The organism is Actinomadura livida (assembly GCF_014648675.1).
Taxonomy (GTDB): Bacteria; Actinomycetota; Actinomycetes; order Streptosporangiales; family Streptosporangiaceae; genus Spirillospora; species Spirillospora livida.
This window is the reverse complement of record NZ_BMRO01000014.1, coordinates 60360-114474: the sequence shown is the minus strand read 5'-3', so window position 1 is coordinate 114474 and position 54115 is coordinate 60360. Positions and strand designations below refer to the sequence as shown.

Here is a 54115-nt window from a genome sequence, read left to right as displayed (position 1 = left end):
CGGCGTCGGTGAACTTCTGGGCCCACTCGGGGTCGCTGGCGATGAACACCGGGAGGGCGTTCACGAACGCGACCTTGGCGTCGAGGGCGGCCTGGGCGTAGAAGCGGTCGGCCGCCTCGGAGCCCACCGGCAGGTAGGACACGAGGACGTCGACCTCGGCGTCCTTCAGCGCCTGCACCACGTCGACCGGCTCGGCGTCCGACTCGTCGACCATGTCCAGGTAGTACTCGCCGAGGCCGTCGAGGGTCGGGCCGCGCTGCACGGTCACACCGGTCGGGGGGACGTCGGCGAACTTGATCGTGTTGTTCTCGCTGGCGTGGATGGCCTCGGACAGGTCCATCCCGACCTTCTTGGCGTCCACGTCGAACGCCGCGACGAACTCGACGTCACCCACGTGGTAGTCGCCGAACTGCACGTGCATCAGGCCGGGGACTCGTGTCTCGGGGGACGCGTCCTTGTAGAACTCGACACCCTGGACGAGCGAAGAGGCGCAGTTGCCCACACCCACGATGGCTACGCGGACCGAACCCATCCGGTTGCTCCTTCTCTCTTGCGGAACATGTGGTGTTTCTTCACCCGACCCCGGTGCCGCCGATTCAGCGGTCGTGATCCCGAGGCATGTCCTGTGCGGTGGTTTCTGAAGACCTGTCTTGCTTTTCCTGCTCGGCCTGCTGCTCGGCCTGCTCCTGCTCGGCACGCTCGCGTCCGATGAGCTCGTTCAGCCACCTGACCTCGCGTTCGACGGACTCCAGCCCGTGGTTCTGCAGTTCCAGGGTGTAGGAGTCGACCCTCTCGCGAGTGCGCGCGAGTGCCGCGCGGAATGCCTCCAGGCGTTCCTCCAGCCGGCTGCGCCGGCCTTCGAGGATCCGCAGCCGGACGTCGGCGCGGGTGTGCGAGAAGAAGGCGAACCGGACGCCGAACCCCTCGTCCTCCCACGATGCCGGACCGGCCTCGGTCAGCAGCTCCTGGAGGCGCTCCTTGCCATCGGCGGTGAGCTTGTAAACAATCTTCGAGCGGCGGCTCTGCAGCGCCAGTGCCGTGTGCTCCTCCGGACGGTCCTCCATGATCAGCCCGTTCGTCAGGAGCTGCTTGAGGCACGGATAGAGGGAGCCGTAGGAGAAGGCGCGGAACATGCCGAGCACGACGTTGAGCCGCTTGCGGAGCTCGTAGCCGTGCATCGGGGACTCGTGCAGGAGGCCGAGCACGGCGAGCTCCAGCACGCCCGCGCCCTTCTTGGCCGCCATCCGGACCCCTTCAGCAGAGCCGATGTATCGATTCGATGTATCGAGCCAATGTATCGGCGCGATACATCGACAAGATACGTAGCGCGGACCGTCCTGGCAAGTGGGGATCTGTCCGGGCGCACCCGGCGCCGCTTACCCTGCCGGTATGCGGTGCCGGAGCCGACGATGAGACCGAGGCTGGTCGTCGACTACGGCCTCGCGAAGCGGGCGGTCCTCGCCGAGCTGAGGTCAGGGTCGCTGACCAGGGACGACGCGTGCGACGCCCAGCCCTACCTCCTGCGCGCGGCCAAGTACCACGGCGAACCCACCGGCGAGCGGTGTCCCGTCTGCCGGCATGAACCCCTCACCCATGTGACCTACGTATACGGGGACGAGCTGGGTCGCTACGCGGGACGCGTCAAGGCCACCGCCGAACTGGCCGAGCTCGACCGCGAATACGGAGAATTCAGGGTGTATGTGGTGGAAGTGTGTCAAAGTTGCGCATGGAACCACCTGGCGATGTCGTACGTCCTCGGCCATGGGGAGCAGGGCCCCGAACGGTAGCAAGCAGAGGAGGATCCACCGGCCGCAGCGTTCGGCGAGGGCGTTGACCAGCCAGGACGTAACATCGCCGTGCACACGCTCCCCCCGCTCACCAGCCCGCACAGTACTCTTCGGACGGCGCACGAGTCGTTCCAAAGCTGGGGAGCGATCCCCGGCCCTTGGCAACAACCAGCTGTCCCCTGTTGATGAGGTCGCGTGAGTAATCCAAGCCAGCCCCGACCGGAACCCGGGTCGCAGAGGCCGGGCGGGCAGCAGGTCCCCCGTCCCGGCGACTCCGGCGACCCCGCTTCTCCGGGCGCCCCCCGCGAATCCGCTCCGGGCGTCCCCGGCGCGGCGGACGGCCCCGGCGCCCAGGCGGCGCCGGCCGGACCGCCGGACAACGTCCAGAGCCCCGGCTTCATGAGCGGCCACGCCGTCCCCGGCGGCGGCAGCCTGTCCGGCGGCGGCGCGCCGGGCGGTTCCGCGGGGCACGGCGGCTCCGGTGCCGGTGGCGGATCGAATGACCCGCTGAGCGGCGGGTTCCCGCCGCCGAGCGGCTCCGGTGCGCACCGGGCTTCCGGCCCGGCAGGCGGCCTGCCGGGCGGCTCGGGTGGACCGGGTGGCGAGGGCTTCTCCGGCGGCTCCGGATCGTACGGCGCGTCCGGCATGGCCGGTGGCGGGCCGGGTCAGCCCGGTGGTCTGCCCGGTGGTTCGGCTTCGCCCGGTGGCTCTGGCGCCGCGCTGAGCGGTTCCGGGGCGCCTGGAAGCGGATCGGGCGGGCTGGGCGGTCCCGGAATGGGCGGCGGCACGAGCGGCGGCGGTATGTCCAGCGGCCAGGGCGGTGTGCCGGGTGGCCAGGGCGGCGCTGCGCCGGGCGGGAATCCGTCCGGCGGGTACGGGATGTCGGGCGGTGCCGGTGGTGCGGGTCGGCCGTCGGGTGGCGGCGGCTCGCTCGGTGACGCCGGGGCGCCGCCGACGGCTCCCGGTCCCGCGATCCCCTCGGGTGCGAGCGCGCCCGGCGGTGGCCTGCCCGGTGGCTCCGGTTCGCCGGGTGGTTCGTTCGGCGGTTCGGGTGCGCCGCCGACCGCGCCCGGTCCCGCCGTCCGTGCGGACGGCGGTCCGTCCAGTGGATACGGTCCGCCCGCGGGCTTCGGTGCGCAGGGTGCCCCGGGCGGCCCCGGAAGGGGAATGCCCGGCGGTCCAGGTGGTCCAGGTGGTCCAGGCGGCCCGGGCGGGCCTGGTGTGCCCGGTGGGCCCGGCATGGGCGGTGCGGCCGGTGCCGGGATGGCCGCGGGTGCCGGGTTCGGGACGGCGGCGAAGCCCGGCGTCAAGGACAAGCTCGGCGAGCTCCAGAAGGTCGGCCAGGACCTCGGCGCCAAGGTCACCTCGGCGTTCAAGAGCAAGGGCGTCCGGGCCGCCCACCGCTCCGGCGGCCCCGGCGGCCCCGGCGGGCCCCCTGGCCCCGGTGGGCCCGGCGGTCCCGGCGGGCCGATGGGGCCTGGCGGCCCGAGAGGCCCCGGGGGTCCGGGCGGGCCGGGCGGACCGGCCGGGCCGGCCGGGCCGGCCGGGCCGGGGCAGAAGAAGTCCGGGATCCTCGGGCAGCTGCGGTCCCGGGAGACGGGATGGCGGCGGTTCCTGCCGTCCTGGAAGCTCGTCGCCGGCCTTTCCGGGCTCGGCATCGCCGCGTTCGTCACGCTGATCTGGGTCGCGTACTCGAACACCCCCACGCCTGCGGAGCCGACGGTGGCGGGCGTCGAGGACCAGGCGTCGATCTTCTACTACACCAACGGCAAGGAGATCGGCCGGATCGGGAAGAAGCGGCAGAGCGTCGAACTCGACAAGATCCCGCCGCACGTCCGGAACGCGGTGCTGGCGGCGGAGAACCGCAGCTTCTACAGCGACCCGGGCTTCTCGGTGAAGGGCACCACGCGGGCCGTGTGGGACAACCTCACCGGCGGGTCCGGCGGCGGGTCCACGATCACGCAGCAGCTCGCGAAGAACCACTACTCCGACCCGAACAACCGGACGATGAGCCGGAAGTTCAAAGAGCTGTTCATCTCGATGAAGCTCGAGGACAAGCACAGCAAGGACGAGATCCTCAAGCTGTACCTGAACACGATCTACTTCGGCCGCAACACCTACGGCATCCAGGCCGCGTCCCGCGAGTACTTCGGCAAGGACGTGTGGAAGCTCAACCAGGACGAGGCGGCCATCCTCGGCGGCATCATCCAGAACCCCAACCGCGACCCCGAGGCGAAGGCGCACCAGGCGTGGGCGAAGGCCCGCTACGAGTACACGCTGAACGGCCTGGTCTCGATGGGCAAGCTGAGCCAGGGCGAGGCCGACAAGCTGATCCAGCAGGGCCTGCCGAAGCTGAAGAGCGCGAACGCCGGTGACCAGCTGTACGGCGGGCAGCGCGGCTACATGCTGATGCGCGCCAAGGAGGAGCTCCGCCGGCAGGGGATCGACGAGCAGGAGCTGACGACCAAGGGCCTGCGCGTCTACACCACCTTCAACGAGAAGCGGATGGAGATGGCGCGGCGGGCGGCCGAGAAGACCGTCTCGCAGGTGAACCCGAAGCGGCTCGCGAAGAAGAAGATCCGCGTCGGGCTGGTGTCGGTGAACACCGCGAACGGCGAGGTCGTGGCGTTCTACGGCGGGCCGGGCTACCTGGACCAGGAGTTCAACAACGTGTGGCAGGGCTCCGCGCAGGGGGGCTCGGCGATGAAGCCGTACGTGCTGGCGACGGCCCTCAAGCAGAACTACAGCCTGAAGAGCACCCTCGAGGGGATCTCGAAGACGCCGATCGGCCCGGACGGCACGGTCGTGTCGAAGGACGACCCGAACGCGGTGATCGTCCCGAACAGCCACGACGTCGGCACCCCGGTCGACATGATCACGGCGACGAAGGACTCGGTGAACACCGCGTTCATCCAGCTGATGGGCAAGGTCGGCATCGAAGAGGTGGTCAAGACCGAGACCGACGCCGGGATCGCGTCCGACCTGCTCGACCCGCACAAGTGCTGCCTGAACCTCGCGCTGGGCGTCAACAACATCCGGCCGATCGAGCAGGCGGCGGGCTACGCGACGTTCGCCAACGGCGGCGTCTACTACCAGCCGCACGTGATCCGCCAGGTCCGGGAGTCCGACAACAAGACGGTCCGGCTGAAGCCGAAGTTCGAGAAGCGCCGGGTCTTCGACGGGAAGGTCGCCGCGGACGCCACGTACGCGATGCAGCAGGTCGTCCGGGGCGGCACCGCGACGGCGGCGGCACTGCCGGACCGCCCGGCGGCCGGCAAGACCGGCACCACCGACCGGAACGTCGCGACCTGGTTCGTCGGCTACACGCCGCAGGTCTCCACCGCGGTGACGATCTACAACGACGCCACGGGACCCGACGGGAAGAAGAAGTCGGTGGTTCTGCCCGGGATCGGCACGGTGGAGGGCGGTACGATCCCCGCCCGCATCTGGCGCTCCTACATGGTGAACGCGATGCAGGGGATGGAGGTCCAGCAGTTCCCGCCGCCGGCGTGGGGCGGGATCGTGCAGAAGTGGGCGAAGCCGCCGAAGAAGGAGCACCGCCGGCCGCCGTGGTGCGACGACCACCCGCTCGGCCGGTTCCACCCGCGCTGCCAGGGGGACGGCGACGACGGCGGCCGCGGTGACGGCGACCGGGGCGACAAGCCGCCGTGCCAGTCGCCGTTCGCGAACGGCAACTGCGACCCGAACAAGCCGCCGAGCAACCCGCCGCCCGAGTGGTGGTGCCAGCTCCACCAGGGCGACCCGGCGTGCCGCGGCAGACGGGGCGGGCGCAGCCTGCAACCCAGTTCAGGGGAACCGGGCACGGCGCATATCGCGCCGCTGCCGTTGTTGACGAGGCCGCCGGAATGAACCCCGGAGCCGTTGAGTCCGAACTCTCTTGTGGAGGCGGTGGTGTGACATGAAGCATGTTCGCGAATTGCCGCACGCCAGCGGGCGTGATCGAGTGCGTCCGGACGGCCGGGAGCCGCGAAGCCTTATGCCATCGGCCCCCGCGCCTCCTGCTCCGCAGTACTCTCGGACGACGCACAGCCGTACCCCAGTCGATGAGGTCGCGTGAGTAACCCAAGCCGATACGGACCGGAACACGGAGATGGCCCCGGCCGGAGGGGAGCCCCCCGTCCCGGCGGTTCGGGCACGCCTGCCGGTGCGCCGCGTGGCGGACCGTCCGGCTCGCCCTCACCCGGCAAGGGCCCGCGCCCCGGTGGCAGGCCGAGCGGACGCGGCGGAGGGCCCGCGCGGGCCGGTGCCCCGGGCGGCGGCGGCCGGAGCGGCGGCGGCCGGCGGCGTGCCGGTACGCCCTCGGCGATGCGCTCGGGGCCTGGCGGACGTCCGGGACCACCCGGCGCACCGGGTGCCCCGGGTGGTCCCGCGGGCGCGGCGGGAGGCCGGGGCGGTCCCGGCAGACCGGGCGGGCCGGGCAGGCCCGGCGGCGGTGGCCGCGGTCCCGGCGGTCCGGGCGGCCCGGGTGGCCGCGGCGGTTCCGGGGGCGGCGGCTTCTGGGACGAGGAGGGCCGCGACAAGCGGTCGGACGATCCCGACAAGACCGGATGGAAGCGATACATACCTTCCTGGAAGGTCATGGTCGCCGTCGCCAGCGTGATGATCCTCGGGCTGGCGACGCTCGTCATCGTCGCGTACGCCAACACCCCGATCCCGACGGAGAAGCAGCAGGACGCGATACGCCAGGAGTCGGTGATCACGTACGCGGACGGCTCGCCGCTCGCGCGGATCGGCACGCACCGCGAGAACATCCCGCTGGACAAGGTGCCCAAGCACGTCCAGAACGCCGTCCTCGCGGCCGAGGACCGCGGCTTCTGGACCGAGCCGGGGATCTCGCCGACCGGTATCGCGGGCGCGATGTTCCGCGCGGTGACCGGCGGCGGCACCGCGGGCGCCTCGACGATCACGCAGCAGATGGCCCGGAACTACTACGCGGGCCTCAGCCAGGAGCGCACGGTCAGCCGCAAGCTCAAGGAGATCCTGATCTCCATCCGGCTCGGCAAGGAGATGGAGAAGGCGAAGGTACTGGAGCTGTACCTCAACACGGTGCCCTTCGGGCGCCGGTCGTACGGCATCCAGGCGGCCTCTCGCGCCTACTTCCACAAGCCGGTCACCGAGATCAACGAGTCCGAGGCGGCGATGCTCGCCGCGATGATCCAGCGGCCCGGCTACTTCGCCACCTACGGCCCGGCGTCCAACCCGGCCAAGCAGGCGCTGATCGACCGCTGGAACTACGTCCTCGACGGCATGGTCGAGCAGGGCTGGCTCGAGGAGGGCAAGCGCGCCGCGGCGAAGTTCCCGCAGACGGAGAAGAACTGGAGCGACGTCCCGGACGACCCGAACGCCGGCTACCTGGAGGCGCGGGTCCTGAGCGAGCTGAAGGCGCTCGGCATCAACGACCAGATGCTGGAGACCGGCGGCCTGCGGATCAAGACGACGTTCAACAAGCAGCTGCAGGACTACACCAACAAGGCCGTCAGGGAGATCCGCAAGGAGAACGGGCTGGGCAACGACATCCAGTTCGGGCTCGCCGCGATAGACCCCCGGACGGGCGGGGTGGTCGCCGCCTACGGCGGCCCCGACTTCCGCAAGCAGCAGTTCGACAACTCCTTCCAGGGCAAGGTGCAGCCGGGGTCGTCGTTCAAGCCGATCGTCCTGGCCACGGCCCTGGACCAGGGCATCAGCCTGAAGACCACGATGGACGGCAGCTACAAGCGGACGATCAACGGTGCGACGTTCACCAACGACAACCGCGCGGAGAACGGCATCTACAACCTCAAGCAGATGACGGCGATGTCCATCAACACGTCGTACGTCGAGCTCGGGCAGAAGGTGCAGCTGTCCAACGTCATCGAGATGGCGAAGAAGATGGGCGTCCCCGCCGACACCCCGTCCCTCGACCCGACCTTCACGTCGCTGCCGCTCGGCGTCATCGACACCACGCCGGTGACCATGGCGTCGGTCTACTCGACCTTCGCCGCGAAGGGCGTGCACCGCGACGCCCACGTGATCGCCAAGGTCACCGACAACCAGGGCAACCCGATCACGAACGAGAAGGGCGAGGTCCTGGAGAAGCTGCCCTGGGAGAAGCCGACGCGCGCCTTCTCCGAGGGGGTCGCGGCGGACGCGACGTCGGCGATGGAGGCGGTCGTCAAGTCCGGCGGTACCGGTACGCGGGCGAACCTCGGCGGCCGCCCGGTCGCAGGCAAGACCGGGACGACGGACGAGAACAAGTCGGCCTGGTTCGTCGGCTACACGCCCGAGATCGCGACGGCGTCGGCGATGTGGCGCCAGGACAAGAAGGGGAACCGCCTGTCCCTGATCGGCGTGGGCAACTACAGCCAGGTCTACGGTGGTACGGTCCCCGCCGACCTGTTCAAGAAGTTCATGACGAAGGCCCTCGAGGGCAAGGAGATCAAGCCGTTCCCGCCCCCGGTCAACGCCGGTGAGATCGCCCCGTGGGCGAAGGCGCGGCCGACGCCGACCCCGACGAGTACGCCGAGCCCGACGAACACGCCGGACTGCCGGCCGGGCCGGCCGAACCAGCCGCCGGACTGCCGGCCGACCTCGCCGTCGTCGCCGAGCCCGTCGATCACCCCGCCCAGCCAGGGGCAGCCCTGCAACCGGCTGGGCATGCCGGTCGGCTGCAACCCGGACATCCCACCCGACGGCGACCGGAGCTGGTGGTGCGCGCAACCGCAGCACCGCGACCATCCCGTCTGCCGGGGGGTTGACGATCCGCCCGACGCCCCCGACGGCAGCAACTAGGGGAGGCCGGGACGCGTTTCCCGGCAGTCCGTGAACGGCCCGGAGCCTGGCGGCTCCGGGCCGTTGCGTATCGCCGGTGCGCCGCCCGGAGCGGACCCGGCGGCCAATAGTCTTGCTGTCCATGTCGTCGTCTTCTGAAGGGATCGCGATGTCCGCCGCCGACACCGAAATCGACGGGGCGGACGAATCGCCGTCCCGCCGGCACGGGCCGCTGACGCCGTTCGCGCCGGTGCTGACGGGCCTCACCGCCCTGGTGTGCCTGCTCGGCTGGCTGCAGAAGCGGCCGTGCGCGTCGGCGAACTTCGACTTCATCAAGACGACGACGAACGGCTGCTACACCGACATCTACCCGCTGTACTACGTGCGCGGGCTCAGCGACGGGAAGATCCCGTACTTCGACTCGTTCGCCGGGACCGACATCCACTACGTGGAGTACCCGGTCCTGGCCGGCGCCCTCATGCAACTGGTCGCGTGGCTGGTGCAGCCGTTCGGCATGGACGCCCGCGGCATGGCGTTCTACAACGTGACCGCGCTGCTGCTGGCCGTCTTCGCGGTCGTCGCCGTCCTCGCGACGGCGTACGTGGCGGGGCGGCGGTCGCTGCGCGCCGGGCTGATGGTGGCGCTGTCCCCCGCCCTGCTGCTCACCGCGTACATCAACTGGGACCTGCTCGCGGTGGCGCTGACCGCGCTGGCCCTGGCCGCCTGGTCGGCGCGCCGCCCCGCGCTCGCGGGCGCGCTGCTCGGGCTCGCGATCGCGGCGAAGTTCTACCCGCTGCTGTTCCTCGGCCCGCTGGTCCTGTTGTGCGTGCGCGCCGGGCAGTGGCGCGCCATGGGACGGCTCCTCGCCGGCACCGCCGGGGCGTGGCTGCTCGTCAACCTGCCGGTGATGGTGTTCGCGTGGGACGGGTGGAAGGAGTTCTACACCTTCAGCCAGGGCCGCGGCATCGACTGGGGGTCGATCTTCTTCTTCCTGCAGGAGCACGGGCTGGACAAGGCGGCGTCCGACACCGATCTGCTGAACCTCCTCGGGACGGGAACGTTCCTCGTCCTCGCCGCGGGGATCGCCGTCCTCGCGCTGGCCGCGCCGCGCCGCCCGCGCCTGCCGCAGCTGATGTTCCTCGTGCTCGTCGCGTTCATGCTGCCGAACAAGGTCTGGTCGCCGCAGTTCGTGCTGTGGCTGCTCCCCCTGGCCGTGCTGGCCCGCCCGAAGCTCCCCGCCTTCGTGGCCTGGCAGATCGGCGAGGTCGTCTACTTCTTCGGCATCTGGTGGTTCCTGCTGTCGGTCTCCGCCCAGACCGCGGGCGCGGACCTCTCGGGCACCCTGTCGGCGGTGCTGAGCTTCGACGCGCCGGAGGGCGGCATCGACCAGGGCGTCTACCACCTGGCGCTGCTCGCGCGATTCGTGACCGTCCTGGCGCTGGCGGCCCTGGTGGTGCGGGACATCCTGCGGCCGTCCGGCGACGCGGTCAGATCGGACGGGACGGACGACCCGGCCGGCGGCGTCCTCGACGAGGCGGAGGACGCGGTCTCGCTGGGACGCTGGCGCGACCGTCGCCGCACCAGCGTCCCCGTGCCCTCCTAGCCGTCCGTTACGCGGGGGACTCGTGGCTGCGCAGGGCCTCGATGAGCCACTGGAACGACGGGGTCATCGCCGGCCACGCCTCCCAGCCGTTGATGACGGCGAGGAGCTGCCAGTACCGCTCCGCGCGCGGGTCGGTGCCGATCTCGGTCCGCTCGCGCAGGTCGCGCCGGAACTCGGGGCCGTCGGCGGCGCCGTAGGCGTCCGCGTAGGCGGCCGCCACCTCGTCGACGATGGGACGGGCCGCGTCCGAACCGGGCTCGATGCCGTCCGCGATGGCCGCCGAGATCTTCTCCCCCGTGAGCTGCCCGAGCCGCGCCGGGTCGTCGGGGTAGGAGCCCCGCCCGAGCTCCGCGGCCTGGGCCTCGGCCATCCGCCGCACCGTGGCCCGGAAGTCGGGGTCGCCGACCAGTTCGGCCAGCTCCACCCACGCGTCGACCTGCTCGGGCTCGGGGTCGTCGGGCAGCTCCGGCAGCGCGGACCGCATCCGCTCCTCGAAGGCGGGGTCCACCGCGAGTCCGGCGAACGACTCGTCGATGAAGTCGGTGATGATGCGCCGCCGCTCCTCGTCGGAGAGCCGGGCGAGCTTGTGCATGAGTTCGATCTCCTCGGGACTGGATGCTCGTTTGGCGACCGCCCGCAGCACCGCCCGGCGCAGCCGGAGCGTGCGGATCTGCACGTCCAGCGCCTCGGCGTGCGCCGCCGCGACCTCCCCGACGCCGATCTCCCGGTCCAGCACCCGCCGGACCGTGCCGAGGTCCACGCCGAGGTCGCGCAGCGTACGCACCAGGTCGAGGCGCGCGACGGCCGCCACGTCGTACAGCCGGTAGCCGGCCGCGGTACGGGAGGTCGCCGGCACCACGCCCGCGTCGGAGTAGAACCGGATCGTCCGCACCGACAGCCCGGTGCGGCGCGCCAGTTCCCCGATCGTGTACTGGGTGTCGCCTGCCATGCCGTCCACCATGGGGTCTCCAGTCGCTAGAGACTCAAGCCCGCGCCATTATTGACCTTGCCCCGACCGGCCAGGAGTACAGATGACCAGGAACGTCACCCTCCCCGAAGACTGGGAGCCGAAGGTGCGAGCGGCGCTCGCCGGCGCCCGCCCCGACGTCGCGGGGTGCCCGCTGCGCCTCCTCGGCACGGGATACGAGAGCGTCGCACTGCTGCTCGACGCGGAGCAAGGGGCGGCGGGCGAGTCGTACGTCCTCCGCTTCCCGCGCAACGAGGACGGCGCCGAGGGCATCGCGCGCGAGGCCAGGCTGCTGCCCGAGCTCGCCGGGACGCTGGACCTGCCCATCCCCCGCTTCGCGTTCACCGCCCCGAACCCGCTCGGCCCCGGGTCGTTCTGCTGCTATCCGGCCGTCCCGGGGGAGTCGCTGGACGAGGACGACTGGCACGACCGCGGCCTACTGGACGAGCCCGGCCCCGTCCGCCAGATCGCGGACGTGATCGAGGCGATCCACGCGTTCCCCGTCGAGCGCGCCCGCGAGCTCGGCGTCCCCGAGGCGGACCTGCGCGCCGACTACACCGAGGAACTGGACCTCGTCCGTACCGAGGTGGCGCCGCTGCTGGCGCCGGAGGAAGGGCGCGAGCTGGTCGCGGCCTACGAGCGCTACCTCGCCGACGACGGCAACTTCGCGGACCCGCCCGCGCTGACGCACGCCGACTTCAGCCTGGACCACCTGCTGATCACCGGGACCCGGATCACCGGCCTGATCGACTTCGGGGACGTGCGGATCGGCGACCCCGACTACGACCTGTGCTACCTGTGGCCGGAGACGAACCGCTCCTTTATCCGCCGCCTCCAGGAGCACCGGGGCCGCCCGCTGGACGCCCGCCTGGAGGGCAAGCTGCGCTTCTGGGAACTGGCCGATCCGGTGAGCGACGTCCTCCACGGCATCGAGCACGGCATGGCGGACGTCCGCGAAGAGGGCATCGGCTACCTGAAGCCCCTGCTGGCTCCCGCTCGCTCCTGAAGAACCCGGGGGCCGGTGACGGTGGCGAAAGATGTGGCCGGAATCTGCCCATATCGGGGGATTTTGTGCGCGGGAGACGGGGATGATCGCGGCCGGTGGGGCTGACGCCCCCGGCCCCGGGAACGCGGGGAGCACGACCTCTCGGGAGATGACGTGGACGCGAACCGAGCACTGACCGCGCTGATCGAGGGACGGCTGGCACCCGGCGTCTACCAGTGGCGGACGCCGCCGGTGCCGGGCGCGATCGGCGACACGGGCTGGACCGGGCGCGCCGAGGAGGCGGGCCTGCGGGCCTTCCACCTCGACGGCCGCCGCGCCCGCGACAAGGAGTCGTTCCTGCGGCTGTGCTCTGAGGTCTTCGACATCCCCGGCCCGCCGCCCGGCGGCTGGGACGACCTCGGCGACGGCCTGGCCGACCTGTCATGGACACCCGCCAAGAGCGGCTACCTGGTGCTGTACGAGTCGTGGTCGGAACTCGCCGACGCCGACCAGCGGTCGCTCCGCGCCGTCCTGGACGTGTTCGCCCGCGCGATCAAGGCGTGGCGGGACACCTCCACCCCCATGACCGTGTTGATGTCGAGCGTCGGAGTGGAAGTCGCGGGCGTCCCCCGCCTCGCCTGAGCGGAGGCCGGCTGCTGAGTGGGGTCAGTACGTGCTGCCGCCGGTCTCGGCCGCGAACATCGCGAGGCCGAGCAGGTAGAGGAACCAGAAGATGATCCAGCCCGCCGAGACGATGTAGCCGAGGATGAGGCCGGCGACGGCCATCCCGTGGCCGCCCTCGCCCGTCCGCTTGATCTGGCTCTGCGCGACGTGCCCGAAGATGATCGCGAGGATGGACGTCAGTCCGCAGGCGACGAAGCCGATGAGACCGCACACCAGCGACGCGGTGGCCATGCCGTTCGTCGGCGCGCTGACCGGGGCCGAGGAGCCGTAGTAGTGGTGCTGCACGGCCGGTTGCTGCGAGTAGGCAGGCTGGCCGTAGGGGTCCTGCGGGCCGTAGCCGTAGGGGTCGTATGCCATGTGCTTCCCGATCGGTTCGCGCGCCCGCCGCCGCAGAGTTACGCGCGTGCGCTGAGGCTGGGTTCCGGATTATGCCAGTGTGGCGTGACCTTGGGGTTTTTGTCGTCCTGCTGGTCGAAGCGGGCTTATCTGGGTCTACGGGGGGTTAGATGTCGCGGCGCCGTCCCGGGTTCCCGTCCCCCGCGGACCTCCCGACTCTGCGTCGTCAGAGCTTGGAACGCAACCAGGAAATGTCTTCCGCTTGGCCCTCGGCAGGCGTTTCCACTACCACCGGCGCCCCCGCGGCACGCACAACGGCCAGGATCAGTTCGGGGTCGATCTTCCCGTTGCCCAGGTTGGCGTGCCGGTCGGCCCCCGACCCGAACGCGTCGCGGCTGTCGTTGCAGTGCACCAGGTCGATGCGGCCGGTAACGGCCTTGATCCGGTCGACGGCGTCCACGAGTTCCTCCCCCGCCGCGTGCGCGTGGCAGGTGTCGAGGCAGAAGCCGAGCTTGGACTCCAGCCCCGGAACTCCTGACAGCACCTCCCACAGCCGAGCGATCCGGTCGAACCTGCGCGCCATGGCGTTCCCGCCGCCGGCGGTGTTCTCGAGATAGACCGGGATGGGGCACTCGACCCGCTCGAACACCTTGCGCCAGTTCTCGAAGCCGGTCTCGGGGTCGTCGTCCTTCAGCACGTGGCCGCCGTGCACGATCAGCGCCTTCGCGCCGATGGACGCCGCCGCCTCCAGTTGCTGGTTGAGGTTCTTGCGGCTGGGGATGCGAATCCTGTTGTTGGACGTCGCCACATTGATCGTGTACGGGGCGTGCACATAGACGTCCACGCCGGAGCCCTCCAGCGCCTCGACGCCCTCCGGCAGTACCGGCTTCTTCCAGCCCTGCGGGTCGCCGAGGAAGAACTGGACGACGTCCGCGCCCACCGCGCGTGCGTTGTCGAGCGGGTTGGTCTGGTCGACATGGGCTCCGATGCGCATGCCACGAGACTAGCCCCGCCGTCCGACAGGATGGGCGGACGCCAGGGCGTGCGGCGGCGTGCGGCGGCGTGCGGCGACGGGGCCGCCGGGTCAGAGCGAGAAGCCGCCGTTGTTCAGCGCGAAGCTGAGGCCGAGGAAGGAGGCCACCATCCCGACGATGTTCAGCCAACGCTCGTTCGTCGTCGCGGAGATCATCTGGGAGTACAGGGCGAGCGGCAGGCCGATCAGGCCCGCGATGGCGCCGGGGAGGTGGGTCGCCTCGACCCAGCCCATGATGAGCGCGCCGATGCCGATCGTGATGGACGCGACCGCGAGCCAGTCCTGGAGCCGATGGGGTTCGGGCCTGCCCTCCCGGTCGATGGCCTGCCGACTGGTACCTGCCGCCTGCTCCGGCATCGGGACCCTCCTCAGCTTCTCGTCCCGCGCCAGGGACACGCGGTACGCGCGGGACCGGACGGACCATGCCCATGAAGAGATGCCCCGTCCGGGCGAGACCAATCGGCCGCGGGCGGCCGGAAAATGTCGGCGGGACCCGGTAGTGTCGAACATGGATTCGAGAAGACCGGCTCGGTCCGGCCCCCGGGGGGAAGCGGGGGAGAGCAGGAGGTGCACGATGGTGACGAAAGCGGAGCTCGGGCTCATCGGGGACGCGGAGCTCGTGGAGGAGCTGTCCCGGCTGACGACCCAGACCGCCCGCATGCGCGCCCAGATGGCCGACATCATGGCCGAGCTGGAGCGGCGGCGCTGCGCGAGGAACGTCCCTGCGGGGACGCGGCGCTGACGGTGCGCACGTCCGGAACCGGCTCGCACGCTGCCAACTGTTGGTAGCCTGTATCGGTCTCGCGGCAGGTGCGCCCGGCGATCCGGGTCCAGGCACCGCCGCGGCGGACGCAAGAGCCCTCCTGTCACGGAAAGACCGTGACCGCCTGAGTCCAGAGGAGGTAGGGACACAGCATGCGTCGTTACGAACTCATGACCATCCTCGACCCCGCCATCGACGAGCGCAACGCGGGCAGCGCGCTCGACCCGTTCCTGAAGGTCGTCAAGGACGGCGGCGGCAGTGTCGAGAAGGTCGACGTCTGGGGCCGCCGGCGCCTGGCGTACGACATCCAGAAGAAGTCCGAAGGCATCTACGCGGTGGTCGACCTGTCGGCTGAGCCTGCCACGGTCAAGGAGCTCGACCGGCAGCTCAACCTGAGCGAGTCGATCCTGCGTACCAAGGTCATCCGCCCCGAGGTCCACTGAGCCAGGCTCAGCCCTCTCACCAGCCGGAGCGAGCCCCATGGCAGGCGACACCGTAATCACGATGGTCGGGAACCTCGTCGAGGACCCGAATCTCCGCTTCACCCCGAGCGGCCAGGCGGTCGCGTCGTTCCGCCTCGCCTCGACCCCGCGGTTCTTCGACCGCCAGTCGGGCGAGTGGAAGGACGGCGAGGCCCTGTTCCTCACCTGCAACGTCTGGCGGCAGGCGGCCGAGAACGTGGCCGAGACCCTGCAGCGCGGCATGCGGGTGATCGTGCAGGGACGCCTCAAGCAGCGGTCCTACGAGACCCGCGAGGGTGAGAAGCGCACCGTCTTCGAGATCGAGGTCGACGAGGTCGGCCCGTCGCTGCGCAACGCCACCGCCAAGGTCAACAAGACCCAGCGGCAGGGTGGCGGTGGCGGCGGCTTCGGCGGCGGTGGCGGCGGCGGCCAGGGCGGCGGCGGTTTCGGCGGCGGCGGCCAGCAGGGCGGCGGCTTCGGCGGCGGCCAGCAAGGCGGCGGCGCCCCGGCCGACGACCCCTGGGCCACCGGCGGCGGCGGCGGTGGCGGCGGCGGATTCTCCGACGACCCGCCGTTCTGACCGGCCGTCCCGCACCAGCATCACCAATCAACGTCCATTCCCGCGTGAGCGGGGCTCTCCCAAAGGAGCACCACGATGGCGAAGCCACCTCCCCGCAAGCCGAAGAAGAAGGTTTGCGTTTTCTGCCAGGAGAAGATCTCCTACGTCGACTACAAGGACACGGGCCTGCTGCGGAAGTTCATCTCCGACCGCGGCAAGATCCGTGCCCGGCGGGTGACCGGCAACTGCACCCAGCACCAGCGGGACGTCGCCACGGCGATCAAGAACGCCCGCGAGATGGCGCTGCTGCCCTACACCAGCACCGCGCGCTGAGGCAGGGGGAACGAACATGAAGCTCATCCTGACCCAGCAGGTCTCCGGTCTCGGTGAACCCGGGGACATCATCGAGGTCCGCGACGGCTACGGCCGCAACTACCTCGTTCCCCGCGGCTTCGCCATCCGGTGGACTCGCGGCGCCGAGCGGGAGATCGAGTCGATCAAGAAGGCGCGTTCGGCCCGCGAGATCGCGACCGTCGAGCACGCCAAGGAGGTCGCCGACCGGCTGAAGGCGCTGCGGGTGACGCTGCGCACCCGCACCGGGACCGGCGGCCGGCTGTTCGGCGCCGTGACCGCCGCCGACATCGCCGAGGCGGTCCGCGCCGCCAACGGCCCCGACCTGGACCGCCGCCGCATCGAGATCGGCAACCCGATCAAGACGGTCGGCACCCACCGGGTCAGCGTCCGGCTCCACAGCGACGTCAACGCCACCATCGACGTCGACGTGGTCGAAGCCTGACCGACGTCCGCCGAACGACCCCCGCGCTCCACCGCGAGCGCGGGGGTCGTTTCGCGTCCGCCCCCGTGCATGGAGACGGAGACCTTCACCCAGTTACCGGACACGGCGCCCTCACTCAGCGTGACGTGGACGGGGGCCGGCGGTTCAGAAGTCGGCAATCTCTGCTGCAAGATCGGCTGACTTCCCGTTCAAGGCGGAGTAGTGCGTTCTGGGTTTCATGTGAAACGTCCCTGAATCGCCCTGTGTTTGGGTGATCAACTAGCGGCCATCACGTTCCGTAATCGGATCGAGTCGGAACGAAAGGGGTCGATGTGTTGCACGCGCATTCGGGGGAGGGCGCGGACGGCGGGCAACGGTGCGGCCCGCCGATCACACGCCGGGCGCTCATCGGCGGTGTCGTCGGGGCGGCGGGCCTCCTGACGGTGGGGGCGTCCATGCAGGACGGGGCCATGGCGAGCGAGCATCCGATGGGGCCGCGGGCGGCCGGTCTCCCGCCGTTCAGGGCGGACGCTCCCCAGGTGTACACGCGCGCCCAGTGGAACGCGCGGTCGCCCAAGCGCGCCGCCGAGATCCTCGATCGGCCGCCCGACCACATCGTCGTGCACCACACGGCCTCGGCGAACAGCAGGGACCGCTCGCTCGGCCACGCGTTCGACCTGTCCCGGCAGATCCAGAAGTGGCACATGGACGGGAACGGCTGGAACGACTCGGGCCAGCAGCTCACGATCAGCCGCGGCGGCATCGTGATGGAGGGGCGCAACCAGAGCCTGGCGGCCATCCGGGCGAGGAACCTGGCGGTGGGTGCGCACGTCCTGCACCACAACCAGCACACCATCGGGATCGAGAACGAGGGGACCTACACGGGCGCGAAGGTCCCGCGCCGGCTGTGGAACTCCCTTGTGGAGGTGTGCGCCTGGCTGTGCCTGGCGTACAACCTCGAACCCGCCGAGGCGATCGTCGGGCACCGCGACTACAACTCGACCTCCTGCCCCGGCGACGTCCTTTACGCCCGGCTGCCCGAACTGCGCAGGTCGGTCGCGGACCGGCTGAACGGCTCGGGCGGCGCGAAGGGTTCCGCCAGTGGGCTGGTGACGTCGATCCTGCCGTCCTTCGGTGGCATGGGCTGACCCGCGGGGCTCACGTCTCCGGGGTGGTGTAGCGGGTGCGGCGGCGGGCTATCTCGGGGTCGATGCCCTCGACCAGGGACCAGATGCCCGCGACGCGTTCCACCAGGGTCTCGGGCGGCAGCCCGGCGAGGCCCTCGGCCGCCAGGTCGTCGATCGCCTGCGTCAGCCGGGCCATCCGCTCGCCATGCGTGGAACACATGTTCGAATAGTAGCGAGTGTGGCCCGTGGTACGGGTGCGGTTCCGGGAAATCGGCTCAGCGGACGGCGCCGGTGACCATCCACCGGTCGCCGCGGGCGCGCAGGCCCAGGGTGACCAGGCGGGCCGCCATCCACAGGCCGATCGCCGTCCAGAGCCCGATGAGCCCGGCGTCCGCCCGGTAGGCGGCGATGGCGGCGGGCAGGAACACGATCGTCGCGAGCAGCGTCGTCACCGCGAGGTACGTGCCGTCGCCCGCGCCGATGAGGATGCCGTCCAGGACGAACACCACGCCCGCGACGGGCTGCAGCACCGCGACGATGAGCAGCGAGGCGAACAGCAGGTCGTGGACGCCGCCGTCCGAGGTGAACAGGGCGGGCAGCCACGGCCGGACCAGCAGGATCAGCAGCGCGAACACCACTCCGCTCACGATCCCCCACCACACCATCCGGCGCGTCACGGCCCGCGTGCCCGCGATGTCGGACGCGCCCAGGTACCGTCCGGTGATCGCCTGCCCGGCGATCGCGATGGCGTCGAGCGCGAACGCCAGCAGCGTCCACACCTGGAAGCCCACCTGGTAGGCGGCGATCTCCGCGTCCCCCATGCGGGCCGCGATCGACGTGCCCACGATCAGGACGACGCGCAGCGCCGCCGTCCGCAGCAGCAGCCCGAAGCCCGCCGTCGCCGCCGTCTTCAGCCCGGCGAGGTCGGGGTGCACTGGAGCCCCGTGCCGCCGCGCCGCCCGCAGGACGACCCACACGTAGACGGCGGCGCTCGCGGTCTGGGCCATGACGGTGCCCCAGGCCGAGCCCGCGATCCCCCAGTCCAGGACGAGGACGAACAGCACGCTGAGCACGAGGTTCAGCGAGAACCCGCCGATCGAGACGTACAGCGGCGTGCGGGTGTCCTGCAGGCCGCGCAGCACGCCCGTCCCGGCCAGGACCACCAGCATCGACGGGATGCCGAAGAGGCTCACGCCGAGGTAGGTCTCCGCGTAGGGGGCGACCGCCGGGGAGGCGCCGAACGCGTCCACGATCGCGGGGGTCAGCGGCCAGCCGACCATGATCAGCACGACGCCGATGGCGAGCGCGAGCCACATCCCGTCGATGCCCTGCCGGACCGCCGCCCGCATGTCCCCGGCGCCGATCTGCCTGGCCACCCCGGCCGTCGTCCCGTAGGCGAGGAAGACGCACAGGTAGACCAGGGTGGCCAGCGCCTGCCCGGCGACCCCGAGTCCGCCGAGCGGTTCGGTGCCCAGCCGGCCGACGATCGCCGAGTCCGTCAGCAGGAACAGCGGCTCGGCGACGAGCGCGCCGAAGGCCGGGACGGCGAGGCGCAGGATCTCGCGGTCATGCGCGGCCGAGGGGCGCCGGGAGGTCTTCACCGCGCCGAGGGTAGCAGCCCGGTAATCTTCCTAAACCACTTGGCACCTTACATCGGGCCGACCGGCCGACTTTCTTTTCCGCACACCCGGTGGATGAAGTTTTCGCAGCTCAGCGACCTGCTGCGCGATGTGCCCGCAATGAATCCACAAGGTTTTCCACAGGTCGTGCACAACCTGCGCGGCGTGTCTGCACAGGCATTCCACAACCTTGTCCACAGGACGCTTTGCCCGCCGCCGCGTGGGCTCGCGAGAATGTCGGACGCTTCGGATAGACCTGGGACGGACGGTCGCCGACGGGGCGGACGGGGCCGCCGGCGACCGAGATGAAGGGGGTGCGACGGTGAGCGTTGCCGAAATCGGCGGACCGAGCGAACCCGAGTTCGAGCGCACGCCACCGCACGACATCACCGCTGAACAGGGCGTCCTCGGCGGCATGCTGCTCTCCCCGGACGCCATCGCCGAGGTCGTCGACATCCTGCGCACGCCGGACTTCTACCGTCCCGCGCACCAGATCGTCTTCGACACCATCCTCGACCTCTACGGCCGGGGCGATCCCGCCGACGCGGTCACCGTCGCCGGCGAGCTCACCAAGAACGGCGAGATCGGCCGCATCGGCGGCGCCCCCTACCTGCACACCCTGATCTCCCTGGTGCCCACCGCGGCGAACGCCGGGTACTACGCGCGCATCGTCCACGAGCGCGCGATCCTCCGCCGGCTGGTCGAGACCGGCACCCGCATCGTCCAGATGGGCTACGCCGCCGACGGCGCCGACGCCGACGAGGTCCTCGACCGCGCCCAGGCCGAGGTCTTCGCCATCGCCGAGAAGCGCGCCGGCGAGGACTACGTCCCCCTCAGCGAGATCATGCCGGGCGCGCTGGACGAGATCGAGGCGATCGGCAGCCGCGGCGGCCAGATGGTCGGCTGCCCCACCGGCTTCGCCGACCTCGACGCCCTCACCAACGGCCTACATCCCGGGCAAATGGTAGTAGTCGCCGCAAGACCGGCAATGGGCAAGGCGATATGTCTGAATACTCCCCTTCCGACCCCGACGGGTTGGACCACCATGGGCGAAGTGTCCGTTGGTGATTACCTGATCGGAGCAGACGGCAGCCCGACCCGCGTCGTCGCCGCGACGGACGTGATGCACGGCCGGCCCTGCTATGAGATCGAGTTCTCGGACGGCGAGGTGATCGTCGCCGACGCCCAGCACCAGTGGCGTACAACGACACGTGCAAGTCGCCGTCAGCAAAGCGAGACGCGAACGGCCTACTGCTGGCCCGACGAAGCGATCAACCGTGTTCGGTGGGCGACGGCGGAGGCCAATGAGCGACCCCGTCAGCTCATTTCGCATCGCCAGGCCGTGGACGAGGTCGGAGCCGAGTTCCGGTATGCGCTCCACGCGGTGACCCGGCGACTGGGCCACGCCGGCGAGGCCGACCGGAGCACCTCGACGCGCCAGGTTCGTTATGAGGCCACCAGCCTCTACCGGGGTTTGCTGCATCGTGCAGTCCGTCCCAAGAACGCCGCGACCACCGCACAGCACCGCCCCATCAAGACCACCGAGGAGATCGCAGCGACCGTCCGCTGCGATGGCGACAGCCGCCCCATTCACGCCGTTGAAGTGACTGCGCCATTCCAACTCCCTACCGCGGAGCTGCCCATCGATCCATACGTCCTGGGCGCATGGCTGGGGGATGGACACAGTGGGGACGGGGGCATCACCTGCTTTGACGAGGAGATCCTCGCCCACATCGAAGCGGCCGGACAGAAGGTCGCGCGACGGGGGACTCCGGGGAGGTTCGGTCTCCCCGGGCTCGCCAGGAAGCTCAAGGACTCGGGCCTGTGGCGCAACAAGCACATCCCGGCCGAGTACCTGCGGGCGTCTGAGGAGCAGCGGCGGGCCTTGCTGGCCGGGTTGCTCGACACAGACGGGTATGTCTCGGAGATCGGCCAGGTGCAGCTGGCGTTCGCCTACAAGCGGTTGGCCGAGGACGCGCGCGAGCTGATCCTCAGCCTCGGCTACCGCGCGACGATGACGACCAAGCCGGTCAAGGGGCGTTCTGCGGAGACCTCGACCTTCTACCGGATCGACTTCACGCCGACCGAGACGGTGTTCCGGCTGCCGCGCAAGGCGGCGCGGCAGCGCAAGATCGTCCACCCGAAGGCGCGGGTGCGGTACATCGTGGACGTCCGGCCGATCGAGAGCGTGCCGGTCCGGTGCGTCCAGGTCGACAACTCCGACCACATGTACCTGGCGGGACGGTCGTGCATCCCGACGCACAACTCGACCCTGGCGCTTGACTTTGCGCGGGCGGCTTCGATCAAGCATGGGTTGACGTCGGCGTTCTTCAGCCTGGAGATGGGGCGCAACGAGATCACCATGCGGCTGCTGTCGGCCGAGGCGCGGGTGGCGCTGCACGCGATGCGGTCGGGCACGATGCAGGACGAGGACTGGACGCGGCTGGCGCGCCGGATGAGCGAGGTCGCCGAGGCGCCGCTGTTCATCGACGACTCCCCCAACATGTCGATGATGGAGATCCGCGCGAAGTGCCGGCGGCTCAAGCAGCAGCACGACCTGCGCCTGGTGATCATCGACTACCTGCAGCTGATGACCTCGGGCAAGCGCGTCGAGAGCCGCCAGGTCGAGGTGTCGGAGTTCTCCCGTTCGCTGAAGCTGCTCGCGAAGGAGCTGGGCGTGCCCGTCATCGCGCTGTCGCAGCTCAACCGAGGCCCCGAGCAGCGAACAGACAAAAAGCCCATGGTGTCCGACCTACGCGAATCGGGATCCATCGAACAAGATGCGGACATGGTGATCCTGCTGCATCGTGAGGACGCCTACGAGAAGGAGTCGCCGCGTGCCGGGGAGGCCGACCTGATCGTGGCCAAGCACAGGAACGGCCCGACCGCCACCGTCACCGTCGCCTTCCAGGGGCACTACAGCCGCTTTGTCGACATGGCCCAGTGACGCGCGCGCCTGGGTTCGCGGGCACACGGGCGGTGTAACACCGGCCGGCCTCTCGACACGTACGTGGTGTTCCCCAGTTAAGGAGGGCCACGTGCGCCATGAGAGATCCCACCATCGGGGCAGCGATGGGTGACCGCCGCGAGGCACGGTTCGAGGCACTGTACGCCGCGACGTACGAGCCCATCCTCGGTTACGTGTTGCGCCGCTGCCCGTCCCCGGATGACGCCGCCGACGTGGTGGCCGAGACGTTCACGATCGCGTGGAGGCGGCTCGACGACATACCGCCCGGCGACACGGCGCGGCTGTGGCTGTACGGCGTCGCGCGCAGGGTGCTGGCAAATCACTGGCGTGGTGAGGCGCAGCGCCGGCGACGCACGACGAGCCTGCGCCACGACCTTCGCGACGAGATCGCCGCGGTCGCCGCGGACCCCGTCGAGGCGTCGGCCATCGCGGAGGCGTTCCGCGACCTGTCCGACGACGATCGCGAACTGCTCGGCCTGGTCGCCTGGGAGGGGCTGGACCACGCCGCCGTCGCCGCGGTGCTCGGCTGCTCCGCCGGGGCCGCGCGCGTCCGGTTGCACCGTGCGCGCAAGCGCTTCTCCCGTGCGCTGCGTTCGGCGCGGTCCGAATCCATGGCCATGGGCCCACACGTCCCATCAGCGAACGGAGCTCCCTGACATGAAGTCGCACTCCACCGACGACCTGGTGCGGTCGATGGCCCGCGTTCACGACGAGAACCTGGCCGGATTCGCCGGACGGCCCGCAGCGCGCGACCTTGCGGGGGACATCATGACGCTCGCGCCGCCCGAGGAATTCCACGCCGATACGGCAGCGCGGGCAGGGGACGGCGGGCGCGCGGGAGGGCCGGAGCGGCCGTCCCGCCGGTTCCACCTGCCCGGCCTGGGCGTGCGCCTCGCCGTCGTCGGTGCGATGGCGGCGATCGCCGTCGGCGGGGTCGTCCTGCGGGCCGACCTGCCGGTCGGTGAAAAGGCACCGGAGTCTCCGGGGCCGGCGCCGCAGAGCATCTCGCTGGGGTCGGCCGCCAAGGCGGCACACGTCCTCGACCGGGCCGCCAAGGCCGCCGAGACCCGGTCGCTCGACGCACCCGGGCACCGGCAATGGGTCTACACGAAGATGAAGCTGACCTCGTCGGCGAAGCCTGCCGGGCTCGTCAGGGGCGGTCCGTACAAGACGGAAGCCTGGGAGTTGTGGCGGCGAGGCGACGGCAAGCAGTTCGCCGGCTTCAAGAACGGCAAGCCGCAGCCGGGACACGAAACGGTGTCGTCATCCGTCGCGGCCAAGTACCGACCCCTGCCGAGTGACCCCGAGGCGCTCCTGCAGAAGGTCGGCGGGAGCAAGGGCCACTACTTCATGGCCTACCAGACGCTGGTCACGCTCCTACGGGACACTGTCCATTCCGCGGAGACGGAGGCGGCGATCTTCCGGGCCATCAAGCTGATCCCCGGCGTGACGCCGGTCGAGGGCAGAGTCGACGCCGCGGGGCGCCCGGCGATCGGCCTCGGCCTGACGGTGGACGGCTGGCTGCACGAGGAAGTGCTCCTCGACCCGGAGACCTACGCGTACCTCGGCGAGCGCGCGATCACGATCAGGAGCCGTACCTTCGAGTCCGAAGGCGAGCCCGCGTACACGGTGAAGGCGGGGACGCTGCAGCGTCTCATGGTGCGCGTCGCCATCGGTGTCGTCGACAAGCCCGGCCAACGGCCCTGACCGTCACCACCCGTGAGGTGCGCGCCGTGACGAGACCGCCGCGGCGCGCACCATGACCGTTTCCTGAGGGACGGCGGGCGGCTGAACCGCGCGGTCGAGTTTGCCCGTACGAGGGTCGAGGGCCTCGGGGACCGAGCCTCGGCCGGTTCGCGGGGCGACGGCCGGCGCGGTCCCGGGGCGAGTCGGGACGGGGCGGCGAGCGGGCGGCCCCGCCCCACGGCCGCGGGGGACGGTGAGGTGACATGCGGCTTCGGGAGCAGGGGCCAACGGCGCCGGGGGGCGGCGTCAGGGTGCTCATCGGCATGGGCTGCGGGCTGGTGTCGGGGCTCGCGGTCGGGGGGCTGATGGGCGGGCAGGGCCTCCTGGCGTCCCACGGCACGTTCGGGTGGGCGGTGTTCGCCCTGTACGCGGCGGTCATCGGGCAGTTGCTCGGCGCGTTCGTCGGGCGGCGGCCGTCCGGTCCGGCGGTGTCGGCCGCGGGCGGGCTGCTGCTCGGGGTGCTCGGCTGGACGGTGTGGTGGCTGAGCCTGGAACCGTGGACCCGGGGCGGCACGCCGACCTGGACGGTGGACGCGGCCACGGCGCTGTACCCGGAACTGGTCGGTTCGCTGCTCCAGGGGACGCTTGCGGGGATGCTGTTCCACCTCGCCATGCGGGGGTATCGCGAGCGTCCGGACAAGCCGAAGGCGCCGGCGCCGCGGGTCGTGATCGTCGGGGGCGGGTTCGGCGGGGTCAGCGCCGCGCGCCGGTTCGAGCGGCTGAACCTGCGGGGCCATCGCGTCGACGTGACGCTGATCAGTGACTCGAACTACCTGCTGTTCACGCCGATGCTCGCGGAGGTCGCGTCGGGTGGGCTGGAGGCGCAGCACATCAGCTCGCCTGTGCGGGCCGCGGCGTCCCACACGAGGTTCCGGCACGGGCGGGTCGCGGGTGTGGACGTCGCGCGGCGGCGGGTCGTCCTGGAGGCGGGGGGCGAGCAGGTCGGGTACGAGCATCTGGTGCTCGCGGTCGGGTCCGTTCCGTTCTTTCCGGACCTGCCGGGTGTGGCGGAGAACGCGCTGACGTTGAAGTCGCTCGGGGACGCGGTGCGGCTGCGGGAACGGGTGCTGGGGCTGCTGGAGCGCGCCGACCAGGAGGCCGATCCGGCGGAGCGGAGGCGGCTGCTGACGTTCGTCGTCGCGGGCGGCGGGTTCGCCGGGACGGAGTCGGTCGCCGAGCTGTACGACCTCACCCATGACGTGCTGCACTTCTATCCCGCGATCGACCCGGACGAGCCGCGTTTCGTCCTCGTCCACTCGGATCAGCGGATCCTGCCTGAATTGTCGGAGCGGCTGGGCGCGTACGCGCTGGAGAAGCTGCGGTCCCGCGGCATCGAGTTCCGGCTGGGCGTCCGCGCGACGGGCGCGACCGGCCGGAGCGTGCACCTCGACACCGGCGAGGTGATCGAGACGGCGACCTTCGTGTGGACGGCCGGCAACCAGCCGAACCCGATGCTGCGGACCCTGCCCGGCGAGACCGGCCGCCGCGACGCGGTCCTCGTCGACCGGACGCTCCGCGCGTTCGAGATGGACCGCGTCTGGGCGATCGGCGACTGCGCGCAGATCCCCGCGGAGGACGGCGCGCTCTACCCGCCGACCGCGCAGCACGCGATGCGCGAGGGCAAGGCGGTCGCCGACAACATCGCCGCCGTGCTGCGGGGGCAGCGGCCCCGCCCGTTCCGGTTCACGACCCTCGGGACGTTCGTCGCGCTGGGCCACCGCACCGCCGCCGGGGAGATCCGCGGCCGTCCCTTCTCCGGGCTGAGCGCCTGGCTGCTGTGGCGCGGGATCTATCTCGCGAAGCTGCCGGGGGTGGAGCGGCGGGTCCGCGTCCTGCTCGACTGGGTCCTGGACGCGGCGTTCCCGCGCGACATCGTCGTCACCGGCCCGCCCGCCGACGCGCCGGCGGCGCTGCCCGGAAGGGGTGCGCGATGACGGCGGAGGCGGTCCGGGGGCCGGTGTTCTCCGGGCGCGGCGCACCGGCGGGCGCGTTCGCGGGCGCGGCCGGGGGCATGGTGTGGGGCGCGGCGATGGTGTCGCTGGGCACGCTCCCGGACGTGGCGGTGCTCGCCGGGTCGGGGGCGCCGTGGATCGGTTTCGTGCTGAACATGCTGATCTCGGTCGGGGTGGGCGCCGTGTTCGGGCTGCTCGCGGCGCACCAGCGGATCCGGTCGAGCGAGCTGCTGTTCTGGGGCCTGGCCTACGGGATGTTCTGGTGGTTCCTCGGGACGCTGACGCTGCTTCCGCTGCTGTCCGGGACGCCGATGACGTGGAGCCTGGACGCGGCGCAGGGGGCCCTGCCCAGCCTGTTCGGCCATCTGTACTACGGCGCGGTGACCGCGGTGGTGTTCGCGCTGCTGCAGCGGGACGGCCGGTCCGTCGCCGCGGACCACCTGCGGCCGCGGACGCTGCTGCGCGGCCTGCTCGCCGCCGGGATCGTCGGCGGCGTCCTCGCCGTCACCGCCGGTGAGCGGCTCGGCTGGCTCCCGGCCGTCGCGCTCGCGATGGGGGTCGGGTACCCGCTCGTGTTCACCGGCCGCGTGGAGGGCACCGGCCCGGCGATCGTCCGAGGCACCGCCTACGGTTTCCTGTGGTGGATCGTGGCGGGTCTGACCTTCGCGCCGCTGCTGGACGAGGGCCGCCTCGACTGGTCGGAGGCCGCCGTGGCGGAGGCGACGACCACGCTGCCGCCGTACCTGCTGGCGGGCGCCGGGATCGCGGCCGTCTGCGGCTGGCTGGGCTCCCTCGCCCGCGCGCTGTTCGTGGACGATGTGCGGCTCCGGACCCGCGCGGTCGGCACGCGCGGCCTGCGCGTCGTCGGGTACGGCGCGCTGTCCGGGCTGGTCGGCGGCGTCCTGTTCGGTTTCGTGTGGGGCGCGGTGGACGTGCTGCCCACGGTGGCGAAGCTCGTCGGCGCGGACGGCGACGCGGCCGGATGGGTCGTCCATCTCCTCATCGCCCAGGGCATCGGCGTGTCGTACGCGCTGCTGTTCCGCGGACGCGGCTACGACATGGTCTCCGGCGTCGGCTGGGGGCTTTCGTACGGGTTCTTCTGGTGGGTGTTCGGCGGGCTGACCCTGATGCCCGCGACGCTGGGCGTCCCGCTCTGGTGGACGGCCCCCACGATCGCCGCGGACTTCGCGAGCCTGATCGGCCACCTCGCGTACGGGGGTGCGCTGGGAGCCGTCCTCGCGTGGCTGGAGCATCGGGAGAACCCGTGGTGGCTGGCCCGCAACGACCTGGAGGCGGCCCGCGCCGCAGCCCGCCGCGACCAGATCCTGGGCTCGGCCCCGGCCCTGTGGATCCTGACCGCCCTGATAGCCCTGACGGTCCCGGTGATGGTGGCGGGTGCCTGATCAGGTGACTCGTGTGTAGACCATGTCGAAGTCGTGTTCCCAGGTCGCGTTGTCCAAGGACTTCTCCCACGCGGCCTGATTCGACGGCGTCGGCCCTGGACAAGGTTGACATGCAAAGTAGCAGCTTGCCTATCGCTCCGGGTGTGGGAGACGTCTTCAAGGCCCTCGCCGACCCCACGCGGCGGATCATCCTTGACGAACTGACGGACCGGAACGGCCAGACGCTCTTCGAGATCTGCGCCCGCCTGACGACCAAGCACCAGTTCGGCTCGTCGCGGCAGGCGATCTCGCAGCACCTCGACGTTCTCGAGGGCGCCTGTCCGGCTCAGACCGGGCGGTTCTGCTGCTCGATGTACTGGCGCAGGACGCTGATCGGGGCGCCGCCCACACTCCCGGTGAAGTAGGAACCCGACCACAACTTGTTGGCCCGATAGTAGTGGCGGGCCAGCTCGGGGAACTCCTGTCGCAGCCGCCGGGAAGACACACCTTTCAGCGAGTTGACCAGGTGGGATAGGGCGACCTTCGGCGGGAAGTCCACCAGCAGGTGGACGTGGTTGCTCTCGCCGTTGAACTCCGCCAGCTCGCACTCGAAATCAGCGCACACGTTCCGCATGATCTGCTCCATGCGCTCCAGGTGGATGCCGGTGAACACCCGATTCCGGAACTTGGTGACAAAAACCAAATGGGCATTTAGGGCGAAAACACAGTTTCTGCCGGTTGTGATGTCTCCTTACTTGGCCATAAGCCAATGGTAGGTTCATGGCGTGCAACTCCGGTACAACTTCCGCCTTTACCCGGCCCCGCCTCAGCGTGCCGCGCTGGCCCGCGCGTTCGGGTGCGCCCGGGTGGTGTTCAACGACGGGCTGCGCGCACGGCGGGAAGCCCGCGCTGCCGGCCTGCCGCACCTGCCAGACGGCGAGCTGTCGAAGCGGGTCATCACCGAGGCGAAGAAGACACCCGAACGCGCCTGGCTGGGCGAGGTGTCGGCGGTGGTACTACAGCAGGCGCTGGCCGACCTGAACACCGCCTACCGGAACTTGTTCGCTTCGCTGTCCGGCACGCGCAAGGGCCCTGGCATCGCCCCGCCCCGGTTCCGGTCCCGCAAGGACAACCGGCAGGCGATCCGCTTCACCCGCAACGCCCGCTTCTCGATCACGGCGGGCGGGAAGCTGCGCCTGCCGAAGATCGGGGACGTGCGGGTGCGGTGGTCGCGGGGCCTGCCGTCCGAGCCGTCGTCGGTGACGGTGATCAAGGACTCTGCCGGTCGTTATTTCGCGTCGTTCGTGGTCGAGACGGCCGACGAGCCGTTGCCGGAGGCGGCGGCCGAGGTCGGGATCGATCTGGGGTTGACACATTTCGCGGTGCTGTCGGACGGCCGGAAGATCACCAGCCCCAAGTTCCTGCACCGCGTCGAACGCCGCCTCCGCAAGGCGCAGCAGGCGCTGTCCCGTAAGCAGAAGGGCTCAGCGAACCGGCGGAAGGCGGTCGCGCGGGTCGCGCGGCTGCATACGCGCGTCAGTGATGCGCGGCGGGACTATCACCACAAGCTCTCCACTGAGTTGATCCGCGACAACCAAGCGGTCTACGTGGAGGACCTCGCGGTGAACGGTCTCGCCCGCACCCGGCTGGCCAAGTCCGTACACGACGCGGGCTGGTCCCAGTTCCTCGCGATGCTGGAGTACAAGGCCGAACGGCACGGCCGCACGTTTGCGAAGGTGGACCGCTGGTTCCCCTCCTCGAAGCTCTGCTCGGAGTGCGGGGCCGTGGCCGAGTCGATGCCGCTGAACACCCGCGAATGGGCGTGCGTGTGCGGTGCGGTCCACGACCGCGATGCCAACGCTGCCAAGAACATCCTCGCCGCCGGACGGGCGGAGAGGTTAAACGCCTGCGGAGGGACCGTAAGACCCGCCGCATAGCGCAGGGCGGGACCCGGTGAAACAGGAAGCCGCAGAAGTGCCGCACGCGCGGCACAGGCTGAATCCCCGGCCCTTCAGGCCGGGGAGCGCGTCAAAAGTTTCACTACATCAACCCGCGGCCGCTCGAACCGATCGTCGAGCGGTGGCTCAGGACGTCCGGCGGCCGTGACGGTGACGCGGACGGGGAGAGGGGACCGGCATGAGGATCGACCTGGCGAGCGTGCTCGTCGACGACCAGGAGAAGGCGCTGCGCTTCTACACCGAAGTGCTGGGCTTCGTGAAGAAGCAGGACATTCCGATGGGCGGGGCCCGTTGGCTGACCGTCGTGTCCCCGCAGGCGCCGGACGGCCCCGAGCTGGTGCTCGAACCGAGCGGCCACCCGGCGGTGAAGCCGTTCAAGGAGGCCCTGGTGGCGGACGGCATCCCGTACACGTCGTTCACCGTGGACGACGTCAAGGCCGAGTACGACCGCCTGCGCGGGCTGGGCGTGCGCTTCGTCCAGGAACCCACCGACATGGGCGCGGTGTCCACGGCCGTCCTGGACGACACCTGCGGCAACCTGATCCAACTCCACCAGACCGCCTGAGGCGGCGGCGCGGCCGTGGCGCCGCGCTAGCGGCGCACCTTGAACTTCAGGTGGAGCACCCCGTCCCCCTGGATGACCACGGCGGGATCCTCCAGCAGATGCTGCCCGGCGATGCCGCCGAAGTAGCGTTTGCCCGACCCGAACACCACCGGCACGATGTCCATCGCCACCTCGTCCACCAGCCCGGCCGCGAGGGCCTGGCCGCCCACGTCGCCGGCGTTCACGCTGACGACGCGGTCACCGGCGAGCTCCCGGGCCATGTCGATCTCGCCGCGCGTCGAACACTTAGCCGTTGCGCTAACTGTTGCGAGCGTGCATACTTAGCCGTATGGCACAGTATTCGGCGCAGCTCGACGGGGTGTTCGTCGCCCTGGCCGACCCGACGCGGCGCGAGGTCGTCCGGCGGCTCGGCCTCGGGCCCGCGAGCGTCGGCGACCTCGCCCGCGAGTTCCCCATGACGCTGCCCTCGTTCATGAAGCACGTGCGGACCCTGGAGGCGAACGACCTCATCCGCACGGTCAAGTCCGGCCGGGTGCGCACCTGCGTGCTCAACCGGGAGCGGCTCGCGCTGGTGGACGACTGGCTCGCGGAGCAGCGCCGGATCTGGGAAGGCCGCACCGACCGGCTGGAACAGCTCGTCACCGATCCGGAGGAGAACCGGACATGACTTTCGATCCCGACCTCGACCTAGCCCTGGAGCGCGTCATCCGTGCCCCGCGCGCGGCCATTTGGAGCGCTTGGACCGATCCATCCCAGCTCGCGCGGTGGTGGACCCCGGCGCCTTCGCTGTGCCGGGTCGACCGCCTGGACGTGCGCCCCGGCGGCGCGTTCGTGACGAGCCTCAGCGACGACGGGGCCGAGTACGTCCCGCACATGGACGCGTGCTTCGTCGCCATCGACGAGGTGGAGCGGCTGGTGTTCACCAACGCGATCGACAGCGCCTGGCGCCCCGCGAGGCCCGAACCGGTCGCGATGACCGCCACGATCACGCTGACCGACCACCCGGACGGCACGGACTACCGGATCGTCGTCCGGCACGGGACCCCCGAGGCCCGCGCGCAGCACGACAAGCTCGGATTCGCCGACGGCTGGGGGACGGTCGCCGCCCAGCTCGCAGCACACGTGGAAGGCACCCGATGAAGATCGTCATTACGGAGTTCGTCACGCTCGACGGGGTCAGCCAGGGCCCCGGCTCGCCGGACGAGGACACCAGCGACGGGTTCGCCCGCGGCGGCTGGCTCGTCCCGCACATGGACCCGGCCTTCGTGAGGCGCGCCTCGGACTGGCTCGACCTCGCCGACGGCCTCCTGCTCGGACGGCGGACCTACGAGGCTTTCGCCCGCGACTGGCCGCAGATCACCGACCCGGCCGACCCGTTCGCCGAGCGGATGAACACCCTGCCGAAGTACGTCGTGACGAACACCCTCACCGAAGGGACCTGGAACCCCACGACCGTCCTCAAGGGCGACGCGGTCCAGGCGGTCACCGACCTGAAGGCACGGCCGGGCCGGGAACTCCAGATTCATGGCAGCTCGCGCCTCGGCGATTCGCTACTGGAAGCGGGTCTCGTGGACACGCTCCGCCTGGTGGTCGCCCCCGCGGTCCTGCGAAGCGGCCGGCGGCTGCTGACTCGCGCGGGCACCCCGTCCGGGCTCCGCCTGCGCGGCCACGAGGCCACCCCGAACGGCCTGCTGCTCCTCGAATACGAGGTGACCGGCCAGGCACCCCGAGCCGAATATCAGGGCGTCGCCGCCCTCACCTAGCAGCGGCCGCCAACGGCGGGCGGCCGCGGGACACCGGGTGACCATGGGGCCTGGATCATGCCGGAGAGTGTGTTCAAGGGGTGGCCGGTTTGCGGGCGGTGAGCAGGCGGGTCGGGACCCACGGACTGCCCCACCACGCGCGCCAGCCGAGGCCGCGCACGCGGATGTCCTGGGCGTTCAGCCGGTCCAGCACCGCGGCGTACTCGCGGGGGGTCCGCGCCAGGTCGGCGATCAGCAGGCGGCCGCCCGGCCGCAGCACCCGGTACGCCTCGGTGACCGCCTGGGCGCGGGCGTCCGCGCCGAAGATGGTGTGCACCGTCAGGCTGGACACGACCAGGTCGAAGCTCGCCTCCGCGTACGGGAGTCTGCGCAGGTCACCCCCTTGCACGTGGACGCGGTCGGCGACGCCTTCGGCGCGGGCGTTGCGCAGGGTCGCCGCCGGGTTGTTGCCGGACTGGTCCCGTCCGCGCCACAGGTCCACGCCGACCGCCCGGCCCCGCGGGAGGCGCCGGGCGGCGGCCAGCAGGACGGCGCCGCGTCCGCAGCCGAGGTCGAGCAGCCGTTCGTCGCCGCGCAGGTCCAGCTCGTCCAGCACGTCCCGCCAGACCAGGAACTTGCCGCGCAGCGTGGCGTGCAGGCTCAGGGCCAGGCATCCCGCCAGCAGGGTGCCGGAGACCAGCGCGGGCAGCGCGGCGGCCAGATCGGCGGTGACCGCCATCACCAGCCCGGTCACCCAGAACCCCAGCACCACCAGGCCCACGAAGCCGAACCCATAGGGCGCATCCATCCCATACCGCGCGCCAGGCATCCCGCCACTCTCCCACGAACCGCCCGCCCAGGGGCTTGGGTCAACGCTTGAGGCCCGCCATTAGGGTCCGGAAGGTCTCACGCGTGACGCGCAGTTCGGGGCCGTCCGGGTTCTTGGAGTCTCGGATGGCGATGGAGTCAGGGAAGCGGCCGACTTCGACACAGTCACTTCCACCCTGTGTTCCGCTGTGACTGCTCTTTCGCCACGTCGTCTTCACTATAGGCCTCCATAGCCGTCTTGATCAGCTCCGTGGACTGGTGCTCGGGGAGAGCCTTAGCACTGATCCGCGCGAACCTGATTGCCATCGCTGCGACCTCTCCCGGAGACGATATAAGCCGCCCCCCGCCCATCGACTCGGTATAGGCCACCTCACCGAAATCATCCCCCGTCACGAGTTTGAGACCACCATCCAGTCCTGGATAGGCGCCGGTCTCGAATGTCTGGGGGATCACATGGAGAACAATGTTCGGCCGCTCGGCGACCTCGAGAAGGTGTACGAGCTGGTCGCGCATGATCCGGGGGCTTCCGACCGGCCACCTCAAAGTGGCCTCGCTGAGCAGCAGCATGACGAACGCCTGGTCGAGAACGCCTTGGCGTTGCATCCGCTCCGTCACGAACGGCTCGGGGTCAGGCGTGCCTCCACCTGTCAGAAGCGCTCGGGCGTACTCCTCAGTTTGGAGGAGGCCGGAGATCAGGAGCGGCTCGAAGACCCGAATGATGCGGGCCCGTTGTTCGAAGGTCGAGAGTTGGGCGAGCCACTGCGGGTCGTGGCCGATGCTGGCGTACCAGACGAGCAGGGAGAACACGCCGCCCGTCTCCCAAGCCTTGTCCAGCAGGGCCGCGCGTTGCCCGTCCAGGCGGTCGACGCCGTTTTCTATGCGTGAAACGGTCGCCTTGCTCGCGTTGATGAGGCGTCCCGTGGCTTCGCCGGAGAGGCTTCGCTGGGTGCGGCAGAAGCGCAGGTAGTAGGCGATGAAGGCCCACATGCTGTCCTTGGGATTGGGGGGCGCGTTGGTGGCCATGGGGGGAGCCTCCGCGTTCCGTGTTGTTCCGGCTGCACTGTGTACACGTGCGAACTTAGCGTGATGACGTGACTCTGTGGCGTAGTTCACACAGGTCCGAACGTCGAGGGTTGTCGCGATGCGAACTGCATGTGTCTCCGAGGTCTCCACGCTTGTGCTCGATGCGACTGATCAGGCTCCGCGGGTGGCGCGGCGGTTTCTTGCCGCGCGGTTCGCGGAGTGGGGGATCGGCGACGACTACGTGGGGCGGCTCGTCGTCTGCGAGCTGGTCACCAACGCCTACCGGCACGGGAAGCCGCCGATCGTCGTGCGGGTGCTCCGCGGCGAGCGCGACGGCCTCGTCGTCGTGGAGGTGTGGGACGGCGGTGAGGGACGGCCCGCGATCCAGCCCGACGACTGCGCCGCGACGTCCGGGCGGGGGCTGGCGCTGATGGCGGAGCTCGTGCGGGCGTGGGGCGTCCGTCCCCTCAACGAGGGCGGGAAGGTCACGTGGGCCGAGCTTCGGTGAGCCGGTTCGGGTCAGGTGGCGGCCGGCTGGAGTTCGCATAGTGGTTCGCCGCTTGCGATGTCGTCCAGGACGCTGCGCAGTTGGCGTATCCGGTCGTCGGCCTCCGCCATGAGGCGCTCGGTCAGCCGCTCCCAGTCGGCGACGGCCGGATCGGCGGGGAGCTCGTGGAACATCGTCTTGATCTCCGCGATGGACAGCCCGACGCGTTGGGCCACGCGGATGACCTTGGTCCGGCAGACGTCCGGCTCTCGGAACCGGCGCTGATTGCCCGCGGTGCGTTCGCTGGTCAGCAGGCCATGGGTCTCGTAGAACCGCACGGCTGAGGCGGCCACTCCGGCGGCGCGAGCCAGTTCTCCGACCGTCAGGTACGGCTGCACGATGACCTCCACGGCGCTTGACTTCAACAAATGTTGAGGTTTTAGCGTAGCGGGCACCGCGAGGGAGTCGCCCTGGTGGGACGAATAACAGGACGGAGTGTGGGTGCGGTGCGTGCAGCGGTGGTGTCGGAGTTCGGTGGTCCGGAAGTGTTCCAGGTGGTCGAGACGCCTGATCCTGAGCCGGGTGCCGGAGAGGTCCTGGTCGGCGTGGAGGTGATCGACACGTTGTGGCTGGAGACGATGGTGCGCTCAGGGGCCGGTCAGGACTACTGGCCGATGCGTCCGCCCTATGTGCCCGGAAACGGGGTCGCCGGCCGGGTCGTGCAGGTGGGCGCGGGAGTCGACCCGGGGTTTCGCGGTCAGAGAGTGGTGGCGCACACCGGGGGTGAAGGCGGTTACGCCGATCGTGCCGTAGTAGCGGTCGAGGCGATGGCGGTGGTGCCCGACGAGGTCGACCTCACGGTGGCTGCGGGCCTGTTGCATGACGGAGTGACCGCGCTCGCGCTGTTCGACGTGACGAAGGTCGGTCCGCAGGATCGCGTGCTCGTGGTCGGGGCGAGCGGCGGCCTCGGGTTGCTGTGCTTGCAGCTCGCGCGGGCCCGTGCGGCGAGTGTGGTCGCGGTCGCCCGTGGCGCGAAGCTGGAGCGGGTCGCGCAACTCGGCCCCGACGCCGTGATCGACTCCGCTCAGCCCGACTGGGTCGAGCAGGCGCGGGCGGTGTTCGGCGAGCACGGTGCGGACGTCGTCCTGGACAACGTCGGCGGCGCGCTCGGGGAGACCGCATTCACGCTCGCCGCTCGCGGAGGACGGTTCTCCGCCCATGGCACGCCCAGCGGGCGTTTCGCCAGCATCGACCGGCGGACCGCGGACGAGCGGGGTGTGGCGGTGACGGGGATCGAGGCCGTGCAGCTGGCCGACCGTGACCGCATGCGGTATGTCGGGCAGGCATTGCGCGAGGCCGCCGCGGGGGCGGTCGCACCGGTCATCGGGCAGACGTTCCCGCTGGAGCAGGCCGGGGCGGCGCATGCGGTCATCGAGGGGCGCACCGCGTTCGGCAAGACCCTGCTCACCGCCGGCGGCTGAGGTCAGTGGGCGGGGCGGTCGAAGAGGAGTTCGCGGCCGTCCTGCTCGTCCCATTGCTCGCCGACGTGGACGAAGCCGTGGCCCGCGATCGTCGCCAGTGACGCGGCGTTGTCCGGACTGATCGACGCGCGGACGGTCGTGACCGAAGGTTCGGCATCGGCGCGGGCCAGGAGGGCGGCGAGCATCGCGCGGGCGTGTCCGCGGCGGCGGTGGGCCGGGTCGACGGAGTAGGCGACCTCGACCCGGCCGTCCGCGGTCGGAGCGCCGTGGAAGCCGGCGTGGCCCACGACCACGCCGTCGGGCTCCGCCACGGCTGCCCGGACGATCCAGGGGGCGTGTCCCGGTTCGCGGGCGAGCTGGTCGAGGCGGAAGCGCCAGAGAGCCTTCGCCTCGTCGGTGACGAAGTAGTCGGTGAGGGGCACCCCGGCCGTGGTGCTCGCCGTGGTCAGGTCGCCGTTCAGGAGGGCGGTCATCGTGGCGGTGGGGAGTTCGACGAGGCGGATCATGGGCGGCTCTTGGCGTGGTGGTCGGTGACGCGGGCCAGCAGGGCGGTGAGCTGGTCGCGTTCGGCGGGGGTGAGGGGTGCCAGGAGGTCGTCCTGGATGCGGTCCACGACCTTCTGCAGTTCGTCCAGGTGGCGGGCGCCGGCCGGGGTGAGGGTGATGACGTTGCGGCGCCGGTCGGACGGGTCGGGGGAGCGGTCGATCAGGGCCTTGGCGGCGAGTTCGTTCAGGGCGGCGACGACGTCGCTGCGGTCGATGCCGGTGTGCCGACCGAGGGCGGCCTGGCTGGACGGCCCGTACTCGTCGAGGGCGGCGAGCAGCCGGTAGTGGTAGCCGCGGGCTCCGGCGGCGGCGAACCCCTCGCTGACCAGGCGGTGGCTGTGCGTGGACGCCAGGTTGATCAACCAGCTCGCGGTGCGCCGGAGGCGGTCGGGTGTACGGGCGTCGGCCTTGTGCATGCGGTCAGTCTACGCAGGTTGTTGGTGAGGCCAACGGTATGTATTGTTGGTTGTACCAATGTTGGCCCGACCAATGATTGAGGAGCCATGGACGATCGACACGAGCTGTCCGTTCTGGTCAGCAGGCTGGGGCGGTGGCTGGACGAGCAGAGTCCCGGTGACGGGCGCGGTCTCTTCGCCGAGGACGCGGAGGTCCACACCCCGGGCGGCGTCGCGAAAGGCGTTGACGCTCTCGTCGAGCAGGCGCGCCGGAACCACCGGGTGCCGACCCAGCACTTCATCACCGACCCGCTGATCGAGGTGGACGGCGACCAAGCCGCGATCGGCGCGAACCTCCTTGTCGTCTTCGCGAAGGAAGAAGGTCCGCGTCTGCTGGGCGAGCGCTACGAACTGAAGGCCGCGCGTACGGCGTACGGCTGGCGGCTCTCGCGGGTGGAGGCCCGTCCTATCTGGGAGGTGGCGAATGCCTGAGATCGTGTCGTTCCACCTGGACGTCCCGCAGGAGGATCTCGACGACCTCGCCGAGCGGCTCGACCGCACGCGGTGGCCGGAGGAGCTCCCCGGCATCGGCTGGGACCACGGCATCCCGCTCGCCCGGGTGAAGGAACTGGCCGCGCACTGGCGCACGACGTTCGACTGGCGGGGGCGGGAGGCCGCGCTCAACGCGTTTCCGCAGTTCACGACGGAGATCGACGGGACGAACGTCCACTTCGTCCACGTGCGGTCGCCGGAACCGGACGCGCTGCCGCTGATCATCACACACGGGTGGCCGAGCACGGTCGCCGACTTCCTGGACGTGATCGGCCCGCTCACCGACCCCAGGGCCCACGGTGGTGATCCAAAGGACGCGTTCCACGTGGTGATCCCGACCCTGCCCGGTTTCACCCTGTCCGGGCCGACGCGTGAGCCCGGGTGGGGCGTGAACCGCATCGCCCGTGCCTGGGCCGTGCTTATGGACAGGCTCGGCTACGAGCGGTACGGCGCGCAGGGCGGCGATTGGGGCTGGCCGATTTCCAGTGCGCTTGGCGCCGTTGCCAGCGACCGGGTCATCGGTGTCCACCTCAACTACATCGGCTCGCCGCCGCCGGGGGACGGTGCCGTTCGGCTTTCGGAGGACGACCAGGAGCGGCTGGAGCGGCAGAAGGCGTACCTGGCCAGCCCCGCCGGGTACTGGCAGATGCAGGCGACGCGTCCGCAGACCGTGGCGTACGCACTGACCGACTCCCCCGTCGGCCAGCTCGCGTGGATCGCCGACAAGGTCACGGAGTGGACCGACCCGGCGAGCGGCATCGACGATGACCGGCTGCTCACGACGGTGATGCTCTACTGGCTCACGGGCACGGCCGGGTCGTCGGCCAGGCTGCACAAGGAGAACGCCGCGCGGGGCGGCCCACCGGACCCATGTCCGGTCCCCCTGGGCGTGGCGGTGTTCGCGCACGATCTCGTCCGACCGGTGAGGAGCCTCGTAGAGCGGGTCTACGACGTAGCCCACTGGACGGAGTTCGACCGTGGCGGGCACTTCCCGGCCGTAGAGGCACCGGAGTTGCTGACCGGTGACGTCAGGGCGTTCTTCCGGCGACTCAGGGAGAGGTGAGCTGCTCGGAGAGGTCCCTAAGGCGGGCGCGGGCGTCGGGGTCGTATGCCTGGGCGTCCGCGCGAGCCTCCTTGAGGCCGTTGTAGAAGCGGCCGGAGATGTCGTCCAAGGCGGGGTCGGTGACGAGTCGCGCAGCCAGAGCGCGGCCCAGCCCGTCGGTCGCGCCGGTGATGAGAACGGTCTGCTGATCAATGGGACGCATGTTTCCCATCGTGCACGGTGCGCGCCCAGAGGTCAGTGCTGGAGGCGCCAAAGGCTGGTGGTCTCGGCGGCACGGGCGGTGTGGAGCGGGTCATCGGGGTCGTAGGCGCGCCGGTGGGTCGGCTTGGTGTCGTGCTTGCCCGTGACCTGGAGGCCGGCTGAGGAGAACATGGCGCACAGGTCGTCCCGTGTGCGCAGCCCCAGATGCTCGGCGAGGTCGGAGAGGATCAGCCAGCCTTCACCGTCCGGTTCCAGGTGGTCGGCCAGACCGTCGAGGAAGCCGCGGAGCATCCGGCTGCGCGGATCGTAGATGGCGTGTTCCATGGGCGAACTGGGCTTGGCCGGTACCCAGGGCGGGTTGCAGACGATGAGCCCGGCGCGTCCCTCTGGGAAGAGGTCGGTATGGACGACCTCAACCTGTCCCGCCACATCCAGACGCTTTAGGTTCTCTCTGGCGCAGGCAAGCGCGCGCGGGTCGTGGTCTGTGGCAACGATCCGTTCGATGCCGCGACGCGCTAGGACTGCCGCGAGTACACCCGTCCCTGTCCCGATGTCGAAGGCGACCTTGGCGGAAGGTAAGGGCACTTCGGCGACGAGGTCCACATACTCGCCTCTGACCGGTGAGAAGACGCCGTAATGCGGGTGGATCCGGTCGCCGTCCAGCGCGGGGATCGGCACGCCCTTCACACGCCATTCGTGCGCGCCGATCAGGCCGAGCAGTTCGCGCAACGGGGTCACGTAAGGCCGATCGTCCGGGCCGTACACCTCGATGCAGGCGGCCTGCACGTCCGGTGCGCGCCGTAAGGGAATGACGTGGCCCGGGTCGAACGGCATGAGCAGCATGGCCAGGGCCCGCGCGCGCTGGGCACTCGCCAGGCGGTGAAGGTGGAACGCCTGTACCTGGGACGGTTCGGCCTTGCGCGGGCGGCGCCGTCGAGGACGGTCGATCCGGCGCGCCATCGCGTTGAGGAGCTGCCGCGCGTTCTGGAAGTCGCCGCGCCAGAGCAGGGCGGTGCCCTCGCAGGCCAGGTGGTAGGCGTCGTCCGCCCGCATGTCGTCGGCGGCGACCACGACGCGGCGGGGCGGCGGGGCGCCGCTCTCGGACCGCCAGCGCGCGTGCTGCGCCTGGCCGTCCTCATACCAGGCGATCTGGTCCACAGGCAGCACGGTAGCCGCGCCGGCGCCGCCGGCGGGAGGATCAGTCCCCGGAGCGGGACGGCGTTTCCCGGTCGGCCAGGTCGGCGCTGGACAGATGGGCGGACGTCTCGGCCAGCTTCCGGAGCGCCTCCTCCGAGGTGGAACCCGGCTCGGCGGCGTAGAGCATCAGGCGGCTGAGGTCCGGGTCGCCGGGCAGGTGCAGCGTCTCGAACGGCAGGACGAGCCGCCCCACGTCCGGGTGGTCGATGCGGGCCTCGCCGTGCGTCAGGTCCGTGACGTGGTGCGCCGACCACATCCGCCCGAACTCGGGGCTGCGCTCTCGCAGGGTGCCGATCAGCGCGCGGAGCCGCGGGTCGTCCGGGTCCTGCCCGGATCGGAACCGCAGGTAGGCGACGTTGCGCCGGGCGACCGCGGGCCAGTTGTCCCCGAGCCGCGCCCGGTAGTCGTCGTTGAGGTGGATCTGGTGGGACCAGGTCCGCTCGTCGGCCGGGACGTTCGCGAGGTCGACGAACACCGCGGCGGTGAGCCGGTTCCACGCGACGACGTTCGTGTAGTGCCCGACCACGTACGCGGGCGCGTGGGTGATCGAGTCGAGCAGGTGCTGGAGCGGGGCGCGCAGCCGCGGCGGCCCGGCGGCGCGGGGGCGGCGCGGCGGGTGCGCGAGGCGGTGCAGGTGGGCGTGCTCGTCGCCGTCCAGCCGCAGGGCCCGGGAGACCGCGTCGAGGACCTCGGCGGACACCCCTTCGGCCGTGCCCTGTTCGAGCCGGATGTAGTAGGCGACGCTGACCCCGGCGAGCTGCGCGAGCTCCTCGCGCCGCAGCCCCGGCACGCGGCGGCGGCTCCCGTAGGACGGGACGCCCACGTCCTCGGGCCGCAGCCGCGCCCGCCGCGACCTGAGGAACTCGCCGAGCTCGGCGTTGCGCGCCATGCGCAGAGGCTATCCGGCGGGCCTGACGGTGATGTCGCCGTTGCTCGTCGTCAGATCCAGGCCGTACCGGGCGGACGGGGCGTTCGGGACATCGATCTTCCGGTCGCCGTTGCCGGTGCGCGCGGACACCCGGTAGGACGCCGCCGGGACGGTGACCTTGATCTCGCCGTTAGACGTCTTCGCCCGGATGTTCTGCGGTTTGGCCGGTCGCAGGGTGATCTCGCCGTTCGACGTCTCCACGTCGGTCTCGCCGCCTTTCAGGCCGCGTCCCTCGATCTCGCCGTTGGACGTCTTCGCCTTGACCGTGCCAGAGACGTCGTCCAGGTGGATCGAACCCGAGCTGGTCGACACGTCCACCTTGCCCACGCGGGACAGCCTGATCGACCCGCTGGACGTGTCACCGCTCACCGGAAGGCCCGCCGGCAGGTCGACCGTGTAGTGCACCGAGCAGCGCGAGCCGCAGCCGCGCAGCTTCAGGACGCCGTCCTCGATCCGGTGCGTCCGCCCTTCCGGTCTGTCGCCGCGGTACTTGACCTCGCGGTGGACGGTGGCCTTGGACGCGCCGCCGCGCAGCGTGACCCGGCCCGCGCCGATGTCGTCCAGTTCGACCGCGGTGATGCCGCCCTCCAGAGCGGCGTCGTCCTCGAAGGTCGACGCGAAGGCCATCCCGCATGCGCTCAACGCGGTGACCCCTGCCGCTGCCATGGCGACGAATGCAAGGTGACGACGCAAGATGACCCCCGTGTTTTGTGGCCGAGCGATCTCGACCCTACGGAAAGGTCCCTCGAACGGCCGTCACGCCGTGGAGCCAGGTTCGTGCTAGCTCCCGGGACGGAGCCTGCTACTGCGGGTGGTACGAACGGCCGGGGGCTGGGTAGGCGCGACCTGCGGCGCGATGGTCTCTGCCATGAGCGCACTCATCACCGACGCTCCCGCTCCCCCTGCGCGGATGTCGTCACGGCACAGGCTGATACTCACCCTGCTCTTGGGCGCGCAGTTCATGCTCGCCATCGATTTCTCCATCCTCAACGTGGCCCTACCCGTCGTCGGCCGGGGGCTCGGCTTCGGGCTGGACGAGCTGCAGTGGATCGCGACTGCGTTCGCGCTCCCCGCCGCCGGGTTCACGCTGCTGTTCGGGCGCGTCGCGGACCTGTTCGGACGCCGCCGGATGCTGCTGGCGGGCATGGCCCTCCTGGCGGCGGGCTCCCTGATCGGCGGGCTGGCCACCGCACCGGCGATGCTGCTGACCGGGCGGATCATGCAGGGCCTGGCCACGGCGATCGCCACACCGGCCGCGCTTTCGCTGATCACCACGTCGTTCCCCGAAGGACCGCTGCGGACCCGGGCGCTCGGGCTCAGCGGCGCGCTGATGTCCGCCGGGTTCACCGTGGGCGCGATCCTCGGCGGGGTGCTCACGGACGCGCTGAGCTGGCGCTGGGCCTTCCTGGTCAACGTGCCGGTGGCGGTGCTGATCCTCACGGTCACCCCCTTGCTGATCAGCGAGAGCCGGTCACGGGACGGCGCGAAACTGGACGTTCCCGGCGCGATCACCGTCACCGGCGGGCTCCTCGCCCTGGTGTACGGGATCACGTCCGCCGGGTCCCGGGGATGGGGCGACCCGCTCGCGCTCGGCGCGCTGGCCGCCGCGGCCGCCCTGCTGGTCGCGTTCGTCCTGGTGGAGCGGCGGTCCCCCGCCCCGCTCGCGCCGCTGGGCGTGCTGGCGCGGCGGACCGTCAGCTGGGGCAGCGCGGGCGGTTTCGTGGCGTTCGCCACCGAGACGTCGCTGGTGTTCCTGATGACGCTCTACCTGCAGAAGGTCCTCGGCTTCTCGCCGCTGGCCACCGGGCTCGCGCTCGGCGTCCTCGGCGCCGGGACGTTCGCCGGCGGGGTCGCCGCGCCCCGCATCATGGGCCGGTTCGGCGGCCGGACGACCCTCGCCGGCGGGCTCGTCCTGCAGGCCGCGGCGACGGCGGCGCTGCTCGGGCTCGGGGACTCGCGCGGCGGGCTCTGGCTGCTGCTGGCCGCGACCGCGATCGGCGGATTCGGGAACCTCGTCGCGATCGTCGCGTTCATGGGGACCGTGACGTCCGGGCTGCCGGACCGCGAGCAGGGCCTCGCGACCGGCGTCGCCACCATGACGCAGCAGGTGGCCATCACGCTCGGCATCCCCGTGATGAGCGCCGTGGCCACCGCCAACGCCTCCGTACTCGGCGGCATCCACACCGCGACCGCGGTGAACGCCGCGATCGTCCTCGCCGGCGCGGCCCTCGTCTGGTCGTTCCTGCGACGCACCTGAGGAGCCGACGGAGTGGACGGCGGCGCACTCCGCCGGCTCTGCGGTGCCTGATCCGCGTTATCCGGGCACCTTGTCGAGGAAGCCGTGGACGCGGTCGAAGCGCCCGTCGTCGGCGAAGACCGCCACGTCGAAGCCGACCACGAGCGCCTCACCGCCCTCGGGGCCGAGCTCCCAGGTGAAGCGGGCGATGTTGTGGTGGGCGTCCACGGTGCCCGCCGGGCGGAACACCATGCCGGGGAACTGCTGCTGCGCCGCGCCGATGAAGCCGTCGATCGCGTCCCGCCCCTCGGCCACGCCGAGCGGGTCGACGTACAGGGGCCGCTCCGTCCACATCTCGCCGATCGCGGCGCGGCGCGCGGCCGGGTCCGTCTCGTTCCAGATGGCCAGGTACCGCTCGATCCGCTGCTGAACGTCGCTCATCTCTTGACTCCCGTCTGATCGGCCGGGTTCCTCCCGGTGCCCCCTACGCTGCCAACGCCGCGGCGGAAGATCGATTACCCGGGAGGTCATGCCCGGGCCGCACCGGGGGTTGATGTCGGATTTCCGCCAGTGAGACCACGTGAGCGTCGGTGATGCTGGAGGACATGCATGAGGACGCGGAAAGGTGCGTACGGGCCGTCCAAGCGAAGGACGCCCGGTTCGACGGATGGTTCTTCACCGGCGTCGTCACCACCGGCATCTACTGCCGCCCGAGCTGCCCCGTCGTGCCGCCCAAGCCCGGCAACATGCGCTTCTACCCCAGCGCCGCAGCCGCACAGCAGGCCGGGTTCCGCGCCTGCAAGCGCTGCCGCCCCGACACCAGCCCCGGCTCACCGGAATGGAACCACCGCGCGGACGTCGTCGCCCGCGCGATGCGGCTCATCGCCGACGGCGTGGTCGACCGTGAGGGCGTCCCAGGGCTTGCGGCGCGGCTCGGCTACAGCACACGCCAGATCGAGCGCCAGCTCAACGCCGAACTGGGCGCCGGCCCACTCGCCCTGGCGCGGGCCCAGCGCGCTCAGACGGCGAGGCTCCTCATCGAAACGACCGCCCTTCCGATGGGGGACGTCGCGTTCGCGGCGGGCTTCGCCAGTATCCGCGCCTTCAACGACACCGTCCGCGAGGTGTTCGCGCTGACGCCGACCGGGCTGCGCGACCGTGTCGCCAAGGGCCACCCGCCCGCGGGTTCGGGGGCGCTGTCGCTGCGGCTGCCGTTCCGGGCGCCGCTCTGCCCCGACAACCTGTTCGGCCATCTCGCGGCCACGGCCGTCCCCGGCGTCGAGGAGTGGCGGGACGGCGCGTTCCGCCGCACCCTGCGGCTGCCCCACGGACACGGCATCGCGACGCTGCGGCCCCGGCCCGACCACGTCGCCTGCACGCTCAGCCTGAGCGACCTGCGCGACCTCACCATCGCGATCAGCCGCTGCCGCTGGATGCTCGACCTCGACGCCGATCCCGTCGCCGTGGACGACCTCCTCCGCGACGACCCCGCCCTGGCGCCACTGGTCGCCAAGGCCCCTGGGCGGCGCGTCCCGCGGACCGTGGACGCCCCCGAGTTCGCCGTACGCGCCGTCCTGGGGCAGCAGGTGTCCACGGCCGCCGCCCGAACCCACGCCGGACGGCTCGTCACCGCCTACGGCGACCCCGTGGACGACCCAGGCGGCGGACTCACCCACCTGTTCCCGACCCCGTCCGCCCTGGCGGAACTCGACCCGGAGTCACTCGCCTTCCCGCAAACACGCCGAACCACCCTCACGACCCTCGTGAACGCACTCGCGAAAGACGAGATCGACCTCGGTGTAGGGAGCGATTGGGAAGAGGCCCGCGCGCGCTTGGCCGCCCTCCCCGGCTTCGGTCCGTGGACCATCGAGACCATCGCGATGCGGGCCCTCGGAGACCCCGACGCGTTCATCCCGAGCGACCTGGGCATCCGCGGTGCCGCCAAGGCGCTCGACCTTCCGTCGACGCCTGCGGCGCTCACCCGTCGTGCCGCACGGTGGCGGCCCTGGCGCGCGTACGCCGTCCAGTACCTGTGGGCCACGAGCGACCATCCCATCAACCTGCTGCCCGCCTCCTGACCACGAGAGGATGCTTCCATGAACCCGACGCACGTCGTCGTGGACAGCCCCGTAGGCCCACTGACGCTGATGGCCCAGGAAGGTGCCCTCTGCGCCCTCTACATGGAGGTGCAGCGTCATCGTCCTCCTGCGGAGACCTTCGGCGTCCCTGGCGACCCCCATGACGAGCCCTTCGCGACCGTCGCCGAACAGCTCTCCGCGTACTTCGCCGGTGAGCTGACCAAGTTCGACCTGCCGCTCACCCTCAACGGGACGCCCTTCCAGAAGCGGGTCTGGTCGCTGCTCCAGGAAATCCCCTACGGCGAGACCGCCACCTACGGCGAACTCGCCGCGGAGCTGGGCAAGCCGTCGGCCTCCCGTGCCGTGGGCCTCGCCAACGGCCGCAACCCGATCGGCGTCATCGTCCCCTGCCACCGCGTCATCGGCTCCACCGGCGGCCTCACCGGCTACGGCGGTGGGCTCGACCGCAAGCGCTACCTCCTCGACTTCGAACGCGAGACCAGCACCACGCAGCACGCCCTCTTCTGACGACAGGGACGGCACAACCTGTCAGTGGCGGCGGTTACCGTGCTCGTAAAGACCCGACCCGCGGAAGGCTGATCAAGGTGGAGCTCCGAGTCGACCGCCAGACCCTCGCCGACGCCGTGGCGTGGGCGGCCCGGACGCTGCCGGCCCGTCCCGCCCTGCCCGTCCTCGCGGGCATGCTCATCGAGGCGACCGCCGAGGGGGAACTGACCCTCGCCGGGTTCGACTACGAGGTGTCCGCCCGTGCCCGGGACGATGCCACCGTCACCGAGCCGGGCCTCGTCCTCGTCCCCGGGCGGCTGCTGTCGGACATCGTGCGGAACCTTCCTCCACAGCCTGTGGACATCTTCACCAAGGGCGCCGAGGTCGTGGTCCGCTGCGGCCCCGCCGAGTTCGGGCTCCGCACGCTCCCGGTCGAGGACTACCCCACCCTTCCCGAGCCGCCCGCCCAGGCCGGCACCATCCCGAGCGACCTGTTCGCCACCGCGATCGGCCAGGTCACTCCCGCCGCCGGGCGCGACGACACCCTGCCGATGCTCACCGGCGTCCGCATCGACATCGAGGGCGACACGATGTGGATGGCCTGCACCGACCGCTACCGCATCGCCGCACGCGAGCTGACCTGGTCCCCCGCCGATGCCGGCTTCACCGCGGGCGTCGTCGTCCCCGCCCGGACCCTCGCCGACACGGCCAAGGCGATCCGGCGCGGCGAGGACGTCACCATCAGCCTGGGCGGCGCCGGCGACAACCTCATCGGCGTCTCCGGCGGCGGCCGCAGCATGACCAGCCGTCTCCTGGACGACCAGTACATCAACTACAAGTCCCGGCTGACCGGCACCTGGTCGTCCATCGCAGAGATCCGCGTCGCCCCGTTCACCGAGGCACTCAAGCGGGCCGCCCTCGTCACCGAGCGCGGCACCCCGATCCAGCTCGCGTTCACCTCCGGCGAGGTCCGCATCCGAGCCGCGACCGGCGACTCCGCCCGCGCCAACGAGAGCCTTGAGGTCGAGTTCACCGGCGACGACATCGACATCGCGTTCGCCCCGCAGTACCTCCTGGACGGCCTGGCCGGAATCGACACCGAGTACGCCCGCCTCGAATGCGCGGGCCCCACCAAGGCGGCCCTGCTCACCGCCATCCCCGACAAGAAGGACGACGACGAGGACGCCCCCGGAGACCAGGCCGACACCGGCTACCGCTACCTGGTGATGCCCGTCCGCCTGAACTCCTGACCCCCGGGCCCCGGCTCAGAGGTCGAGGACGGCCAGCACGAAGCGGACCTCCCCCTTGCCCGCGTTGCCGTAGGAGTGGGGGCGGTCGCCGACGAACACGGCCGCCGCGCCCGCCTCCACGAGATCCGTCCGGCCGTCGACGCCGAGCGTCAGCGTCCCCTCCTGCACGTAGACGATCTCCTTGGTGCCGGGCACGTGCGCGTCGCTCTCCCGCGTCTCCCCCGGCCGCAGGTGCCACTGCCACAGCTCCAGCGACGGCCGCGGATCGCTCCCGGCGAGCAGCGTCCCCGTCCCGCCGTGCTCGCCCTCCCACAGCACCACGTGCCGCTCCGGCCGGAACATCCGCACCGGCGGCTCCTCCTCGACCTGCACCAGCCGGGTCAGCGGCACGCCCAGCGCGTCCGAGATGCGGATGAGCGTCCCCAGGTTCGGGTTGCCGCGCCCCTGCTCCAGCCCCACCAGGACGCCCTTGCTCACCCCGGCGCGCCCCGCCAGCTCGTCCAGGCTCCACCCGTGCCCGGCCCGGAGGGCCCGGACGGTCCGCGCCACGGCCTCCCCGATCGCGCCCTGCTCGCTCAATCGCCCTCCAGCCATCCCGGTCCCACCACGTGATCAGTGTCCCGCAGGCCCGTATCGGCCCCCGAAGCCTCGACGGCCTCCCCCGATGTCAGGCGCTCCGGCTGAGGACGGACGTCAGCATCGAGTCGAGCACGCGCCGGGACGCCTCCAGGCGGTCGAGGGCCTCGGTCACGCGATCACGCTCGCGGCGCAGTTCGCTGACCATGGCCGGGCAGGGCGACGGCACCACCCGGCCGTCCACGTCGTGCACGCAGTCCAGCAGCCGGGCGATCACCGCCGTGGGGAAGCCGGCCGCGAGCAGGGCGCGGATGTGGCGGACCGCGGCGACGTCCGACGGGGAGTACTCCCGATAGCCGTTCGGGCGCCGGACGGGCTTGAGGAGCCCCTGCTCCTCGTAGTAGCGCAGCAGCCGCCGGCTCACCCCTGTCGCGCCGGCCAGTTCACCGATCCGCATCGCGTCCTCCGGGTTGACCTTCACATCGATGTCACGCTTTACCGTCCCATTGTCGCCGACCAGCAGGAGGTTCTGATGAGCGGAGCAGTGATCATCGGTGCGGGACCGGGGATCGGCGGCGCCGTGGCCCGCCGGTTCGCGCGGGAGGGGATGCCGGTCGCCCTCATCGCGCGCGGGGAGCGGACGTTGAAGGAGGCGGCCGAGAGCATCGAGCCGCGGGACGCCCGCGTCATGACCCGGGTGGCCGACAGCGCCGACGAGGACGCCCTGCGCGACGCCCTGGACGAGGTGACCGCCGAACTCGGCCCACCCGACGCCGTCGTGTACAACGCGGCGAAGATCCAGGCGGACGCGCCCGGTGAGCTGCCGGTCCGCGCCCAGCTGGACGCGTGGACGGTGAACGTGCTCGGTGCGCTGACCGCCGCCGCCCATCTCGCACCGGCGATGGCGCGGCGCGGCGGCGGGTCGTTCATCATGACCGGGGGGATGCCCGAGCCGAAACGGCGGTACGTGAGCCTCTCGCTCGGCAAGGCGGGGGTGCGGACCCTCGCGGAGCTGCTCGACCAGGAGTACGGGCCGTCCGGCGTGCACGTGGCGAGCGTCACCGTGGCCGGCCCGGTCGCTCCCGGCACGGACTTCGATCCGGACGACATCGCCGAGCACTACTGGAGGCTGCACGTCCAGCCGCGGGACCGATGGGTCCGCGAGGTGCTCGTCAACGGCCGTGGTCGTTATACTGACATCCATATGTCATTAAAGTGACCGTCGGAGGGTGGAGATGCTGGAGCGGATCGAGGTCGACGAGGCCGTCCGGGAGCTGCGTCCCGATTTCGCCGTGCTCGTGATGACCGCCGAAGGGCTGGTCAACGGGCCCGGCGACGCGGAGTCGCAGGGCTGGCTGGCCGAGGCGGCCGGGAAGGCGGACGCCGCCGACCCGCACGTGGAGGCATGGCGCGACGCCTACCGGGCCTTCGGCTCCAAGCCCCAGCGCACCCGCCCCTCCGTCGACGCGCTCCTCCGCCGGGCCGACGCCCTCCCCTCCATCAACAAGGTCGTGGACGCCTACAACGCCGTCAGCGTCGAGTACGCGCTGCCGATCGGCGGCGAGGACCTCGACGCCTACCAGGGCCCCGCGCGCCTGGTCAGGGCCACCGGCGACGAGCCGTTCGACGTGGTCGCGGGCGGGGAGCCCGCCGTCGAGCACCCCGCCGCCGGGGAGGTCGTCTGGCGCGACGACGCGGGCGTCACCTGCCGCCGCTGGAACTGGCGGCAATGCGTCCGGACCCGCCTGACCGAGCACACGAAGAACGGCCTCTTCCTGCTCGAACGCCTGGAGCCCTACCCGCTCGACCGGCTCGCCGAGGCGGGCGACCGGCTGGCCGCCATGCTCCGCCAGATCGCCCCGGACGCGCGCGTCGCGAGCCGGCTGATCGGCGGGCGGTGATGGTCACGGTCCTCGCCCTGAGCGCGGCCCTCGCCTACGGCGTGGCCGACTTCCTCGGCGGCGCCGTGACACGCCGGTCGACGGCCCTGCGCACCCTGAGCTGGTGCGTCCCCGTCGGCTTCGTGATCATCCTGGTGTCCGCGCTCCTCGCCGGCGGCGGCGCCGCCCCCGGCCCGATCGCCTGGGGCTTCACGGCGGGCCTGGCCGGCGGGGCGGGCCTGATCGCCTTCTACCGGGCGCTCGCGCGGGGGCCGATGAACGTGGTGGCGCCGGTGTCCGCGCTCGCCGCCGCGGTCCTGCCGGTGGCCGTGGGCATCACCCGGGGCGAGCGGCTGGACGTGTCCGTCGCCGCCGGCGTCCTGCTGTGCCTCGTCGCGATCGCCCTGGTCAGCATGGAGGCCGGCGACGAGCGCAGCGCGGCGGCCACCGCGCCCGGCTGGCGGCGCCACCTCGACTCGGGCCCGCTCATGGCCGGGCTGTCCGGCACCTGCTTCGGCGTCTTCTTCGTCCTGCTGAAGACCGCGGGGGACGGCAGCGGCCTCTGGCCGATCGTCGGCGCCCGCGTCGGCAACGTGGTCATCGTCGCCGCCGCGCTCCTGGCCCTGGCCCTCCGCGGCGGCGACCTCGGCCCCCGCCTGTCCGGACGCACGCTGATCGGACTGGCCCTGCTGTCCGGCACCCTCGACGCGGGCGCGAACGTCCTCTACTTCCTGGCCGCCCACAAGGGCATGCTCAGCCTCGCCGCCGTCCTCACGTCCCTCTACCCGGCCATCACCGTCCTCCTGGCAAGAGTCGCCTACACCGAACGCCTCCGCGCCATCCAACGCCTCGGCATGGCAATAGCCGTAGCCGGCGTAGCCCTCGTAACGGTCGGCTGAACGGGTGCCGTCAGGGGACGTGCCATAGGCGGACGGTTTTGTCGGTGCTGGCGCTGGCCAGGGTTCTGCCGTCTGAGCTGAAGGCGAGTCCGCCGACCGTGGATTCATGGCCGGACAGGATCGTGGTCACGCGGGCGCTTGGGACGTCCCACAGCTGGATACCGTTTCTGCCGGTGCCGGCGGCGAGGGTCTTCCCGTCTGGGCTGAACGCCAGGGCGAAGTAGCTGTCGTCCTCCTCGTTGGTGAGGGTTGCGGTCGGCTTGCCCCTGGCGACGTCCCAGAGTTGGATGCTGTTGTCGTCATTGCTCTTGGCCAAAGTCCTGCCGTCCGGGGCGAAGGCCAGGTCGTCGGCGAAGATGGCGAGTGGCTCGCTGGGGATGTCCCGGAGGCTGCGGCCTGACGCCACGTCCCAGATCCGCACGGTGTCACTGAGGGTGCTCGAACTGGCCAGAAGCTTGCCGTCCTGGCTGAACGCGACGGAACCGACGGACTCGGTGTGGCCGCTCAGGACGCGGGCTGTGCGCTTCTCCGCCACGTCCGAGAGTCGGATCTTCTTTCCTTCGCTCCGCGCGACCATGGTCCCGTCGGGGCTCACCGCGATGCCGCCGGAGCCGTCGGGGGCGGGCACGATGATCGAGGAACTTCGGGATGCCACGTTCCAGAGCCGCACCGAGCCGTCCCACTGGCCGCTGATCAGGCTTTTCCCGTTCTTCCTGAACGCCACCAGGGGAACCGAGCGCGCGTCGACCTTCATCGTTGCGTCGACGTCGCCGCCGGGCATGTTCCACAGCCTGATGGAGCCACCCTCAAGCCCGGCGGCCAGTGCCTGCCCATCCGGACTGAACGACACGGAGCGCGCCCAGTCGGGGGTCTTGAGGGTGCGGTACGCCTTGCCTGTGCTCACCGGACCGGGAGTCGGCGGAGCAGGCGGGCTGCTGGCCGGCCCGGAGCCGGATGTCTCGGCGGCCGGGGCGTTGCCGCCGTCCGGCCAGAAAACCGCCGCGCCGGTCACGAGGAGCAACGCGGACGCGGCGGCCAGGCCGCCGATGAGGAGCGGGAGGCTCGGCCGCGCGGACGGCGACGGCGCTCCCCGCCGTGTGGGGCCCGCCCAGTTCCCCGGCGGCGCGGGTTGCGGCGGGGGCCCGGGTGGCGGCGTCTGAACGTGCGGGACCGGACGCGGGGGTGGTCCCGGCTGGGCGGCCGCCCGGTCGTCGGTGGGCGGCGCCGGAGCGGGCTCGGCGGCGAGGGCGGTCAGGAGTTCCTCCGCGCGGTCCGCGGTCAGCCGTTCCGCCGGGTCCTTGCGGAGGAGACCGGTGAGCACCTCGCCTAGCGGCCCGGCGTGGACGCAGGGAGCGGGGTCCTCGGTGGCTATGGCGACGAAGACCGAGCCGGGGCTGGTGCCGGTGAACGGCGGGCCGCCCTCGACCGCCGCGAAGAGGGTGGCGCCCAGCGACCACAGGTCCGATTCGGGGGTCGCGGCCTTCCCGCGGACCTGCTCGGGGGCCATGAACGCCGGGGTGCCGATGATGGCGCCGGACCGGGTGAGGGTGACGTCGCCGTCCAATGCGGCGATGCCGAAGTCGGTCAGCACGACCCGGTCGCCTTCGAGCAGCACGTTGGCGGGCTTGACGTCGCGGTGCACGATGCCGTGGCGGTGGGCCAGGCGCAGCGCCGCCAGCATCTGCGCGCCGATCCGGGCGACCCGGCCGACCGGCAGGCGCTTCTCGTCGGCCAGGAGGTCCTGCAGCGAGCCGCCCTCGACGAACTCCATCACGATCCACGGGCGGCCGTCCTCGCCGGACACCCGGTCGTGGACGGTGATGATCCCGGGATGCCGGAGCCGTCCCGCGGCGCGGGCCTCACGGTCCATCCGGGCGTAGCAGACGCGGCGTTCGTCCGCTCCGACGTGCTCGGGCAGCCGCAGTTCCTTGACCGCGACCGTGCGGCCGAGTTCGGAGTCCCAGGCGCGCCATACCGCGCCCATGCCGCCGCGGCCGATCAGTGTGAGGAGCCGGTATCTTCCGGCCAGGAGTTCCCCAAGATCCTCAGGCACGGGCGGCAGCCTAGCGCGGCCGGTTCAGGGGCCGTCCGTCCCCCGTCCTCGAAGACCCGGCCCCGCGGCGCGCGCCGGGGCGGTTCAGAATGGCGGTGGTGGTGGGATTCGAACCCACGGAAGCTTGCACTTCACACGCTTTCGAGGCGTGCGCCCTCGTCCACTAGGCGACACCACCGCGGGAGAGCCTACCCGAATCTGCGGTGCGTGAAGAACTCGGTGAGCAGCGCGCCGCACTCGTCGGCCAGGACCTCGGCGACGACCTCCGGCCTGTGGTTGAGGCGCCGGTCGCGTACGACGTCCCACAGCGAGCCGACCGCGCCGGCCTTCAGGTCGACCGCGCCGTAGACGACGCGGGCCAGGCGGGCCTGGACGGACGCTCCCGCGCACATCGTGCACGGCTCCAGGGTCACGACCAGCGTGCAGCCCGACAGGCGCCACTCCCCGAGGGCGGACGCGGCCGCCCGCATCGCGACGATCTCCGCGTGCCCGGTCGGGTCCGCCGAGCGCTCCCGGTCGTTGCGGCCGGTGCCGATGACCTCGCCGGACGCGTCCAGGACGACCGCCCCGACCGGGATCTCCCCGTCCGCGAACGCCTCGCGCGCCTCGCCCAGCGCCAGCCGCATCGCCGGGACGAACCCGTCGAGCACCGGGTCGCCCGCCGCCCCGCCGCCGCCCGGTCCGGTCACGGGGTCAGCCACGGAGGTGGTCGAACTCCTCGCCGAAGCCGGCGTTCTCGGCGACGGCGAGCAGCGCGTCGCCGGGCAGCGCGCTCTCGCCCAGGTCGCTGAGCTGCTTGGCGTCGACGCCGAGGTCTTCGAGGAGGGCCGGGTCGCCGCCGGGGTCGCCGTCCGGGACCTCGCCGACGAGCTGCTGGAACAGGGCGCCGAGCCCGTCCTCGCGGACGGTGGACACGTAGGCGCGCGGCTCGTCCTGGCCGTCCAGCCGGACGACCGCGAACCAGTCGTCGTCCTGCTCGATCAGCAGCACGACGGGGTCGCCGTAGGTCTCGACGGCCGCCTCGCGCATCAGGTCGGCGACGTCATCGACGTGTTCTGCCTCCGCCAGGGCGGCCTCCATGCCGACCCAGCCCTGCGGGGTCTGCGCGAACACGGCGGCGAATTGGGTCACGTGCTAATTGTGACCCACGGGGTTGCGTCGGTCACACCCCTTACCACCGCCGGATCGGCTCGATTCCCGGCAAACCGCCCGTTGTATCGGTGCGCCGGTGTCCGGTGCGCCGTGAGAGTCAGGTCAGGCGACGGCGTCCATGGCGCGTTCGAAGGCGGGGGCGAAGCCGATGCGGCCGGCGATGCTGAGCAGCATCTCGTCCGGGTAGAGCTCCAGGTCGCCGGAGATGGCGCCGAGCTCCATCTCGTCCAGGCCGAGGTCGGCGAAGATCGACATGTCGCCGACGGGGAGGACCTGGTCGAGTTCCTCCTCCTCGGGGATCGGGATGTCCAGGTAGTCGAGGACCTGGCCGGCCAGCGGCCAGTCGACCGAGGCCGTGACGTCCGACAGGAACACCATGACGTCGTCGCCGAGCAGGCGGATCGCCACGAAGAAGTCGTCGCCGACCGAGACCAGCCCGATCGTGCCGCCGAGGCTCGGCTGCTGGCGCAGGGCATGGATCAGCCCCGCGAGGTCCTCGGTCAACGCGACCGGGAGGATCTCGGCCTCCCAGCCCTCGTCTTCCCGGTACACCACGACGGCGAAGTCCGTCGCGTCCACATCCGTCATTTCCACCCCACCGGCGCGTCTCCTGCCAGGGCATGGTCCCAGATGCGGCGGTCCGAGCGTGCACCAACGCGAAACTGGGCGCCGCACCCGCGTGTGAGACCGGGAGTCAGCGCCGCGAACCCGTGCCCAGCGGAAGGAACCTACTCGATCCGCGTCAATTTATGCGGAAGGTCCGGCGGCGGAGCGCCGCGTGGATGCGGGCGCGCCGCGACCGGTGCGGGGTGACCCGGCGGCGCAGCTCACGGGCCTCGGCCAGTTCGCGCAGGAAGATCGCCCGGCGGCGGAGATGCTCGCGCACCTGCTCGGGGGAGATGTCGCCCTGCGGGCCGGGGCGCGGCCGGTCGTCCCGCCCGGCTGTGACATCGGTCACCGTGGCCTCGGCGGGCGCGTTCGCGGAGGGAGCGGGAGCTTCGGGG

Annotated in this window: 61 protein-coding genes, 1 tRNA gene and 1 pseudogene (1 of these 63 running past the window's edge); 34 read left to right on the top strand and 29 right to left on the bottom strand. The window is 71.2% G+C overall.

All coding sequences use genetic code 11. From position 1 onward, the window contains the following. On the bottom strand, window positions 1-532 hold the start of the coding sequence (locus tag IEZ03_RS29540; protein WP_184890159.1) for an inositol-3-phosphate synthase. 548 nt of this gene lie to the left of the window's left edge; 532 of the gene's 1080 nt are visible here — the first part of the coding sequence; its start codon is at window positions 530-532; its stop codon lies off the left edge, out of view. A gap of 64 nt (window positions 533-596) precedes the next feature. Further along, window positions 597-1244 (bottom strand): PadR family transcriptional regulator, encoded by a 648-nt coding sequence (locus IEZ03_RS29535; RefSeq protein WP_184890158.1) that lies wholly within the window; start codon window positions 1242-1244, stop codon window positions 597-599. Window positions 1245-1409: 165 nt separating this feature from the next. Between IEZ03_RS29535 and IEZ03_RS29530 the strand changes: the two genes are divergently transcribed. The 4 genes from IEZ03_RS29530 (at window position 1410) to IEZ03_RS29510 (ending at window position 10158) form a co-directional block, all read left to right on the top strand. Then, window positions 1410-1787: a DUF5318 family protein gene (locus IEZ03_RS29530; protein WP_132048688.1), complete on the top strand. Its 378-nt coding sequence runs from the start codon at window positions 1410-1412 to the stop codon at window positions 1785-1787. Window positions 1788-3026: 1239 nt separating this feature from the next. Further along, window positions 3027-5657, top strand: coding sequence for a transglycosylase domain-containing protein (locus IEZ03_RS29520; RefSeq protein WP_221480950.1), 2631 nt, complete (start codon window positions 3027-3029; stop codon window positions 5655-5657). Window positions 5658-6386: 729 nt separating this feature from the next. After that, window positions 6387-8576 carry a transglycosylase domain-containing protein gene (locus IEZ03_RS29515; RefSeq protein WP_229808663.1) on the top strand — a complete coding sequence of 730 codons (2190 nt, stop codon included), beginning with the start codon at window positions 6387-6389 and terminating at the stop codon, window positions 8574-8576. Between the two features lie 121 nt (window positions 8577-8697). Beyond that, a complete protein-coding gene (locus tag IEZ03_RS29510; RefSeq protein WP_229808662.1) occupies window positions 8698-10158 on the top strand; it encodes a glycosyltransferase family 87 protein in 1461 nt (486 codons plus the stop codon). Window positions 10159-10165: 7 nt separating this feature from the next. Here the strand turns inward: IEZ03_RS29510 and IEZ03_RS29505 are convergent, their stop codons facing one another. Next, on the bottom strand, window positions 10166-11107 hold the full coding sequence (locus IEZ03_RS29505; RefSeq protein ID WP_184890156.1) for a MerR family transcriptional regulator: 942 nt from the start codon (window positions 11105-11107) through the stop codon (window positions 10166-10168). 82 nt (window positions 11108-11189) lie between these two features. On the opposite strand from IEZ03_RS29505, the gene IEZ03_RS29500 reads away from it, so the two are divergent. Further along, window positions 11190-12131 carry a phosphotransferase family protein gene (locus tag IEZ03_RS29500; RefSeq protein ID WP_184890155.1) on the top strand — a complete coding sequence of 314 codons (942 nt, stop codon included), beginning with the start codon at window positions 11190-11192 and terminating at the stop codon, window positions 12129-12131. A gap of 153 nt (window positions 12132-12284) precedes the next feature. After that, the gene (locus tag IEZ03_RS29495; RefSeq protein ID WP_184890154.1) at window positions 12285-12752 is read left to right on the top strand and encodes a barstar family protein; all 468 of its coding nucleotides are present in this window, start codon (window positions 12285-12287) and stop codon (window positions 12750-12752) included. A gap of 24 nt (window positions 12753-12776) precedes the next feature. On the opposite strand, the gene IEZ03_RS29490 is transcribed toward IEZ03_RS29495, so the two are convergent. The 3 genes from IEZ03_RS29490 to IEZ03_RS29480 all read right to left on the bottom strand — a co-directional run bounded on the left by IEZ03_RS29490 (window position 12777) and on the right by IEZ03_RS29480 (window position 14520). Further along, on the bottom strand, window positions 12777-13151 hold the full coding sequence (locus tag IEZ03_RS29490; RefSeq protein ID WP_184890153.1) for a DUF4190 domain-containing protein: 375 nt from the start codon (window positions 13149-13151) through the stop codon (window positions 12777-12779). 205 nt (window positions 13152-13356) lie between these two features. Next, window positions 13357-14124, bottom strand: a complete 768-nt coding sequence (locus IEZ03_RS29485) for a deoxyribonuclease IV (protein ID WP_184890152.1) — start codon at window positions 14122-14124, stop codon at window positions 13357-13359. A gap of 90 nt (window positions 14125-14214) precedes the next feature. Beyond that, window positions 14215-14520, bottom strand: a complete 306-nt coding sequence (locus IEZ03_RS29480) for a hypothetical protein (protein ID WP_184890151.1) — start codon at window positions 14518-14520, stop codon at window positions 14215-14217. 217 nt (window positions 14521-14737) lie between these two features. Here IEZ03_RS29480 and IEZ03_RS29475 point away from each other — a divergent pair, with 217 nt between their 5' ends. The 6 genes from IEZ03_RS29475 to IEZ03_RS29450 all read left to right on the top strand — a co-directional run bounded on the left by IEZ03_RS29475 (window position 14738) and on the right by IEZ03_RS29450 (window position 17869). Beyond that, window positions 14738-14905: a hypothetical protein gene (locus IEZ03_RS29475; RefSeq protein ID WP_184891035.1), complete on the top strand. Its 168-nt coding sequence runs from the start codon at window positions 14738-14740 to the stop codon at window positions 14903-14905. Between the two features lie 173 nt (window positions 14906-15078). Then, complete coding sequence (gene rpsF / locus IEZ03_RS29470) at window positions 15079-15369, top strand: 30S ribosomal protein S6 (RefSeq protein ID WP_131954080.1); 291 nt, start codon at window positions 15079-15081, stop codon at window positions 15367-15369. Window positions 15370-15406: 37 nt separating this feature from the next. Then, a complete protein-coding gene (locus tag IEZ03_RS29465) occupies window positions 15407-15967 on the top strand; it encodes a single-stranded DNA-binding protein (RefSeq protein WP_184890150.1) in 561 nt (186 codons plus the stop codon). 75 nt (window positions 15968-16042) lie between these two features. Further along, a complete protein-coding gene (rpsR, locus tag IEZ03_RS29460) occupies window positions 16043-16279 on the top strand; it encodes a 30S ribosomal protein S18 (RefSeq protein WP_019631633.1) in 237 nt (78 codons plus the stop codon). A gap of 16 nt (window positions 16280-16295) precedes the next feature. Next, window positions 16296-16742, top strand: a complete 447-nt coding sequence (gene rplI, locus IEZ03_RS29455) for a 50S ribosomal protein L9 (protein WP_184890149.1) — start codon at window positions 16296-16298, stop codon at window positions 16740-16742. A 311-nt stretch (window positions 16743-17053) separates the two neighbouring features. Continuing rightward, the gene (locus IEZ03_RS29450) at window positions 17054-17869 is read left to right on the top strand and encodes a peptidoglycan recognition protein family protein (RefSeq protein WP_373293694.1); all 816 of its coding nucleotides are present in this window, start codon (window positions 17054-17056) and stop codon (window positions 17867-17869) included. Window positions 17870-17879: 10 nt separating this feature from the next. On the opposite strand, the gene IEZ03_RS29445 is transcribed toward IEZ03_RS29450, so the two are convergent. After that, window positions 17880-18068 (bottom strand): hypothetical protein, encoded by a 189-nt coding sequence (locus IEZ03_RS29445; protein ID WP_052357975.1) that lies wholly within the window; start codon window positions 18066-18068, stop codon window positions 17880-17882. Between the two features lie 55 nt (window positions 18069-18123). After that, entirely contained in the window at window positions 18124-19449 is a 1326-nt protein-coding gene (locus IEZ03_RS29440) for an MATE family efflux transporter (protein ID WP_184890148.1), read from the bottom strand. Between the two features lie 340 nt (window positions 19450-19789). Here IEZ03_RS29440 and dnaB point away from each other — a divergent pair, with 340 nt between their 5' ends. The 6 genes and pseudogenes from dnaB to IEZ03_RS29410 form a co-directional block, all read left to right on the top strand. Further along, window positions 19790-22414 (top strand): replicative DNA helicase, encoded by a 2625-nt coding sequence (gene dnaB, locus IEZ03_RS29435; RefSeq protein WP_184890147.1) that lies wholly within the window; start codon window positions 19790-19792, stop codon window positions 22412-22414. 98 nt (window positions 22415-22512) lie between these two features. Beyond that, on the top strand, window positions 22513-23091 hold the full coding sequence (locus IEZ03_RS29430) for an RNA polymerase sigma factor (RefSeq protein ID WP_229808661.1): 579 nt from the start codon (window positions 22513-22515) through the stop codon (window positions 23089-23091). A 1-nt stretch (window position 23092) separates the two neighbouring features. Then, complete coding sequence (locus IEZ03_RS29425) at window positions 23093-24142, top strand: CU044_5270 family protein (RefSeq protein ID WP_184890146.1); 1050 nt, start codon at window positions 23093-23095, stop codon at window positions 24140-24142. A gap of 242 nt (window positions 24143-24384) precedes the next feature. After that, a complete protein-coding gene (locus tag IEZ03_RS29420; RefSeq protein WP_184890145.1) occupies window positions 24385-26115 on the top strand; it encodes an NAD(P)/FAD-dependent oxidoreductase in 1731 nt (576 codons plus the stop codon). Further along, window positions 26112-27536 carry a hypothetical protein gene (locus IEZ03_RS29415; RefSeq protein ID WP_184890144.1) on the top strand — a complete coding sequence of 475 codons (1425 nt, stop codon included), beginning with the start codon at window positions 26112-26114 and terminating at the stop codon, window positions 27534-27536. The genes IEZ03_RS29420 and IEZ03_RS29415 overlap by 4 nt, the downstream gene beginning before the upstream one ends. Before the next feature lie 110 nt (window positions 27537-27646). Then, a pseudogene (locus IEZ03_RS29410) lies at window positions 27647-27853 on the top strand (winged helix-turn-helix domain-containing protein); the annotation flags it as partial. Window positions 27854-27861: 8 nt separating this feature from the next. Here the strand turns inward: IEZ03_RS29410 and tnpA are convergent. Next, window positions 27862-28260, bottom strand: coding sequence for an IS200/IS605 family transposase (gene tnpA, locus IEZ03_RS29405; protein ID WP_184891012.1), 399 nt, complete (start codon window positions 28258-28260; stop codon window positions 27862-27864). 40 nt (window positions 28261-28300) lie between these two features. Here tnpA and IEZ03_RS29400 point away from each other — a divergent pair, with 40 nt between their 5' ends. Next, on the top strand, window positions 28301-29452 hold the full coding sequence (locus IEZ03_RS29400; protein WP_184890143.1) for an RNA-guided endonuclease InsQ/TnpB family protein: 1152 nt from the start codon (window positions 28301-28303) through the stop codon (window positions 29450-29452). 199 nt (window positions 29453-29651) lie between these two features. Continuing rightward, window positions 29652-30038 (top strand): VOC family protein, encoded by a 387-nt coding sequence (locus tag IEZ03_RS29395; protein ID WP_184890142.1) that lies wholly within the window; start codon window positions 29652-29654, stop codon window positions 30036-30038. 26 nt (window positions 30039-30064) lie between these two features. On the opposite strand, the gene IEZ03_RS29390 is transcribed toward IEZ03_RS29395, so the two are convergent. Next, window positions 30065-30298, bottom strand: a complete 234-nt coding sequence (locus IEZ03_RS29390) for a dihydrofolate reductase family protein (RefSeq protein WP_221480946.1) — start codon at window positions 30296-30298, stop codon at window positions 30065-30067. A 68-nt stretch (window positions 30299-30366) separates the two neighbouring features. On the opposite strand from IEZ03_RS29390, the gene IEZ03_RS29385 reads away from it, so the two are divergent. Genes IEZ03_RS29385 through IEZ03_RS29375 form a run of 3 tightly spaced genes read left to right on the top strand, consistent with a single transcriptional unit; the run spans window position 30367 to window position 31801 of the window. Continuing rightward, window positions 30367-30705, top strand: coding sequence for an ArsR/SmtB family transcription factor (locus tag IEZ03_RS29385; RefSeq protein WP_131954496.1), 339 nt, complete (start codon window positions 30367-30369; stop codon window positions 30703-30705). After that, window positions 30702-31178 (top strand): SRPBCC domain-containing protein, encoded by a 477-nt coding sequence (locus IEZ03_RS29380; RefSeq protein ID WP_184890141.1) that lies wholly within the window; start codon window positions 30702-30704, stop codon window positions 31176-31178. Before IEZ03_RS29385 ends, IEZ03_RS29380 begins: the two co-directional genes overlap by 4 nt. Then, on the top strand, window positions 31175-31801 hold the full coding sequence (locus IEZ03_RS29375) for a dihydrofolate reductase family protein (RefSeq protein WP_184890140.1): 627 nt from the start codon (window positions 31175-31177) through the stop codon (window positions 31799-31801). Before IEZ03_RS29380 ends, IEZ03_RS29375 begins: the two co-directional genes overlap by 4 nt. 73 nt (window positions 31802-31874) lie before the next feature. On the opposite strand, the gene IEZ03_RS29370 is transcribed toward IEZ03_RS29375, so the two are convergent. From IEZ03_RS29370 to IEZ03_RS29360, 3 genes are all read right to left on the bottom strand, one after another. Beyond that, complete coding sequence (locus IEZ03_RS29370) at window positions 31875-32588, bottom strand: class I SAM-dependent methyltransferase (protein ID WP_221480945.1); 714 nt, start codon at window positions 32586-32588, stop codon at window positions 31875-31877. Window positions 32589-32649: 61 nt separating this feature from the next. Then, complete coding sequence (locus IEZ03_RS29365) at window positions 32650-32826, bottom strand: DUF397 domain-containing protein (protein WP_229808660.1); 177 nt, start codon at window positions 32824-32826, stop codon at window positions 32650-32652. Continuing rightward, the gene (locus IEZ03_RS29360) at window positions 32774-33631 is read right to left on the bottom strand and encodes a helix-turn-helix domain-containing protein (protein WP_184890138.1); all 858 of its coding nucleotides are present in this window, start codon (window positions 33629-33631) and stop codon (window positions 32774-32776) included. Before IEZ03_RS29360 ends, IEZ03_RS29365 begins: the two co-directional genes overlap by 53 nt. A 184-nt stretch (window positions 33632-33815) precedes the next feature. Between IEZ03_RS29360 and IEZ03_RS29355 the strand changes: the two genes are divergently transcribed. Beyond that, on the top strand, window positions 33816-34139 hold the full coding sequence (locus tag IEZ03_RS29355) for an ATP-binding protein (protein WP_184890137.1): 324 nt from the start codon (window positions 33816-33818) through the stop codon (window positions 34137-34139). An 11-nt stretch (window positions 34140-34150) separates the two neighbouring features. On the opposite strand, the gene IEZ03_RS29350 is transcribed toward IEZ03_RS29355, so the two are convergent. Further along, window positions 34151-34546 carry a MerR family transcriptional regulator gene (locus IEZ03_RS29350; protein WP_221480943.1) on the bottom strand — a complete coding sequence of 132 codons (396 nt, stop codon included), beginning with the start codon at window positions 34544-34546 and terminating at the stop codon, window positions 34151-34153. 69 nt (window positions 34547-34615) lie between these two features. On the opposite strand from IEZ03_RS29350, the gene IEZ03_RS29345 reads away from it, so the two are divergent. Continuing rightward, window positions 34616-35599, top strand: a complete 984-nt coding sequence (locus IEZ03_RS29345; protein WP_229808659.1) for a zinc-binding dehydrogenase — start codon at window positions 34616-34618, stop codon at window positions 35597-35599. A gap of 2 nt (window positions 35600-35601) precedes the next feature. Here IEZ03_RS29345 and IEZ03_RS29340 read toward each other — a convergent pair whose 3' ends face one another. Together IEZ03_RS29340 and IEZ03_RS29335 are read right to left on the bottom strand one after the other, a co-directional pair. Beyond that, window positions 35602-36105, bottom strand: coding sequence for a GNAT family N-acetyltransferase (locus IEZ03_RS29340; RefSeq protein WP_221480942.1), 504 nt, complete (start codon window positions 36103-36105; stop codon window positions 35602-35604). Beyond that, window positions 36102-36560 carry a MarR family winged helix-turn-helix transcriptional regulator gene (locus IEZ03_RS29335; RefSeq protein ID WP_184890136.1) on the bottom strand — a complete coding sequence of 153 codons (459 nt, stop codon included), beginning with the start codon at window positions 36558-36560 and terminating at the stop codon, window positions 36102-36104. The genes IEZ03_RS29340 and IEZ03_RS29335 overlap by 4 nt, the downstream gene beginning before the upstream one ends. A gap of 87 nt (window positions 36561-36647) precedes the next feature. On the opposite strand from IEZ03_RS29335, the gene IEZ03_RS29330 reads away from it, so the two are divergent. Beyond that, window positions 36648-37031 (top strand): nuclear transport factor 2 family protein, encoded by a 384-nt coding sequence (locus IEZ03_RS29330; RefSeq protein ID WP_184890135.1) that lies wholly within the window; start codon window positions 36648-36650, stop codon window positions 37029-37031. Next, a complete protein-coding gene (locus tag IEZ03_RS29325) occupies window positions 37024-38154 on the top strand; it encodes an epoxide hydrolase family protein (RefSeq protein ID WP_184890134.1) in 1131 nt (376 codons plus the stop codon). The genes IEZ03_RS29330 and IEZ03_RS29325 overlap by 8 nt, the downstream gene beginning before the upstream one ends. Here the strand turns inward: IEZ03_RS29325 and IEZ03_RS29320 are convergent. Genes IEZ03_RS29320 through IEZ03_RS29305 form a run of 4 tightly spaced genes read right to left on the bottom strand, consistent with a single transcriptional unit; the run spans window position 38141 to window position 41146 of the window. Further along, entirely contained in the window at window positions 38141-38356 is a 216-nt protein-coding gene (locus IEZ03_RS29320; RefSeq protein ID WP_184890133.1) for a hypothetical protein, read from the bottom strand. The two genes, IEZ03_RS29325 and IEZ03_RS29320, sit on opposite strands and share 14 nt — an antisense overlap. Window positions 38357-38388: 32 nt before the next feature. Continuing rightward, complete coding sequence (locus IEZ03_RS29315) at window positions 38389-39513, bottom strand: methyltransferase (protein WP_184890132.1); 1125 nt, start codon at window positions 39511-39513, stop codon at window positions 38389-38391. A gap of 40 nt (window positions 39514-39553) precedes the next feature. Next, window positions 39554-40441, bottom strand: coding sequence for a helix-turn-helix domain-containing protein (locus IEZ03_RS29310; RefSeq protein ID WP_184890131.1), 888 nt, complete (start codon window positions 40439-40441; stop codon window positions 39554-39556). A 9-nt stretch (window positions 40442-40450) separates the two neighbouring features. Continuing rightward, window positions 40451-41146 (bottom strand): DUF4097 family beta strand repeat-containing protein, encoded by a 696-nt coding sequence (locus IEZ03_RS29305; protein ID WP_184890130.1) that lies wholly within the window; start codon window positions 41144-41146, stop codon window positions 40451-40453. Between the two features lie 202 nt (window positions 41147-41348). Here IEZ03_RS29305 and IEZ03_RS29300 point away from each other — a divergent pair, with 202 nt between their 5' ends. Beyond that, window positions 41349-42737, top strand: coding sequence for an MFS transporter (locus IEZ03_RS29300; RefSeq protein ID WP_184890129.1), 1389 nt, complete (start codon window positions 41349-41351; stop codon window positions 42735-42737). Window positions 42738-42794: 57 nt separating this feature from the next. Here the strand turns inward: IEZ03_RS29300 and IEZ03_RS29295 are convergent, their stop codons facing one another. Beyond that, the gene (locus IEZ03_RS29295; RefSeq protein ID WP_184890128.1) at window positions 42795-43157 is read right to left on the bottom strand and encodes a nuclear transport factor 2 family protein; all 363 of its coding nucleotides are present in this window, start codon (window positions 43155-43157) and stop codon (window positions 42795-42797) included. 164 nt (window positions 43158-43321) lie between these two features. On the opposite strand from IEZ03_RS29295, the gene IEZ03_RS29290 reads away from it, so the two are divergent. From IEZ03_RS29290 to dnaN, 3 genes are all read left to right on the top strand, one after another. Next, the gene (locus IEZ03_RS29290; protein ID WP_184890127.1) at window positions 43322-44794 is read left to right on the top strand and encodes an AlkA N-terminal domain-containing protein; all 1473 of its coding nucleotides are present in this window, start codon (window positions 43322-43324) and stop codon (window positions 44792-44794) included. A gap of 18 nt (window positions 44795-44812) precedes the next feature. Next, the gene (locus IEZ03_RS29285) at window positions 44813-45322 is read left to right on the top strand and encodes a methylated-DNA--[protein]-cysteine S-methyltransferase (protein WP_184890126.1); all 510 of its coding nucleotides are present in this window, start codon (window positions 44813-44815) and stop codon (window positions 45320-45322) included. A gap of 77 nt (window positions 45323-45399) precedes the next feature. Beyond that, window positions 45400-46551 (top strand): DNA polymerase III subunit beta, encoded by a 1152-nt coding sequence (gene dnaN / locus IEZ03_RS29280; protein ID WP_184890125.1) that lies wholly within the window; start codon window positions 45400-45402, stop codon window positions 46549-46551. Between the two features lie 15 nt (window positions 46552-46566). Here the strand turns inward: dnaN and IEZ03_RS29275 are convergent, their stop codons facing one another. Continuing rightward, window positions 46567-47130 (bottom strand): helix-turn-helix domain-containing protein, encoded by a 564-nt coding sequence (locus IEZ03_RS29275; protein WP_184890124.1) that lies wholly within the window; start codon window positions 47128-47130, stop codon window positions 46567-46569. A gap of 88 nt (window positions 47131-47218) precedes the next feature. Further along, window positions 47219-47608 (bottom strand): MerR family transcriptional regulator, encoded by a 390-nt coding sequence (locus tag IEZ03_RS29270; RefSeq protein ID WP_308428005.1) that lies wholly within the window; start codon window positions 47606-47608, stop codon window positions 47219-47221. Between the two features lie 51 nt (window positions 47609-47659). Between IEZ03_RS29270 and IEZ03_RS29265 the strand changes: the two genes are divergently transcribed. Genes IEZ03_RS29265 through IEZ03_RS29255 form a run of 3 tightly spaced genes read left to right on the top strand, consistent with a single transcriptional unit; the run spans window position 47660 to window position 49906 of the window. After that, window positions 47660-48346 carry an SDR family NAD(P)-dependent oxidoreductase gene (locus IEZ03_RS29265; protein ID WP_184890122.1) on the top strand — a complete coding sequence of 229 codons (687 nt, stop codon included), beginning with the start codon at window positions 47660-47662 and terminating at the stop codon, window positions 48344-48346. 16 nt (window positions 48347-48362) lie between these two features. Further along, entirely contained in the window at window positions 48363-49028 is a 666-nt protein-coding gene (locus IEZ03_RS29260; RefSeq protein WP_184891007.1) for a B3/B4 domain-containing protein, read from the top strand. Continuing rightward, on the top strand, window positions 49028-49906 hold the full coding sequence (locus tag IEZ03_RS29255) for an EamA family transporter (RefSeq protein ID WP_184891006.1): 879 nt from the start codon (window positions 49028-49030) through the stop codon (window positions 49904-49906). The genes IEZ03_RS29260 and IEZ03_RS29255 overlap by 1 nt, the downstream gene beginning before the upstream one ends. A 10-nt stretch (window positions 49907-49916) precedes the next feature. Here IEZ03_RS29255 and IEZ03_RS29250 read toward each other — a convergent pair whose 3' ends face one another. The 6 genes from IEZ03_RS29250 to IEZ03_RS29225 all read right to left on the bottom strand — a co-directional run. Next, on the bottom strand, window positions 49917-51959 hold the full coding sequence (locus tag IEZ03_RS29250; RefSeq protein ID WP_184890121.1) for a WD40 repeat domain-containing serine/threonine protein kinase: 2043 nt from the start codon (window positions 51957-51959) through the stop codon (window positions 49917-49919). Between the two features lie 90 nt (window positions 51960-52049). Beyond that, window positions 52050-52137 (bottom strand) — tRNA-Ser (locus IEZ03_RS29245). 10 nt (window positions 52138-52147) lie between these two features. Then, the gene (tadA, locus tag IEZ03_RS29240) at window positions 52148-52585 is read right to left on the bottom strand and encodes a tRNA adenosine(34) deaminase TadA (RefSeq protein ID WP_184891005.1); all 438 of its coding nucleotides are present in this window, start codon (window positions 52583-52585) and stop codon (window positions 52148-52150) included. A gap of 67 nt (window positions 52586-52652) precedes the next feature. Beyond that, complete coding sequence (locus IEZ03_RS29235; RefSeq protein WP_184890120.1) at window positions 52653-53090, bottom strand: tRNA adenosine deaminase-associated protein; 438 nt, start codon at window positions 53088-53090, stop codon at window positions 52653-52655. Between the two features lie 123 nt (window positions 53091-53213). Next, entirely contained in the window at window positions 53214-53699 is a 486-nt protein-coding gene (locus IEZ03_RS29230) for a tRNA adenosine deaminase-associated protein (RefSeq protein ID WP_131954600.1), read from the bottom strand. 154 nt (window positions 53700-53853) lie between these two features. After that, the coding region (locus tag IEZ03_RS29225) for a hypothetical protein (RefSeq protein WP_229808658.1) at window positions 53854-54115 on the bottom strand (262 nt) is incomplete at its 5' end.

Bases quoted from the DNA above. Each gene is read 5' to 3' on its own strand.
- rpsF (WP_131954080.1), top strand. From the start codon at position 15,079: ATGCGTCGTTACGAACTCATGACCATCCTCGACCCCGCCATCGACGAG.
- IEZ03_RS29475 (WP_184891035.1), top strand. From the start codon at position 14,738: ATGGTGACGAAAGCGGAGCTCGGGCTCATCGGGGACGCGGAGCTCGTG.
- IEZ03_RS29465 (WP_184890150.1), top strand. From the start codon at position 15,407: ATGGCAGGCGACACCGTAATCACGATGGTCGGGAACCTCGTCGAGGAC.
- IEZ03_RS29295 (WP_184890128.1), bottom strand. From the start codon at position 43,157: ATGAGCGACGTTCAGCAGCGGATCGAGCGGTACCTGGCCATCTGGAAC.
- IEZ03_RS29325 (WP_184890134.1), top strand. From the start codon at position 37,024: ATGCCTGAGATCGTGTCGTTCCACCTGGACGTCCCGCAGGAGGATCTC.
- IEZ03_RS29480 (WP_184890151.1), bottom strand. From the start codon at position 14,520: ATGCCGGAGCAGGCGGCAGGTACCAGTCGGCAGGCCATCGACCGGGAG.
- IEZ03_RS29335 (WP_184890136.1), bottom strand. From the start codon at position 36,560: ATGCACAAGGCCGACGCCCGTACACCCGACCGCCTCCGGCGCACCGCG.
- IEZ03_RS29370 (WP_221480945.1), bottom strand. From the start codon at position 32,588: ATGGATGCGCCCTATGGGTTCGGCTTCGTGGGCCTGGTGGTGCTGGGG.
- IEZ03_RS29285 (WP_184890126.1), top strand. From the start codon at position 44,813: ATGAACCCGACGCACGTCGTCGTGGACAGCCCCGTAGGCCCACTGACG.
- IEZ03_RS29490 (WP_184890153.1), bottom strand. From the start codon at position 13,151: ATGGCATACGACCCCTACGGCTACGGCCCGCAGGACCCCTACGGCCAG.
- IEZ03_RS29360 (WP_184890138.1), bottom strand. From the start codon at position 33,631: ATGGCCACCAACGCGCCCCCCAATCCCAAGGACAGCATGTGGGCCTTC.
- IEZ03_RS29340 (WP_221480942.1), bottom strand. From the start codon at position 36,105: ATGATCCGCCTCGTCGAACTCCCCACCGCCACGATGACCGCCCTCCTG.
- IEZ03_RS29305 (WP_184890130.1), bottom strand. From the start codon at position 41,146: ATGGCAGCGGCAGGGGTCACCGCGTTGAGCGCATGCGGGATGGCCTTC.
- IEZ03_RS29265 (WP_184890122.1), top strand. From the start codon at position 47,660: ATGAGCGGAGCAGTGATCATCGGTGCGGGACCGGGGATCGGCGGCGCC.
- IEZ03_RS29485 (WP_184890152.1), bottom strand. From the start codon at position 14,124: ATGCGCATCGGAGCCCATGTCGACCAGACCAACCCGCTCGACAACGCA.
- IEZ03_RS29425 (WP_184890146.1), top strand. From the start codon at position 23,093: ATGAAGTCGCACTCCACCGACGACCTGGTGCGGTCGATGGCCCGCGTT.
- IEZ03_RS29510 (WP_229808662.1), top strand. From the start codon at position 8,698: ATGTCGTCGTCTTCTGAAGGGATCGCGATGTCCGCCGCCGACACCGAA.
- IEZ03_RS29320 (WP_184890133.1), bottom strand. From the start codon at position 38,356: ATGCGTCCCATTGATCAGCAGACCGTTCTCATCACCGGCGCGACCGAC.
- IEZ03_RS29445 (WP_052357975.1), bottom strand. From the start codon at position 18,068: ATGTGTTCCACGCATGGCGAGCGGATGGCCCGGCTGACGCAGGCGATC.
- IEZ03_RS29385 (WP_131954496.1), top strand. From the start codon at position 30,367: ATGGCACAGTATTCGGCGCAGCTCGACGGGGTGTTCGTCGCCCTGGCC.
- IEZ03_RS29420 (WP_184890145.1), top strand. From the start codon at position 24,385: ATGCGGCTTCGGGAGCAGGGGCCAACGGCGCCGGGGGGCGGCGTCAGG.
- IEZ03_RS29535 (WP_184890158.1), bottom strand. From the start codon at position 1,244: ATGGCGGCCAAGAAGGGCGCGGGCGTGCTGGAGCTCGCCGTGCTCGGC.
- IEZ03_RS29330 (WP_184890135.1), top strand. From the start codon at position 36,648: ATGGACGATCGACACGAGCTGTCCGTTCTGGTCAGCAGGCTGGGGCGG.
- IEZ03_RS29415 (WP_184890144.1), top strand. From the start codon at position 26,112: ATGACGGCGGAGGCGGTCCGGGGGCCGGTGTTCTCCGGGCGCGGCGCA.
- IEZ03_RS29380 (WP_184890141.1), top strand. From the start codon at position 30,702: ATGACTTTCGATCCCGACCTCGACCTAGCCCTGGAGCGCGTCATCCGT.
- IEZ03_RS29300 (WP_184890129.1), top strand. From the start codon at position 41,349: ATGAGCGCACTCATCACCGACGCTCCCGCTCCCCCTGCGCGGATGTCG.
- rplI (WP_184890149.1), top strand. From the start codon at position 16,296: ATGAAGCTCATCCTGACCCAGCAGGTCTCCGGTCTCGGTGAACCCGGG.
- IEZ03_RS29395 (WP_184890142.1), top strand. From the start codon at position 29,652: ATGAGGATCGACCTGGCGAGCGTGCTCGTCGACGACCAGGAGAAGGCG.
- IEZ03_RS29505 (WP_184890156.1), bottom strand. From the start codon at position 11,107: ATGGCAGGCGACACCCAGTACACGATCGGGGAACTGGCGCGCCGCACC.
- IEZ03_RS29520 (WP_221480950.1), top strand. From the start codon at position 3,027: ATGGGCGGTGCGGCCGGTGCCGGGATGGCCGCGGGTGCCGGGTTCGGG.
- IEZ03_RS29515 (WP_229808663.1), top strand. From the start codon at position 6,387: ATGGTCGCCGTCGCCAGCGTGATGATCCTCGGGCTGGCGACGCTCGTC.
- IEZ03_RS29230 (WP_131954600.1), bottom strand. From the start codon at position 53,699: ATGACGGATGTGGACGCGACGGACTTCGCCGTCGTGGTGTACCGGGAA.
- IEZ03_RS29375 (WP_184890140.1), top strand. From the start codon at position 31,175: ATGAAGATCGTCATTACGGAGTTCGTCACGCTCGACGGGGTCAGCCAG.
- IEZ03_RS29430 (WP_229808661.1), top strand. From the start codon at position 22,513: ATGAGAGATCCCACCATCGGGGCAGCGATGGGTGACCGCCGCGAGGCA.
- IEZ03_RS29390 (WP_221480946.1), bottom strand. From the start codon at position 30,298: ATGGCCCGGGAGCTCGCCGGTGACCGCGTCGTCAGCGTGAACGCCGGC.
- IEZ03_RS29310 (WP_184890131.1), bottom strand. From the start codon at position 40,441: ATGGCGCGCAACGCCGAGCTCGGCGAGTTCCTCAGGTCGCGGCGGGCG.
- IEZ03_RS29530 (WP_132048688.1), top strand. From the start codon at position 1,410: ATGAGACCGAGGCTGGTCGTCGACTACGGCCTCGCGAAGCGGGCGGTC.
- IEZ03_RS29500 (WP_184890155.1), top strand. From the start codon at position 11,190: ATGACCAGGAACGTCACCCTCCCCGAAGACTGGGAGCCGAAGGTGCGA.
- IEZ03_RS29290 (WP_184890127.1), top strand. From the start codon at position 43,322: ATGCATGAGGACGCGGAAAGGTGCGTACGGGCCGTCCAAGCGAAGGAC.
- rpsR (WP_019631633.1), top strand. From the start codon at position 16,043: ATGGCGAAGCCACCTCCCCGCAAGCCGAAGAAGAAGGTTTGCGTTTTC.
- IEZ03_RS29255 (WP_184891006.1), top strand. From the start codon at position 49,028: ATGGTCACGGTCCTCGCCCTGAGCGCGGCCCTCGCCTACGGCGTGGCC.
- tadA (WP_184891005.1), bottom strand. From the start codon at position 52,585: ATGCGGCTGGCGCTGGGCGAGGCGCGCGAGGCGTTCGCGGACGGGGAG.
- IEZ03_RS29260 (WP_184891007.1), top strand. From the start codon at position 48,363: ATGCTGGAGCGGATCGAGGTCGACGAGGCCGTCCGGGAGCTGCGTCCC.